The organism is Pseudomonas sp. Y3 TE3536 (genome assembly GCF_053629175.1).
Genome location: NZ_JBRJHU010000001.1, coordinates 3,843,659 through 3,901,329, shown reverse-complemented (window position 1 = coordinate 3,901,329; position 57,671 = coordinate 3,843,659). Strand labels below are relative to the sequence as shown.

49 protein-coding genes (2 of these 49 running past the window's edge) are annotated in these 57,671 nt (G+C 63.5%); 23 read left to right on the top strand and 26 right to left on the bottom strand.

The window, feature by feature from the left end:
- The 3 genes in view from dnaQ to AB7M33_RS17580 are tightly spaced (at most 59 nt apart) and all read right to left on the bottom strand, a layout consistent with a single transcriptional unit that may run on beyond the window.
- Positions 1-536, bottom strand: partial view of a DNA polymerase III subunit epsilon gene (dnaQ, locus tag AB7M33_RS17590; RefSeq protein ID WP_454243198.1) — the 5' portion only. The gene continues 220 nt to the left of window position 1, outside the view; 536 of the gene's 756 nt are visible here — the first part of the coding sequence; the start codon lies at positions 534-536; its stop codon lies beyond the left edge, outside the window.
- 59 nt (positions 537-595) lie between these two features.
- Complete coding sequence (gene rnhA, locus AB7M33_RS17585; protein ID WP_027592827.1) at positions 596-1,042, bottom strand: ribonuclease HI; 447 nt, start codon at positions 1,040-1,042, stop codon at positions 596-598.
- 13 nt (positions 1,043-1,055) lie between these two features.
- Positions 1,056-1,829 (bottom strand): class I SAM-dependent methyltransferase, encoded by a 774-nt coding sequence (locus tag AB7M33_RS17580; RefSeq protein WP_027592828.1) that lies wholly within the window; start codon positions 1,827-1,829, stop codon positions 1,056-1,058.
- An 85-nt stretch (positions 1,830-1,914) separates the two neighbouring features.
- On the opposite strand from AB7M33_RS17580, the gene gloB reads away from it, so the two are divergent.
- The 16 genes from gloB (at position 1,915) to AB7M33_RS17500 (ending at position 25,902) form a co-directional block, all read left to right on the top strand.
- Entirely contained in the window at positions 1,915-2,694 is a 780-nt protein-coding gene (gloB, locus tag AB7M33_RS17575) for a hydroxyacylglutathione hydrolase (protein ID WP_454243197.1), read from the top strand.
- A 100-nt stretch (positions 2,695-2,794) separates the two neighbouring features.
- Positions 2,795-4,228: a lytic transglycosylase domain-containing protein gene (locus AB7M33_RS17570; protein ID WP_265967980.1), complete on the top strand. Its 1,434-nt coding sequence runs from the start codon at positions 2,795-2,797 to the stop codon at positions 4,226-4,228.
- A gap of 177 nt (positions 4,229-4,405) precedes the next feature.
- A complete protein-coding gene (locus AB7M33_RS17565; protein WP_216642501.1) occupies positions 4,406-6,235 on the top strand; it encodes an extracellular solute-binding protein in 1,830 nt (609 codons plus the stop codon).
- Positions 6,232-8,067, top strand: coding sequence for an extracellular solute-binding protein (locus AB7M33_RS17560; protein ID WP_265967978.1), 1,836 nt, complete (start codon positions 6,232-6,234; stop codon positions 8,065-8,067). The genes AB7M33_RS17565 and AB7M33_RS17560 overlap by 4 nt, the downstream gene beginning before the upstream one ends.
- Position 8,068: 1 nt before the next feature.
- Complete coding sequence (locus AB7M33_RS17555) at positions 8,069-9,142, top strand: microcin C ABC transporter permease YejB (RefSeq protein WP_027592833.1); 1,074 nt, start codon at positions 8,069-8,071, stop codon at positions 9,140-9,142.
- A gap of 1 nt (position 9,143) precedes the next feature.
- Positions 9,144-10,163 (top strand): ABC transporter permease, encoded by a 1,020-nt coding sequence (locus AB7M33_RS17550; protein ID WP_027592834.1) that lies wholly within the window; start codon positions 9,144-9,146, stop codon positions 10,161-10,163.
- Position 10,164: 1 nt separating this feature from the next.
- Entirely contained in the window at positions 10,165-11,775 is a 1,611-nt protein-coding gene (locus AB7M33_RS17545) for an ABC transporter ATP-binding protein (RefSeq protein WP_454243196.1), read from the top strand.
- A 411-nt stretch (positions 11,776-12,186) separates the two neighbouring features.
- Complete coding sequence (locus AB7M33_RS17540; RefSeq protein WP_454243195.1) at positions 12,187-14,229, top strand: TonB-dependent receptor plug domain-containing protein; 2,043 nt, start codon at positions 12,187-12,189, stop codon at positions 14,227-14,229.
- Positions 14,216-15,517 (top strand): ABC transporter substrate-binding protein, encoded by a 1,302-nt coding sequence (locus AB7M33_RS17535; RefSeq protein WP_454243194.1) that lies wholly within the window; start codon positions 14,216-14,218, stop codon positions 15,515-15,517. The genes AB7M33_RS17540 and AB7M33_RS17535 overlap by 14 nt, the downstream gene beginning before the upstream one ends.
- A complete protein-coding gene (locus AB7M33_RS17530; protein WP_454243193.1) occupies positions 15,514-16,848 on the top strand; it encodes a di-heme oxidoreductase family protein in 1,335 nt (444 codons plus the stop codon). Before AB7M33_RS17535 ends, AB7M33_RS17530 begins: the two co-directional genes overlap by 4 nt.
- A gap of 68 nt (positions 16,849-16,916) precedes the next feature.
- The gene (locus tag AB7M33_RS17525) at positions 16,917-17,432 is read left to right on the top strand and encodes a sigma-70 family RNA polymerase sigma factor (protein WP_454243192.1); all 516 of its coding nucleotides are present in this window, start codon (positions 16,917-16,919) and stop codon (positions 17,430-17,432) included.
- Positions 17,429-18,391 carry a FecR domain-containing protein gene (locus AB7M33_RS17520; RefSeq protein ID WP_454243191.1) on the top strand — a complete coding sequence of 321 codons (963 nt, stop codon included), beginning with the start codon at positions 17,429-17,431 and terminating at the stop codon, positions 18,389-18,391. The genes AB7M33_RS17525 and AB7M33_RS17520 overlap by 4 nt, the downstream gene beginning before the upstream one ends.
- 91 nt (positions 18,392-18,482) lie before the next feature.
- Positions 18,483-20,963: a TonB-dependent siderophore receptor gene (locus tag AB7M33_RS17515; RefSeq protein WP_454243190.1), complete on the top strand. Its 2,481-nt coding sequence runs from the start codon at positions 18,483-18,485 to the stop codon at positions 20,961-20,963.
- 372 nt (positions 20,964-21,335) lie between these two features.
- Entirely contained in the window at positions 21,336-24,266 is a 2,931-nt protein-coding gene (locus tag AB7M33_RS17510) for an aminotransferase (protein ID WP_454243189.1), read from the top strand.
- 195 nt (positions 24,267-24,461) lie between these two features.
- The gene (locus AB7M33_RS17505; protein WP_027592843.1) at positions 24,462-25,367 is read left to right on the top strand and encodes a LysR family transcriptional regulator; all 906 of its coding nucleotides are present in this window, start codon (positions 24,462-24,464) and stop codon (positions 25,365-25,367) included.
- 58 nt (positions 25,368-25,425) lie between these two features.
- A complete protein-coding gene (locus AB7M33_RS17500; protein WP_027592844.1) occupies positions 25,426-25,902 on the top strand; it encodes an ester cyclase in 477 nt (158 codons plus the stop codon).
- A 15-nt stretch (positions 25,903-25,917) separates the two neighbouring features.
- On the opposite strand, the gene AB7M33_RS17495 is transcribed toward AB7M33_RS17500, so the two are convergent.
- The 14 genes from AB7M33_RS17495 to AB7M33_RS17430 all read right to left on the bottom strand — a co-directional run bounded on the left by AB7M33_RS17495 (position 25,918) and on the right by AB7M33_RS17430 (position 40,087).
- Positions 25,918-26,610 (bottom strand): response regulator, encoded by a 693-nt coding sequence (locus AB7M33_RS17495; protein ID WP_027592845.1) that lies wholly within the window; start codon positions 26,608-26,610, stop codon positions 25,918-25,920.
- Complete coding sequence (locus AB7M33_RS17490; protein ID WP_454243188.1) at positions 26,607-29,261, bottom strand: DUF4118 domain-containing protein; 2,655 nt, start codon at positions 29,259-29,261, stop codon at positions 26,607-26,609. The genes AB7M33_RS17495 and AB7M33_RS17490 overlap by 4 nt, the downstream gene beginning before the upstream one ends.
- A 158-nt stretch (positions 29,262-29,419) precedes the next feature.
- Positions 29,420-29,971: a potassium-transporting ATPase subunit KdpC gene (gene kdpC, locus AB7M33_RS17485; RefSeq protein ID WP_454243187.1), complete on the bottom strand. Its 552-nt coding sequence runs from the start codon at positions 29,969-29,971 to the stop codon at positions 29,420-29,422.
- Positions 29,972-29,981: 10 nt separating this feature from the next.
- Positions 29,982-32,036, bottom strand: coding sequence for a potassium-transporting ATPase subunit KdpB (gene kdpB / locus AB7M33_RS17480; RefSeq protein WP_454243186.1), 2,055 nt, complete (start codon positions 32,034-32,036; stop codon positions 29,982-29,984).
- Between the two features lie 9 nt (positions 32,037-32,045).
- Positions 32,046-33,740 (bottom strand): potassium-transporting ATPase subunit KdpA, encoded by a 1,695-nt coding sequence (gene kdpA / locus AB7M33_RS17475; protein WP_085272576.1) that lies wholly within the window; start codon positions 33,738-33,740, stop codon positions 32,046-32,048.
- Between the two features lie 9 nt (positions 33,741-33,749).
- A complete protein-coding gene (gene kdpF / locus AB7M33_RS17470; protein ID WP_033693985.1) occupies positions 33,750-33,839 on the bottom strand; it encodes a K(+)-transporting ATPase subunit F in 90 nt (29 codons plus the stop codon).
- A gap of 234 nt (positions 33,840-34,073) precedes the next feature.
- The gene (locus tag AB7M33_RS17465) at positions 34,074-35,120 is read right to left on the bottom strand and encodes an AI-2E family transporter (RefSeq protein ID WP_265967957.1); all 1,047 of its coding nucleotides are present in this window, start codon (positions 35,118-35,120) and stop codon (positions 34,074-34,076) included.
- Positions 35,121-35,132: 12 nt separating this feature from the next.
- Positions 35,133-35,927 carry a DUF4892 domain-containing protein gene (locus AB7M33_RS17460; RefSeq protein WP_454243185.1) on the bottom strand — a complete coding sequence of 265 codons (795 nt, stop codon included), beginning with the start codon at positions 35,925-35,927 and terminating at the stop codon, positions 35,133-35,135.
- A gap of 109 nt (positions 35,928-36,036) precedes the next feature.
- Positions 36,037-36,891, bottom strand: coding sequence for an alpha/beta hydrolase (locus tag AB7M33_RS17455; protein WP_099428729.1), 855 nt, complete (start codon positions 36,889-36,891; stop codon positions 36,037-36,039).
- Positions 36,888-37,676, bottom strand: coding sequence for an alpha/beta fold hydrolase (locus AB7M33_RS17450; RefSeq protein WP_027592853.1), 789 nt, complete (start codon positions 37,674-37,676; stop codon positions 36,888-36,890). The genes AB7M33_RS17455 and AB7M33_RS17450 overlap by 4 nt, the downstream gene beginning before the upstream one ends.
- A 94-nt stretch (positions 37,677-37,770) precedes the next feature.
- Complete coding sequence (locus AB7M33_RS17445) at positions 37,771-38,112, bottom strand: hypothetical protein (RefSeq protein ID WP_186680887.1); 342 nt, start codon at positions 38,110-38,112, stop codon at positions 37,771-37,773.
- Between the two features lie 110 nt (positions 38,113-38,222).
- A complete protein-coding gene (gene sixA / locus AB7M33_RS17440; protein ID WP_027592855.1) occupies positions 38,223-38,681 on the bottom strand; it encodes a phosphohistidine phosphatase SixA in 459 nt (152 codons plus the stop codon).
- Positions 38,678-39,025 (bottom strand): DUF4389 domain-containing protein, encoded by a 348-nt coding sequence (locus tag AB7M33_RS17435; RefSeq protein ID WP_027592856.1) that lies wholly within the window; start codon positions 39,023-39,025, stop codon positions 38,678-38,680. The genes sixA and AB7M33_RS17435 overlap by 4 nt, the downstream gene beginning before the upstream one ends.
- A gap of 36 nt (positions 39,026-39,061) precedes the next feature.
- On the bottom strand, positions 39,062-40,087 hold the full coding sequence (locus tag AB7M33_RS17430; RefSeq protein ID WP_099428728.1) for an NAD(P)H-dependent glycerol-3-phosphate dehydrogenase: 1,026 nt from the start codon (positions 40,085-40,087) through the stop codon (positions 39,062-39,064).
- Between the two features lie 137 nt (positions 40,088-40,224).
- On the opposite strand from AB7M33_RS17430, the gene AB7M33_RS17425 reads away from it, so the two are divergent.
- The 5 genes from AB7M33_RS17425 to fabB all read left to right on the top strand — a co-directional run bounded on the left by AB7M33_RS17425 (position 40,225) and on the right by fabB (position 47,145).
- Positions 40,225-42,372 carry a TonB-dependent receptor plug domain-containing protein gene (locus AB7M33_RS17425; RefSeq protein ID WP_454243184.1) on the top strand — a complete coding sequence of 716 codons (2,148 nt, stop codon included), beginning with the start codon at positions 40,225-40,227 and terminating at the stop codon, positions 42,370-42,372.
- Positions 42,372-43,262 carry an ABC transporter substrate-binding protein gene (locus AB7M33_RS17420; protein WP_454243183.1) on the top strand — a complete coding sequence of 297 codons (891 nt, stop codon included), beginning with the start codon at positions 42,372-42,374 and terminating at the stop codon, positions 43,260-43,262. The genes AB7M33_RS17425 and AB7M33_RS17420 overlap by 1 nt, the downstream gene beginning before the upstream one ends.
- Entirely contained in the window at positions 43,259-45,190 is a 1,932-nt protein-coding gene (locus tag AB7M33_RS17415) for an ATP-binding protein (RefSeq protein ID WP_027592860.1), read from the top strand. The genes AB7M33_RS17420 and AB7M33_RS17415 overlap by 4 nt, the downstream gene beginning before the upstream one ends.
- Before the next feature lie 207 nt (positions 45,191-45,397).
- Positions 45,398-45,913 (top strand): 3-hydroxyacyl-[acyl-carrier-protein] dehydratase FabA, encoded by a 516-nt coding sequence (gene fabA, locus AB7M33_RS17410; RefSeq protein WP_027592861.1) that lies wholly within the window; start codon positions 45,398-45,400, stop codon positions 45,911-45,913.
- Between the two features lie 11 nt (positions 45,914-45,924).
- Positions 45,925-47,145 carry a beta-ketoacyl-ACP synthase I gene (gene fabB / locus AB7M33_RS17405; protein ID WP_027592862.1) on the top strand — a complete coding sequence of 407 codons (1,221 nt, stop codon included), beginning with the start codon at positions 45,925-45,927 and terminating at the stop codon, positions 47,143-47,145.
- 55 nt (positions 47,146-47,200) lie between these two features.
- Here fabB and AB7M33_RS17400 read toward each other — a convergent pair whose 3' ends face one another.
- Positions 47,201-48,205, bottom strand: a complete 1,005-nt coding sequence (locus AB7M33_RS17400) for an amidohydrolase family protein (RefSeq protein WP_454243182.1) — start codon at positions 48,203-48,205, stop codon at positions 47,201-47,203.
- Between the two features lie 115 nt (positions 48,206-48,320).
- Here AB7M33_RS17400 and AB7M33_RS17395 point away from each other — a divergent pair, with 115 nt between their 5' ends.
- Positions 48,321-49,184, top strand: coding sequence for a pirin family protein (locus AB7M33_RS17395; RefSeq protein WP_454243181.1), 864 nt, complete (start codon positions 48,321-48,323; stop codon positions 49,182-49,184).
- Positions 49,185-49,413: 229 nt separating this feature from the next.
- Here AB7M33_RS17395 and AB7M33_RS17390 read toward each other — a convergent pair whose 3' ends face one another.
- From AB7M33_RS17390 to AB7M33_RS17375, 4 genes are all read right to left on the bottom strand, one after another.
- Complete coding sequence (locus AB7M33_RS17390) at positions 49,414-50,139, bottom strand: dienelactone hydrolase family protein (protein ID WP_454243180.1); 726 nt, start codon at positions 50,137-50,139, stop codon at positions 49,414-49,416.
- A 64-nt stretch (positions 50,140-50,203) separates the two neighbouring features.
- On the bottom strand, positions 50,204-52,108 hold the full coding sequence (htpG, locus tag AB7M33_RS17385; protein ID WP_027592866.1) for a molecular chaperone HtpG: 1,905 nt from the start codon (positions 52,106-52,108) through the stop codon (positions 50,204-50,206).
- A 70-nt stretch (positions 52,109-52,178) separates the two neighbouring features.
- The gene (locus AB7M33_RS17380) at positions 52,179-52,661 is read right to left on the bottom strand and encodes a PaaI family thioesterase (RefSeq protein ID WP_027592867.1); all 483 of its coding nucleotides are present in this window, start codon (positions 52,659-52,661) and stop codon (positions 52,179-52,181) included.
- The gene (locus AB7M33_RS17375) at positions 52,658-53,134 is read right to left on the bottom strand and encodes a PaaI family thioesterase (protein WP_454243179.1); all 477 of its coding nucleotides are present in this window, start codon (positions 53,132-53,134) and stop codon (positions 52,658-52,660) included. Before AB7M33_RS17375 ends, AB7M33_RS17380 begins: the two co-directional genes overlap by 4 nt.
- A 153-nt stretch (positions 53,135-53,287) precedes the next feature.
- Here AB7M33_RS17375 and AB7M33_RS17370 point away from each other — a divergent pair, with 153 nt between their 5' ends.
- Positions 53,288-53,563 (top strand): hypothetical protein, encoded by a 276-nt coding sequence (locus tag AB7M33_RS17370; RefSeq protein WP_027592869.1) that lies wholly within the window; start codon positions 53,288-53,290, stop codon positions 53,561-53,563.
- Positions 53,564-53,630: 67 nt separating this feature from the next.
- Here AB7M33_RS17370 and AB7M33_RS17365 read toward each other — a convergent pair whose 3' ends face one another.
- The 4 genes from AB7M33_RS17365 to sucC form a co-directional block, all read right to left on the bottom strand.
- A complete protein-coding gene (locus tag AB7M33_RS17365) occupies positions 53,631-54,380 on the bottom strand; it encodes a DUF599 domain-containing protein (protein WP_454243178.1) in 750 nt (249 codons plus the stop codon).
- Positions 54,381-54,603: 223 nt separating this feature from the next.
- The gene (gene brnQ, locus AB7M33_RS17360) at positions 54,604-55,917 is read right to left on the bottom strand and encodes a branched-chain amino acid transport system II carrier protein (protein WP_027592871.1); all 1,314 of its coding nucleotides are present in this window, start codon (positions 55,915-55,917) and stop codon (positions 54,604-54,606) included.
- 494 nt (positions 55,918-56,411) lie between these two features.
- Positions 56,412-57,296: a succinate--CoA ligase subunit alpha gene (gene sucD / locus AB7M33_RS17355; protein WP_003254203.1), complete on the bottom strand. Its 885-nt coding sequence runs from the start codon at positions 57,294-57,296 to the stop codon at positions 56,412-56,414.
- Positions 57,296-57,671, bottom strand: the 3' portion of a protein-coding gene (sucC, locus tag AB7M33_RS17350; protein WP_008091914.1) for an ADP-forming succinate--CoA ligase subunit beta. Its footprint extends 791 nt past the window's final position; 376 of the gene's 1,167 nt are visible here — the last part of the coding sequence; the start codon falls outside the window, past its right edge; the stop codon is at positions 57,296-57,298. The genes sucD and sucC overlap by 1 nt, the downstream gene beginning before the upstream one ends.

Here is a 57,671-nt window from a genome sequence, read left to right as displayed (position 1 = left end):
TGGCCACCGGTCATCGCCAGGTAGACGTCGGCCAGCAGTTCCGAGTCGAGCAAAGCGCCGTGCAGCTCACGGCCCGAGTTGTCGATGTCGTAGCGTTTGCACAGGGCGTCGAGGCTGTTGCGCTGCCCCGGGTGCCGGGAACGCGCCAGCAGCAGGGTATCGAGAATGGTGCAATGCTGCGAAAGGTCGGCGCGGTCGTGCTGGCCCAGCAGGGCGAACTCGTTGTTGATGAAGCCAACGTCGAACGCCGCGTTGTGAATGACCAGCGTGGCGCCCTGGATGAAGTCGAAGAACTCCTCGGCGACCTCGGCGAACCGTGGCTTGCCGATCAGGAAGGTGTCGGTGATGCCGTGAACACCAATGGCGCCTTCGTCACTCTCGCGATCGGGTTGCAGGTAGACGTGGAAATGCCGCCCGGTCAGGCGACGGCCAATGACCTCGACACAACCGATCTCGATGATGCGATGGCCTTCACTGACCGGCATACCGGTGGTTTCGGTATCGAGAATGACCAGGCGTTTATCTTGCTGCTCCACGCGGGGGCTCCCACTTGCTTCAGTGACAAAAGTGACAAAGCCGGGGATTGTACCCCAGCTCAGCGCGCGGCGCGCACCTCATCCACCCCACGGTTGGCCAGCTGGTCGGCGCGTTCGTTGCCCGGGTGGCCGATGTGGCCACGCACCCACTTCCAGCTCACCTTGTGCCGGTTGACCTGTTCGTCGAGCAACTGCCAAAGGTCGGCGTTTTTCACCGGCTCCTTGGCGGCGGTCTTCCAGCCGCGCTTCTTCCAGTTGACCATCCATTCGTTGATGCCCTTCATCACGTACTGCGAGTCGGTGGTCAGCACCACCTCGCATTCACGCTTGAGCGACATCAGGCCCTGGATCGCGGCCATCAGCTCCATGCGGTTGTTGGTGGTCTCGCGTTCGCCGCCCCACAGTTCCTTCTCGACGCCCTTGTAGATCATCAGCACGCCCCAGCCGCCAGGGCCCGGGTTGCCCTTGCAGGCGCCATCGGTAAACATTTCGACGCTATCGCTCATGTACCACTCTTGTTCAGTGCTTTTCAGAATCAGGATTGGCCGCCGTACGGTTGACCTTGGCCAGCGGCAGCGGCAGCAGTTTGCCCATGGGTTCGCGGCGCTCCAGGCGCAACGGCCGCAGGCCGACCACCATCTTGCGCGCCACCAGCAGGTAGACGCCGCCGCCCGAGGTTTGCCAGTTGCCTGCCGCGCGTTCCCAGCCCGCCAGGCGTTGCTGCCAGGCCGGCGAGGCAAGCGGCGGACGATAGCACCCGAAGCGGCGTTTCTCCAGCGCGAAGCCCAGCAGGTTGAGCCAGTCGCCCACCCGCGAAGCCGAGATACAGCGCGCCTTGCGCAGGGCGCCATGGCTGAACAGGTGGCGCATGCCCCAACCGCTCCAGGGGTTGATACCGACGATCAGCAGATGCCCACCCGGGCGAACGGCGCTGGCGGCCTCGCGCAACAGGCCATGGGGTGACAGGCTGAAGTCCAGGCCATGCTGCAGCACCACCACGTCGGCGGCGTGCTCGCTCAACGGCCAGGCTTGCTCCTCACAGACGATCTCCACCCCCGGCAGCGGTGCCCCGAGGCGCACGTTGCGTTGCACCTGAGGGGCGCTGGGCGGTGCTTCGGCGCAGGGCCCATAGTGCACAAGGTAACCGCCGAAGAAGCGCCCGAGCTCTTCTTCCAGCAGTTTTTCTTCTTCCTTGAGCATCAGTTGCCCGAGCGGGCCGTTGAACCACTCACGGGCCAGGCTGATCAGCTCGACCCAGTCGGGGTCGGCCTGGGCAAAGGCTTGGTCGGTCATTGCGTTCTCCCTCGAAGGTTCTCGCGCCACGCCATCGCGGCTAAGATGCCCTCATGTCCCACGCTTGGCGATACGGATCCGCACCATGATACAGATCGATGCTCTCCCCGCTTTCTCCGACAACTACATCTGGTTGTTACAGGATACTGCCAAACGCCGCTGTGCGGTGGTCGACCCTGGCGATGCCGGCCCAGTGGAAGGATGGCTGGCGGCCCACCCCGACTGGGTGTTGACCGATATTCTGGTCACCCACCACCACAACGACCATGTCGGCGGTGTCGAACGGCTCAAGCAACTGACCGATGCCAAGGTCTACGGCCCGGCCAACGAGCGCATCCCCGCCCGCGATGTAGCGCTGGCGGACGGCGATGTAATCACGGTACTCGGTCTGCCCTTCCAGGTCATCGGCGTGCCCGGGCACACCCTTGGCCATATCGCCTTCTATTCGGCGCAACCGGCAACGCCCCTGCTGTTCAGTGGCGACACCCTGTTCGCGGCCGGCTGTGGGCGCATGTTCGAGGGCACCGCCGAACAGATGCACCCGTCGCTGCAGCGCCTGGCCGCCCTGCCCGAGCACACCGAGGTGTATTGCGCCCACGAATACACGCTGAGCAACCTGCGTTTTGCCAAAGCCGTCGAACCGCAAAACCTGCACGTTCTGCAACGCTTCGACGAGGTTACCCAGCTGCGCGCCGAAAATCGCATCACATTGCCATCAACGATCGGCTTGGAACGCCTGACGAACCCCTTTATTCGCACGACTGAAACATCCGTTAAACAAAAAGCAGACGAATGGAAGGGACATTCAAACACCACGCATGTCGCTGTTTTTGCTGCCTTGAGGTCTTGGAAGGACACCTTCTGATAACCTCAAGATATATCGCATGTGCGGCACAACGGTTGACCCGGCGGGTAGCGGTTTCTAGAATCGCCGAAATTTTTCGCCCGGAAACCTGTCCCAGCCGATGCCTTCCCGTAGCCGCAGAACCTCTCATTCCGTCGCCCTGACGCGCCTGGCCCAGGTCAGTGCGCTGGCCCTGGCCGCCACCTTGGTGGGCTGCCAGAGCACCCGTCAGCTCGACGAATCCGATAGCGTTCGCGCGCACAACTACCAGGCGCGGATCAAGCACAAACCGGCACCGCTGCTGGTCAAACCAGCCGAGCAGGCGCCGCAGGACGTGTGGGAACGCATGCGCCAAGGCTTCGCCCTGCAGGACAGCATCGACGTCAACCCGCGCATCGAACAGCAGCGCCTGTGGTTTGCCAGCAACCCACGCTTCATCGAAAGCGCGGGCGAGCGTGGCAGCCTCTACCTGCACTACATCGTCGAACGCCTCGAAGAGCGCGACATGCCGCTGGAACTGGCCCTGCTGCCAGCCATCGAAAGCGCCTACAACCCGATGGCCTACTCGCGTGCCCATGCAGCGGGCATGTGGCAGTTCATCCCGTCCACCGGGCGCCACTTCAACCTGCGCCAGACCAATTTCTACGACGGCCGCCGCGACGTGACCGCGTCGACCAACGCCGCACTGGACTACCTGAGCCGCCTGCACGACATGTTCAACGGTGACTGGCTGCTGGCCCTGGCGGCCTACAATGCCGGTGAAGGCACCGTCAGCCGTGCGATCGAACGCAACGAACGGCTCGGCCTGCCGACCGACTACTGGAACCTGCCACTGCCGCAGGAAACCCGCGACTACGTGCCCAAGCTTTTGGCCCTGTCGCAGGTGGTGTCCACGCCTGACGCCTATGGCGTCAACCTGAACCCGATCGCCAACGAACCCTACTTCGAGGCGGTGGCCATCAATGATCGCCTCGACCTGTCGCGCGTTGCCGCCTTTGCCGACATCGACGAAGACGAACTGATCCAGCTCAACCCGGCCTTCAAGAAGCGCATGACCGTGGACGGCCCCCAGCAGTTGCTGGTACCGACTGCCAAGGCGCAATTGCTGTCCGCCAGCCTGTCCAACCTCAAGCCTGAGCAGTTAGTCAGCCTGCAACCGAACAAGGCCGTGTTCGCCCGCGCCGTGGCCGAAGCCAAGGCACCCGCGACGGCCGCGCGCAGCTACCGGGTAAAACGGGGCGACAACCTGGGCAGCATCGCCAAGGCCAACCGCGTGTCGGTCCGGGACATCAAGCGCTGGAACCGCATGTCGGGCAACAGCCTGAAGGCAGGCCAGGTATTGGCACTGCGCGGTGGTAATGCGCCGAGCGCCGCGGGCAACCGGGTAGCGGCGTCTTCGCAGCGTTCAACCCAATACAAGGTGCGCAAGGGCGACTCGCTGTACCTCGTGGCCAAGCGCTTTAATGTCGAGATGAAGCACCTCAAGCGCTGGAACCCGCGCAGCGGGCATGCGCTCAAACCCGGTCAGACGCTGACTGTTTACCTGTCGCATTGATGTAACGCCAGGGGCCGCGCTGCGGCCCTTTCGCCTCGCAAGGCCGCTCCTACAGGTACAGCGTTACCTGCACTGGGCTTTCCCGCCAATACCGCCTTCAAAACCTCTCTTTTTCCAACCCCACCAAGCTGTTACTGTACTCGATCAAAGCCCAACGCCTCTGGATCGGATGCCGACTTGATACGTCCCCTCCTGCTGTCAATCAGCCTGGCCTTGAGCTTTCCCGCCGTCGCGATGGTGAGCGAAAGCCACGGATACGCGCAGTTCGGCACGCTCAAGTACCCAGCCACATTCACCCACTTCGACTGGGTCAACCCGCAAGCGCCTAAAGGCGGCACCTTGCGGGCCATGGCATTCGGTACCTTCGACACGCTCAACCCCTACACTTTCAAGGGATCGAGCCCGATTACCACGCCAAACTTCCAGCAATATGGCATCAGCGAGCTGAACGAGCCGTTGATGATCGGCACCGGGCAGTACGACCCCTCGGGCGACGAACCGACCTCAAGCTACGGCCTGATCGCACGCTCGGTGGAGTACAGCGAGGACCGCAGCTGGGTCGTGTTCAACCTGCGCCCGCAGGCACGGTTCCATGACGGCCACCCGATCACCTCGGCGGACGTCGCGTTCTCCTATCGCACGCTGCTCAAGGATGGCCACCCCCTCTACCGCACCAACCTGCAGGAAGTGCAGCGGGTAGACATACTTGGCCCCTTGCGCATCCGCTTCGTCTTCAAGCGCGCCGGCAACCCGCTGCTGATCCTGCGCCTGGGCGAAATGCCGGTGCTGCCCAAGCATTACTGGCAGGGCCGCGATTTCAAGGCGACCACCTTCGAGCCGCCGCTGGGCAGCGGCCCCTACCGCATTACCCAGGTTGAGCCTGGCCGGCGGCTGGTGTTCGAACGGGTGAAGAACTACTGGGGCAAGGACCTCGCCGTCAACCGTGGCAAGTACAACTTCAAGCGGGTCGAATACGAGTTCTACCGTGACGCCACCGTGGCGTTCGAAGCGTTCAAGGCCGGCGAGTTCGATATCTATATCGAACACCAGGCCAAGAACTGGGCCAATGGCTACAACTTCCCGGCGGTGCGCCGCGGTGATGTGATCAAGGCACAGATCCCGCACCGTATTCCGACCCAGACCCAAGGCCTGTTCATGAACAGCCGCAGGGCCACGTTCAGCGACCCGCGCGTGCGCCAGGCACTGGGCCTGATGCTCGACTTCGAGTGGACCAACCGCGCCCTGTTCAGCAGCGCCTACCGCCGTTCGACCAGCTACTACCCCAACAGCGAATTCGCCGCCAGCGGCCTACCCACCGGCAAAGAATGGCTGCTGCTGGCACCGTTCCGCGACCAACTGCCCGAAAAGCTGTTCAGCGAGCCCTACAAGGTCAGCCAGACCGATGGCCGCGGCATCAACCGCCAAACCCTGCGCCAAGCCCTGGCCCTGCTCGGCGAAGCGGGCTGGAAGCTCAACGGCCAGCGCCTGGTGGACAGCAAAGGCCAGCAGTTGCGCCTGGAGCTGCTGCTGGTAAACCCGAACCTCGAACGTATCCTGCAACCTTATGTCGAAAATCTGTCCAGCATCGGTATCGACGCACGCTTGCGCACCGTGGACCGCGCCCAGTACAAACAACGCCTGGACCAGTTCGATTTCGACATGATTCTGATGACCCTGAACCAGACCTTGAGCCCAGGCCTAGAACAGTGGCTGTACTTTCATTCAAGCCAAGCCGCGACCAAGGGCAGCAAGAACTATGCTGGGGTCAAGGACCCGGTGGTCGACCACCTGCTCGACACCTTGCTCGCCGCGCGCACCCGCGACGACCAGGTCGCCGCCGCCCGCGCCTTGGACCGCGTGCTTTCATGGCAGTACTACATGATCCCCAACTGGTATCTCGACAATCACCGCCTGGCCTACCGCAACCGGTTCGCCTTTGTCACCACGCCGCCCTACACCCTCGGGCTGAACAGCTGGTGGATCAAGCCTTCGGAGAAAGCCAAATGATGCCAACGCACCGCCTGCGCCAGCTGGCCGGCAGCCTGCTGCTCGCGTGCCTGAGCCTGCCCACGCTGGCCGCCCCGCAACACGCGCTGACGCTCTACGACGAGGCGCCGAAATACCCCGCCGACTTCAAGCATTTCGACTATGTGAACCCCGATGCGCCCAAGGGCGGCACGTTCCGCCAGTCCAGCTTCGGCGGCTTCGACAGCCTCAACCCCTTCATCAACAAGGGTGTGTCCGCCGAAAACATCAGCGTCATCTACGACACCCTGATGCGCCAGAGCCAGGACGAGCCGTTCACCGAATACGGCCTGGTTGCCGGCAAGATCGAAAAAGCCCCGGACAACAGCTGGGTACGCTTCTACCTGCGCCCCGAAGCCCGCTTCCATGACGGCCACCCGATGCGTGCCGACGACGTGGTCTTCACCTTCAATGCCCTGATCAAGGACGGCGCGCCGCTGTACCGCCAGTACTACGCCGACGTTGCCGAAGTGGTCGCCGAAGACCCGCTGCGGGTGCTGTTCAAATTCAAGCACCAGAACAACCGCGAACTGCCGCTGATTCTCGGCCAGCTGCCTGTGCTACCCAAACACTGGTACGAAAACCGCGACTTCAACCGCGGCAACCTGGAAATCCCCCTGGGCAGCGGCCCGTACAAGGTCGCCGAGGTCAAGGCCGGGCGTACCATCCGCTACGAGCGGGTCAAGGACTACTGGGCCAAGGACCTGCCTATCAACCGTGGTCAGTTCAACTTCGATGCCATGACCTTCGACGCTTACCGCGACACGGCCGTAGCGCTGGAGGCATTGAAGGCTGGGGCGTTCGACTATGCGCTCGAGGTAAGCGCAAAAAACTGGGCCACCGCCTACAACGTCCCGGCGGTCCGCGATGGCCGCTTGATCAAGGAAGAACTGCCCAACGGCAACCCCACCGGCATGCAGGGCTTCATCTTCAACCTGCGCAAACCGGTCTTCCAGGACATCCGCGTGCGCCAGGCGCTGAGCCTGCTGCTGGACTTCGAGTGGACCAACAAGCAGCTGTTCAACGGCGCCTACACCCGCACCGGCAGCTACTTCGAAAACTCCGACATGGCAGCCAGGGGCGTGCCCTCCCCTGACGAGCTGAAAATACTCGAACCGCTGCGCGGCAAGGTGCCCGAGCAGGTCTATAGCGAGGCGTTCCACAACCCGGTCACCGACGCCAGCGGCATGATCCGTGAACAGCAGCGCCAGGCCTACAAGCTTCTGCAGGAAGCCGGCTGGAAAATCGTCGACGACAAGATGGTCGACAAGGACGGCAAGCCGGTGTCCATCGAGTTTCTGCTGGCCCAGACCGAATTCGAGCGCATTCTGCTGCCGTTCAAACGCAACCTCGCCGACTTGGGCATTGACCTGAACATCCGCCGGGTCGACGTTTCGCAATACATCAACCGCCTGCGCTCACGCGACTACGACATGATCGTCGGCGGTTACCCGCAATCCAATTCGCCGGGCAACGAACAACGCGAGTTCTGGTCCAGCGCCGCCGCCGACAACCCCGGCAGCCGCAACTTCATCGGCCTGCGTGACCCGGCCATCGACCAACTGGTGGAACAGTTGATCAACGCTGACTCACGCCAGAGCCTGATCAACCACGCACGGGCGCTCGACCGCGTACTGCTGTGGGGCTACTACGTGATCCCCAACTGGCACATCAAGACCTGGCGCGTGGCCTACTGGAACCACATCGGCCACCCGAGCGTCTCGCCCAAGTACGACATCGGCATCGACACCTGGTGGATCAAGCCTGGCGTGACCCCAGCCGTCACCGATGCCTCCGCGGGCGAGGCCAACTGAGATGCTGGCCTATATCCTGCGCCGCCTGCTGCTGATCATCCCGACCCTGTTCGGCATCCTGATCATCAACTTCATCATCGTCCAGGCCGCACCCGGCGGCCCGGTCGAGCAAATGATCGCCAAGCTCGAAGGCTTCGAAGGCGCCACCAGCCGCATCGCCGGCGGCGGCGCCGAAGTCTCGGTGGCCGGCTCCAGCTACCGCGGCGCGCAGGGCCTGGACCCGGCGCTGATTGCCGAAATCGAGCGTATGTACGGCTTCGACAAGTCGCCGCCCGAACGCCTGTGGATCATGATCAAGAACTACGCCCAGCTGGATTTTGGCGACAGCTTCTTCCGCGATGCCAAGGTCATCGACCTGATCATCGAGAAGATGCCGGTGTCGATCTCGCTAGGGTTATGGAGCACCCTGATCATGTACCTGGTGTCCATCCCCCTGGGCATCGCCAAGGCCGTGCGCCACGGCAGCCACTTCGACGTCTGGACCAGCTCGGCGATCATCGTCGGCTACGCCATCCCGGCGTTCCTGTTCGCCATCCTGCTGATCGTATTGTTCGCCGGCGGCAGTTACTTCGACTGGTTCCCGCTGCGGGGGCTGACCTCGAACAACTTCGATGAACTGTCCACCACCGGCAAGGTGCTGGACTACTTCTGGCACCTGGTGCTGCCGATCACCGCACTGGTCATCGGCAACTTCGCCACCATGACCCTGCTGACCAAAAACAGCTTCCTCGACGAGATCAACAAGCAATACGTGGTCACCGCCAAGGCCAAGGGCCTGAGCCGCTCGCGGGTGCTGTACGGGCATGTGTTCCGTAACGCCATGCTGCTGGTGATTGCCGGTTTCCCTTCGGCCTTCATCGGCATCTTCTTTACAGGCTCGCTGCTGATCGAGGTGATTTTCTCGCTCGACGGCCTGGGCCTGATGAGCTTCGAGGCGGCCATCAACCGCGACTACCCGGTGGTCTTCGGCACCCTGTTCATCTTCACCCTGCTGGGGCTGGTGGTGAAACTGATCGGCGACCTGACCTACACCCTGGTCGATCCACGCATCGACTTCGCCAGCCGGGAGCACTGACATGGCACTGTCCCCTCTCAACCGCCGGCGCTTCGAGCGCTTCAAGGCCAACCGCCGCGGCTGGTGGTCGTTGTGGCTGTTCCTCATCCTCTTCGGCCTGAGCCTGGGCGCCGAGCTGATCGCCAACGACAAACCGATTGCCGTGCGTTACGACGGCGAGTGGTACTTCCCCGCGTTCAAGCGCTACCCGGAGACCACCTTTGGCGGCGAGTTCCCGCTGGAGGCCAACTACAAGAGCCCGTACATCCGCGAATTGCTGGCCAAGAAAGACAGCTTCGTGCTGTGGGCGCCAATCCCCTTCAGTTACCAAAGCATCAACTACGACCTCAAGGTCCCGGCCCCCGCCCCGCCTTCGGCGGACAACTGGCTGGGCACCGATGACCAGGGCCGTGATGTGATGGCGCGGGTGATCTACGGCTTCCGCGTGTCGGTGCTGTTCGCCCTGACCCTGACCATCCTCAGTTCCATCGTCGGCGTCATCGCCGGTGCCTTGCAGGGCTTTTATGGCGGCTGGGTCGACCTGGCCGGCCAGCGCTTTCTGGAGATCTGGTCGGGCTTGCCGGTGCTGTACCTGCTGATCATCCTCGCAAGCTTCGTGCAGCCCAACTTCTGGTGGCTGCTGGGGATCATGCTGTTGTTCTCGTGGATGAGCCTGGTGGACGTGGTGCGCGCCGAGTTCCTGCGTGGCCGCAACCTTGAATACGTGCGCGCCGCCCGCGCCCTGGGCATGCGCAATGGCGCGATCATGTACCGGCACATTCTGCCCAACGCGATGATCTCGACCATGACCTTCATGCCGTTCATCCTCACCGGCGCCATCGGCACGCTGACCGCCCTGGACTTCCTCGGCTTCGGCCTCCCGGCCGGCTCGCCGTCGCTAGGCGAGCTGGTCGCCCAAGGCAAATCCAACCTGCAGGCGCCATGGCTGGGCATCAGCGCATTCGCCGTGCTGGCGGTGATGCTGAGCTTGCTGGTGTTCATCGGCGAATCCGCCCGCGACGCCTTCGACCCAAGGAAATGACATGAGCGAACATAACCTGATCGAAGTGCGTGATCTCGCGGTGGAGTTCGTCACCGGCGAGCAGGTCAACCGGGTGGTCGACGGCATCAGTTTCGACATCCGCAAGGGCGAGACCCTGGCCCTGGTCGGCGAGAGCGGCTCGGGCAAATCGGTGACCGCCCACTCGATCCTGCGCCTGCTGCCCTACCCCCTCGCCCGCCACCCCAGCGGCAGCATCCGCTACGAGGGCAAAGACCTGCTGCAGCAGAGCGAGAAAGCCTTGCGGCATATCCGTGGCAACCGCATTGCCATGATCTTCCAGGAGCCGATGACCTCGCTGAACCCGCTGCACTGCATCGAGAAGCAGATCAACGAAATCCTGCTGCTGCACAAAGGCCTGACCGGCAAGGAAGCCACCGCACGCACGCTGGAGCTGTTGGAACTGGTTGGGATTCCCGAACCGCGCAAGCGCCTAAAGGCCCTGCCCCACGAGCTGTCGGGTGGGCAGCGGCAGCGGGTAATGATCGCCATGGCGCTGGCCAACGAGCCAGAACTGCTCATTGCCGACGAACCCACCACCGCGCTGGACGTGACCGTGCAGTTGAAGATTCTCGACCTGCTCAAGGAGCTGCAGGCACGCTTGGGCATGGCGCTGCTGTTGATCAGCCATGACCTGAACCTGGTGCGGCGCATTGCCCACCGCGTGTGCGTGATGCAGCGCGGGCAGATTGTCGAGCAGGCGGATTGCGCGACGCTGTTCAGTGCACCGCAGCATCACTACACGCAGATGCTGATCAATGCCGAACCCAGCGGCCAACCTGCCCACAACCCAGTCGGCGCGCCGTTGCTGGAGGTGGATGACCTCAAGGTCTGGTTCCCGATCAAGAAAGGCTTCTTGCGGCGTACAGTCGACCATGTAAAGGCGGTAGACGGCATCAACTTCAGCTTGCCCCAAGGGCAGACGCTGGGGATTGTCGGCGAGAGTGGCTCGGGTAAGTCGACGCTCGGGCTGGCCATCTTGCGCTTGATTTCAAGCCAGGGCGGCATTCGCTTTAACGGCCAGGACCTCGCAGGGTTGAACCAGAAGGCAGTACGCCCGCTGCGGCGAGAAATGCAGGTGGTGTTCCAAGACCCGTTTGGCAGCCTCAGCCCACGCATGTGCGTGGCAGACATCGTGGGTGAAGGGTTGCGGATTCACCGCATCGGCACCGCTGAAGAGCAGGAAGCGGCGATCATTGCTGCGCTGGAAGAAGTGGGGCTCGACCCGCGGACACGCCACCGCTACCCGCACGAGTTCTCGGGCGGGCAGCGCCAGCGCATTGCGATTGCCCGGGCGTTGGTGTTGAAACCGGCGTTGATCCTGCTGGATGAACCCACCTCGGCGCTGGACCGCACGGTGCAGCGGCAGGTGGTGGAGTTGCTACGCAGCCTGCAGCAGAAGTACAACCTGACCTACCTGTTCATCAGCCATGACCTGGCAGTGGTCAAGGCGCTGAGCCATCAGTTGATGGTGATCAAACAGGGGCAGGTGGTGGAGCAAGGGGATGCGCAGGCGATCTTCCACGCGCCGCAGCATGCGTATACGCGGCAGTTGTTGGAGGCGGCGTTTTTGGAAGTTGAGACGGCGGGCTAGGGTGCAGAGCGTTGCTTGATCCTCAAGGCATACGCCTTCCACTGTAGGAGCAGCCTTGTGCTGCGAAGAGGCCCGTGACCCCACCGGGAATCTTCAGCGCTGCCACCGGCCTCTTCGCAGCACAAGGCTGCTCCTACACAGATCGCGCATGACCGGAGGGGCACCATTGCGACCTCCCTCCCTACCGATCTCGGCACACGCTATATATTTTTATATACATCGTTGTAACCCCCCGTAAACAACGCTAGGATTCCCCGCGGTTGGCCATCTGCCATCTTGCTATCCCTTTTCGCGATCGCTGACTGATCACGCCCTGGGGAGGTCGTGGTCAGTTAGATTCGCCTATCGCTATATACAATAATATATAACGTCGCCAGGCCCGCCATTGCCATGGCCGACCCAGGAGCAGTAATGAAGCCGCTAACACCGCGCACCGTGATGGTTGCCGTCGCAGCCCTCGGTGCTCAACCCGCTGTCGCCGAACAGAACAACACCTTCAACCTCGGCGAAATCCAGATTTCCGCACCACGGGACGAAACGCTGTCCACGGGTGGTAGCGTCATCGACTTGAAAGACATTCGGCTGCACGACCGCGAGACCGTCGGCAGCGCGCTCACATTAGCCCCTGGGGTCAACCTCGGTTACATCGGCGGTCGCGCCGAGCAGGTGGTATTCGTGCGCGGTTTCGATCGCTTGCAGGTGCCGGTGTTCATCGACGGCATTCCCACCTACGTGCCTTACGACGGCAACATCGACCTGGGGCGTTTCACCACCTACGACCTGTCACGCATCCAGGTGGACAAGGGCTTCGCCTCGCTGCTGTACGGCCCCAACACCCTGGGCGGGGCGATCAACCTGGTGACCCGCCGCCCCACGCAAGCGTTCGAGGGCGAAGTGGGTGGGGGGCTGGAGCTGACCGATCACGGTAACGTGAATGCCTACCGCAGTTACGCCAACGTGGGTTCCAACCAGGGCCTGTGGTGGGTTCAGGGCGGCGTGTCGTATGTCGATTACGACTACACCCTGCTGCCCGACGACTTCAAGCCGACCAACAACCAGCAGGGCACGGGGCGGCGCGAGAACAGCAACCACCGCGACAGCAAATTCAGCTTCAAAGTCGGCTTCACCCCCAGTGAAACCGATGAGTACGTGCTCGGCTACGTTCAGCAGGAAGGCAGCAAGGGCCAACCGCCGTATGCCGGCGACCTGCCGACCACCGGCCAACGTGCGCGCTGGTGGGAGTGGCCGCGGTCGGACAATACCAGTGTCTTCATCGCCACCAATACCGGCTTTGGCGAGCACGCCCTGAAAACGCGCGTGTACCACGACACCTTCAAAAACTCGCTGGAAAGCTTCACCTATCGCAATGGCGTGGTCGGCGCTTTGCAGCCGGGCTTCCCCAGCAAATACGATGACGAGAGCAGCGGCTTTTCGGTGGAAGGCGACTTGGCCTTGAGCGAGGCCAACCGCCTGGGCATTGCCTATCACTTCAAAGACGATGTGCATCGCTCGCGTGATGGCGCCAACCCCCAGACCCACTTCCGCGACCAGACTCAATCGATTGCCCTGGAAGACACCCTGCGGCTGAACGACATCTTCAGCGTGGTGGGCGGCGTCTCGTACAACTACCGCAAGAGCCTGGACGCACAGAACTACGGCACCAACGCCAGCTCGCCATCGCAGGCCACGCTCTACGACGAACCTACCGGTAGCAACGACGCCGTCAACGCGCAACTGGGCCTGTTCGCCAATACCAACCCGCTGCTGGGCACCCACGACGACGGCCAACTGCGCCTGACCGTGGCACGCAAAAGCCGCTTCGCGACCATCAAGGACCGCTACTCGACGCGCTTCGGTACGGTGATCCCCAGCCCCGACTTGAAGTCTGAGCGGGCGACACATTATGAGCTCGGCTACAGCGGCCAGATCGCCCCGCAATGGAAGCTGGACGCCGCGCTGTTCGTGGCCAACATCGAGGACTCCATTCAAAACGTCACGGTGCCCGCGCACCCTAACTGCGCCGCGCCCTGTGGCCAGTACCAGAACATTGCCAAAGCGCGAAACCAGGGTGTGGAGCTTGGCATCAACGGCGACCTGGGCAACTGGGAATTGGCGGCAAACTACACCTGGCTCGACCGCGAAAACCTCAGCGACCACGACCTGCACCCTACCGACACCCCACGCCACAGCGCGTTCGGCTCGGCCTCGTGGCATCTGGGTGACTGGCAACACACTGCCAGCGTGGAGGCCGCATCGCGTCGCTACAACACCTCGGACGGCAACCAGATGGCGCCCGGCTACGCGGTATACAACCTTAAGAGCGGCTACCGCTTCAGCAACGATGTGCTGATCGAGGGCGGCATTCGCAACCTGTTCGACCGGCTCTATGAGTACAGCGAGGGCTACCCTGAAATGGGCCGTCAATACTTCGTGCAGTTCAATGTGCCGCTGTAACCGCTGGCTGGCGGGCCTGCTGCTGACGGTCAGCACGCTGCTGAACGCTGCCCCGCAAACCGTGGTGGTCATGACCAGCTACCCCGAAGAGGTGATGACGCGGATCGAGGATGGCTTTGCCCAAGCCCACCCGGGCTATCGCCTGCACATCCTCTGGCGCCAGGGCTTCGATGCCCTGCCCTATCTGCTGCAAGCACAGCAGGGCGGTGTCGATGTCTATTGGGCACCGTCGCCGGGCAACTTCGCCCGGCTGGCGAAAGCCGGTAGCTGGCAACCCCTGGGGATCAGCCTGAAGGGCCTGCCGGCACAGATCGGTGGTTTGTCATTGCGTGACCAACGGCATCTCTACCAGGCAACCGAGCTCGCGGGCTATGGCTTTGCCATCAACGCCACGTCACTGGGCGAACTGGGGGTTCCGGTACCAAGGGATTGGCCAGACTTGCTCGACCCACGACTGCGCGGGCGCATTGCGCTGCCAGACCCAGGCCGGGTCGGCTTTGCACCGGTCCTGCTGGATATCGTCTTGCGCGCTTATGGCTGGGAACGTGGCTGGGCCCTCTGGAGTGAACTGGCCGGCCAGGCGCGCCTGGTAACGCGGGGTGGCACCCTGGTCAGTGATGAAGTGACCAGCGGGCGTGCAGCAGTCGGGTTGTCGATCGATTTCTTTGTCGCCTCGGCCAAAGCCAATGGCGAGCCGGTGGATTTCATCTATCCGGCCCATGGCGGCCTTAACCCAGCCTTCATCGCTATTACCGCCCACAGCCAGGCATTGGCCGGTGCCCGAGCGTTTGCGCAGTTCGTGCTGTCGGAAGCAGGCCAAGGGCTGCTGGCCGATGCCGATATCCGCAAACTGCCCGTGCGCCCCAGTGTCTATCGGCAGTTGCCGGCGGACTACCATGACCCGTTCGTTGCTGCCGGCCTGGGCGCCTATGACTACGGCAACGGCAGCTCACGCGAACGCCTGGCCTTGATCAGCTCATTGTTCACCCACTGGCTCGGCATGCCCCATGAAGCCTTGGGCGAGCTCTGGGCTCGGCTGCACGCGGCCGAAGACGCTGGGCTGGACGTCACCGCCATACGCCAACAGTTGACCGCACCGCCCCTGGATGCCGAACACGCCGAGGCTAAGCCCTTACTGGCACTGTTCGCGGCGCGCCAGGACCAGGGCATGACGCAAGCGCCGGCCACCGACGGGGACGAACTCGGCCGCCGGGAAATCAGCTGGCAGTTCCAGGCCGCGCTTCAACGGGCAGAGGCCGCCCGTTTGCTCGATGGTTTGGGGCAATGACTGCCGTGCGCGCCGCTTGGTTAACGATGGGTGTGCTGACGAGCCTGCTCGCCAGCGCCGAGACCACGCACACGGCGGCCAACCGTGAAGCCTACGCCCAACCGTTCAGCGGGCTGGACGAAGGCCAACTGGAACGCTTCTTCCGCGGGCGCAGCCTGTTCCGCCAGGCCTGGGTGGTTGCACCGTCGCGAGACGAGGCGGTGGATGGCCTTGGGCCGCTGTACAACCGGGTGTCATGCATCGCCTGCCACCCCAAGAACGGCCGTGGCCAGGCGCCTGAACACGGGCAGCCGATGCGCAGCATGTTGCTGCGCTTGTCCCTGCCGGGGCACGATGACCATGGCGGGCCAAAGCCGCACCCCATATACGGCGATCAGCTGAACGACCAGGGTGTGCCTGGCGTGCCGGGTGAAGGGCGCGCCCATGTGCACTGGGAGGAGCAGGCGGTGCCGCTGGGCGATGGCGAAACCGTCATGCTGCGCAAGCCGCGTGTCGAGCTGCGTGAGCTGGCTTATGGGCCATTGGACGCGGTGTTAACGTCGGCACGCGTGGGTTCGCCGGTCATTGGCCTTGGTTTGCTGGAGGCTATCGATGAGCGCACCCTGCACGCCATGGCCTCTGAAGCCAAACCAGATGGCGTGACGGGGCAGGTCAATCAGGTGTGGAGTGTCGAGCGACAACGCACCGAGGCAGGCCGCTTTGGCCTCAAGGCCAACCAGCCGGACCTGCGCCAACAGATCGCCCACGCCATGCTGGGTGATCTTGGCATCACGTCCCCGCTCGCCCCCGTGCAGAACTGCACACCCATTCAACTGGCCTGTTCCCAAGCAGCGCATGGCGGCGAGCCGGAGCTGGACGCCCTGCAACTCGGCGACCTGCATTTCTACCTCGCTCACCTGGCCGTGCCGGCCCGTCGACAACAGGCCGAACCTGCGGTCATTGAGGGCGAAAAACTGTTCGCTGCCAGTGGCTGCACCGCCTGTCACCGCCCCGAGTTGATCACCGGCACACACCCGCTTTATCCCGCCCTGACACAGCAACGCATCGCGCCGTATACCGACCTGTTACTGCACGACATGGGCCCCGGCCTGGCCGATGGCCGTGAAGACTATCTCGCCAACGCCCGGCAGTGGCGCACGGCGGCGCTGTGGGGGCTTGGCCTGAGCGAGCGGATTACCCCCGGCAGCGGCTATCTACACGACGGCCGAGCGCGCACCCTGGAAGAAGCGATTGTCTGGCATGGCGGTGAAGCAGAAGTGGCCCGGCAGCGCTATGCGGCGCTGGGCAAGGGCGAGCGGCAGGCGATACGTGCGTTTCTTGAATCTTTGTAGCGCTTGCAAAAAAACCACAGCCCGCACGACAATAAGATTCATTACCACTCGCGAACCATTCCATCACCATGCCCGCCAACGATCTATCCCTGCGTAGCGCCGTCAATGATCTGTACTGCGAACATCACGGCTGGCTCAAAGGCTGGCTGCGCAAACGCCTGGGCAATGCGTTCGATGCCGCCGACCTGACGCAGGACACCTTCGTGCGGGTGATAAAGGCACGCAGTGCGCTGGACATTCGCGAGCCACGCCCCTATCTGTCGCGAATTGCCAAGGGCCTGCTGATCGACCTGATTCGTCGACGCTCACTGGAGCAGGCCTACCTGGAGGCCTTGGCTAGCCTGCCGGAGGCGTTGCAGCCTTCGCTGGAGGAACAGGCGATCCTGTTGCAGGCAGTGGTAGAAATCGACCGCCTGCTGCAAGGGCTTGGCCCGAAGGTGAAGCAGGTGTTCATGCTGTCGCAGTTCGATGGCCTGACCTACCCGCAGATTGCCGAGCACATGAACATCAGCGTGCGCAGCGTCAACAACTACATGGCCAAAGCCATGGAACATTGCTGTTTGATGCAGTTGCAACTGGCATGAGCCTGTCGCCCGCCGAGTTGAACGCCATCAGTGTCGCCGCGCGCTGGTACGCGCGGCTGCACTCCGGCATCGCCACCGACGCCGACCGCAGCGCCTGGAACGACTGGCTGGTTGCCGACCCGGCCCACCGTCAGGCCTGGCAACGCATGGCCGCCGTGGGCGAGCAGATGACCCGCGTGCCCGGCGCCCTGGCGGCCCCTGCCTTGCGCGGCGCCGAGCGCTCTCGGCGCCAGCTGTTGCGCAGTGTCGTGATACTGGTGCCGGCCACTTCGCTGGGCTGGCTGGGTTGGCGCAGCGACACCTCGCAGCAGCTGCTGGCCGACTACCGCACCGCTGTGGGTGAACGCCGCGCGTTTCGCTTGCCCGATGGCGGCTCGCTGCTGCTGAACACCGACACGTCGGTGAACCTCAAGTACGACGGCCAGCAACGGGTGCTGGAACTGTTGCGCGGCGAAATTCTGGTCACCACGGCGGCCGACCCCGCGCAACGGCCGTTCATTGTGCGCACCCGGCATGGCCAGGTACGGGCGCTGGGCACGCGTTTTCTGGTTCGCTCCCAAGCCTTGGAGGGTGACGTGGCCGTGCTCGAGAAGGCGGTGGAAGTGAGGGCATCCAGCGGTGCTTTGGCTGTGCGTGTGGAAGCTGGGCAATCCATTGCGTTTTCTGACCGTTCGGTGGGGGCAATACGGCGCAATGACGCCTCTGTAGGGGCCTGGCAACAAGGCAGCATCATCGCCCTGGATCGCCCTTTGGGCGAACTGCTGGCGGACCTCTCACGCTATCGCACCGGGGTGCTGCGCTGTGATCCCCGCATTGCCCAGTTGAAGGTTTCTGGCGCGTTCCCCGTCGATGACACCGACCGGGCATTGGCGGCACTGGAAACCGGGTTTGCGCTGCGCGTCACGCGCTACAGCCGTTTTTGGGTCACCGTATCGCCGCCCCCTTCCCCAGCGGGCTGAAAAAACTTTCGCGGGTTTTGCACTTTTCTTACACGACGTTCGGCTCATCCCCCAAAGGGTTCTATTGATCGTTTTCAGGGGGAGGATAGGTATGTCTGCTGTGTTCAAGCGTGGTCGTCTGGCGACTGCAATAAATGTCGGACTGTTGGCGGCAACCACCGCTGGTGCCTGGCCCATGACGACGTATGCAGCGCCGCAGCCGACGCAGCAAAATGCCGTCCGGTCGTACACTATTGCGGGGGGCAGCCTGGCTGAAGTCCTCAGCCGCTTCGCCAGTGCGGCGGGCGCTGCGATTTCGTTTGATGCCCGGCAAACAGACGGTTTGCAGAGCCCCGGCCTGAAAGGTGCGTTCGGTGTCAGCGAGGGCTTTACCCAGATTCTGGCAGGCAGCGGCCTGCAGGCCGAGCCGCGGTCAAACGGCACTTATGTGCTGCAGGCGGTGCCGTCGTCGGGCTCGGCGCTGGAGCTGGGGGCCACCAACATCACCAGCCAGGTGCTGGGTGCAACCACTGAGAACAGCGGCTCGTACACCACGGGCGCGGTGACCATCGGCAAGGGCGAGCACTCGCTCAAGGAGACGCCGCAATCGGTCACGGTGATGACGCGCAAGATGATGGACGACCAGAACCTGTACACCATCGATCAGGTCATGGAAAAGACGCCCGGCATCACCGTGTACGACTCGACCATGGGCGGCAAATACTTCTATTCGCGCGGGTTCCGCATGTCGGGCCAGTATCAGTACGATGGTGTGCCGCTGGACATGGGCAACCTCTATGTCCAGGCCGACAGCTTCAGCAGTGACATGGCCTACTACGACCGGGTCGAGGTGTTACGCGGCGCAGCCGGCATGATGAAAGGGTCGGGCGGTACCGCTGGCGGGGTGAACTTCGTGCGCAAGCGTGGCCTGGCGGCGGCGCATACCGACATCACCCTGTCCGGGGGCAGTTGGGACAACTACCGCGGGCAGCTCGACACCGGTGGGCCGCTGAACGCAGCCGGCACCTTGCGTGGCCGGGCAGTCGTGGCGGAGCAGAGCCGGCATTACTCGGTCGACGATGCCAACCGCAAGGACCAGGTGTACTACGGCGCCCTCGACTTCGATGTCAGCCCCGACACGACTTTGGGCCTAGGCGTTGCCTACGAGGACGTGGATGCCAACCCCTGCTGGGGCGGCCTGCCGCGCTACCGGGACCGCAGCGATCTGAACCTCAGCCGCTCGACCTGCCTCGACCCTTCGTGGAATACCTGGCGCAGCCAGCGCACCACGGTGTTCACCGACCTCACCCACCAGCTCGACGAAGACTGGAAGCTCAAGGTGGCGAGTGTTTATACAAAGAACACCCAGGACATCAAGTACGCCTTCGCCTCCGGTGCGGTGACGCCTGGCATTGATACCACTGGCATGCTGGGCAGTATGTATGACTATGACCAGGTCGATTACGGCCTGGATGCCTATGTGGATGGCAAGTTTGATGCCTTCGGCCAGCAACATGAACTGGTGCTGGGCATGAACGCCAGCCGCTCGAAGAAAGATGACTTCTACTCGGTGGCGTTCCTTGCGCAACGGCAGAACGTGTTCAACCCCGACAAGTTCATCCCTGAGCCGGATGACAGCTACTTCATCGAGCACTCGTCGCGCGGTGGCCCGGTCAAGTCCGTGACCACACAAAAAGGCCTCTACTCGACCCTGCGCCTGAAACTGGCCGACCCGTTGACCCTGGTGATGGGGGGCCGGGTGAGTTGGTATAACGCCGAGACCGATACCGTCTTCATCGACACCGCCACGCCGCCGCAGCACTCCAACGCTCGCGAGACCGGGCAGGTCACGCCCTTTGCCGGCGTGCTGCTGGACCTGAACGAAAACCTGACGGCCTACGCCAGCTACTCGGACATCTTCACCCCGCAAGGCAGCTACCGGGACGAACAAGGTTCGGCGCTCAAACCGCTGGTGGGCCAGAGCTATGAACTGGGGATCAAGGGGGCCTGGTTCGACGGGCGTTTGAACGGCGCCTTCAACCTGTTCCGCACCATTCAGAAGGACCAGGCGCAGACCGACTACAACTCGTCGTGCCCCTCCTCGGATGGCTACTGCTATGTCAACGCTGGCAAGGTCCGCGCCCAGGGTTTCGAGGCTGAGATCAGTGGTGAAGTCATCGAGCGCCTGCAATTGCTGGCGGGCTACACCTACACCCAGACCAAGACCCTCGACGATATCGACACCAGCCTGAACGGCGCGGCGTTCAACAGCTATGTGCCTCGGCACGTGCTGCGCCTGTGGGGCGAATACGCACTCGGTGGCGCTTTTGAGCGGTTCAGCCTGGGTGCCGGGGTGAATGCGCAGAGCGATAACTTCCGGGTTTCGCCTGCCAGTGGCGAGAAGATCAGCCAGGCGGGGTATGCGGTGTGGAATGGCCGGATCGGTTACCGGATCGACGATACCTGGTCGGTGGCGGTTAACGGCAACAACCTGTTCGACAAGCGTTATTACGCCAGTATCGGGACGGAGACGTTTGGTAATTATTATGGGGAGCCGCGTAATTTCATGGTGTCGGTCAAGGCCAGTTTTTGATGTGAGGGTGGGTGGCGGTAGATTGAGATAGGGCCGCCAGGTGCATGGCGATGGATTTGCAGCGCCTATCAGATCGAGCGCCGCCCGTGCGGCGCTTCGCAGCACAAGGCTGCTCCTACATTTTTGGGGCCAATTATTCCTGAGGCGGTCGCGCGCAGATATCACAGGCCTCACTGGCCTGAAACAGATGTGGGAGCAGCCTTGTGCTGCGAAGCGCCGCGCGGGCGGCGCTCGATCTCACAGGCGCCGCAAAACTCAAGACATGCACCCACACCCAATCATCAAAAATTCTGACAACAATCGTCTTCCATCATCAGCCAAAACGGGCATAAATTCCCTACCGTCAACCCCCAGCACCAACGGTAGAGCCCAATGCCCAGCCACCACCAAACGCCCGCCTCCCCTGCCCTGGACATCCTGATCCAGCGCTCCGCCCTGCCCAGCCCTGCGCTCAGCGAGGCCCAAGCTCACGCCTTGCTGCAGGCGCACTACGGCCTGGCGGGCAGCCTGTCATCGCTGGGCAGCCAGCAAGACTTGAACTTCCGCGTGGATGCCGCCCAGGGCCGTTTCGTGCTCAAGGCCTGCCACGGCAGCTATGCCCAGGTCGAACTGGAGGCCCAGCATGCCGCGCTGGCGTACCTGCGCGAACAGGGCTTGCCGGTACCCGCAGTGCGCCCGGCGCAAAACGGGCAGGCATTGCTGGCCCTGGACATCGACGGGCAACCGCTGCGGGTGCGCCTGCTCGACTACATCGACGGCCAACCGCTGACCCGCCTCAAGCACATGGCGCCGCGCCTGATTGCCGAGCTGGGCGGGCTGTGCGCGAAAGTGGATCAAGCCTTGGCCGAGTTTGACCACCCCGGCTTGAACCGCACCCTGCAATGGGACCCGCAGCACGCGCAGGCGTTGATCCAGCACCTGCTGCCGGTGTTGCACGACGCCGGGCAACGCGCCCGTGTCGAGCAAACCACTCAACTGGCTGCCGAGCGCCTGGCGCCGCTGGTGGAGCAGCTGCCAAGCCAAGCCGTGCACCTTGACATCACCGATGACAACGCCGTGTGGGCCCGCGATGACGAGCGTCAGTGGCAGGTGCAGGGCGTCATCGATTTTGGCGACCTGCTGCGTACCTGGCGCATTGCCGACCTCTCGGTGACCTGCGCGGCACTGCTGCACCATGCCGAAGGCGACCCGCTGCGCATTCTGCCGGCAGTGCGGGCCTACCAGGCCCTCAACCCGCTGAGCGAAGCCGAACTGCGTGCCCTGTGGCCGCTGGTGCTCAACCGCGCTGCGGTGCTGGTGCTGAGCAGCGAGCAACAGCTGGCTGTAGACCCGGGCAACCAGTACATCCGCAACAACATCGCGCACGAATGGGAGATTTTCGACACCGCGACTGCCGTGCCTTTCGCGCTGATGGAGGCGGCTATTCTGCAGGCGGCCGGTGTTCAACCCAGCCGGCCCGACCTGGCCAGTTGCGCGCCCCTGCTGCCTGAACGGGTCGGCCAGCCGGTGGCTCGCCTCGACCTGGGCGTGCTCAGCCCGCACTGCGAAGCAGGCAACTGGGAACAGCCAGGCTTCGACCAGCGCCTGCTGGCTGCACAACCGGCCCCGGCGTGCACGCTGCATGGCCAGTATCGCCTGTCACAAACCCATATCGACCGCGCTGAAGAACCTGCCACCTGCGCGCTGGGTGTCGAATTGCATGTGCCTAACGCCAGCACCGTGCAGGCGCCGCAGGCCGGTACCTGGCAGCGCCATGGCGATGGCCACGGCTGCCTGCGCACACCCCACTGGAGCTTGTGGCTAGGTGGCCTGGAGGATGCTCCGGCAGATGGGCAGGCCCTGGCAAAAGGTCAGAAATTGGGCAGCAGCGGTGGCTTGCTCAGCATTCAGCTGTGCCTGGATAACGACGCCCGCCCGCCGTTTTTCGCCACCCCCTCCCAGGCCGCTGCCTGGCTGGCGCTGTGCCCGTCGCCTGCCGCGCTGCTGGGCTTTGATTGCGACGCCGAACCGCTGCCCGATGCACAGGCGCTGCTGGCACGTCGTGATGCCAGCTTCGCCCGTTCGCAAAAGCACTACTACGCGCAACCGCCCCATATCGAACGCGGCTGGCGCAATTACTTGATCGACATGCAGGGCCGGTCTTACCTGGACATGCTCAACAACGTGGCCGTGCTTGGCCATGGGCACCCACGCATGGTGGCGGAATCGGCGCGGCAATGGTCGCTGCTGAACACCAACTCGCGCTTCCACTACGCGGCCATCGCCGAGTTCTCCGAACGCCTGCTGAAGCTGGCGCCAGCAGGCTTCGACCGGGTGTTCCTGGTCAATAGCGGCACCGAGGCCAACGACCTGGCCATTCGCCTGGCCTGGGCCTACAGCGGCGGGCGCGACCTGCTCAGCGTGCTGGAGGCCTACCACGGCTGGTCGGTGGCTACAGACGCCATCTCCACCTCTATCGCCGACAACCCGCAAGCCCTGGAAACCCGGCCAGACTGGGTGCACCCGGTCGAGGCACCGAACACCTTCCGTGGGCGCTTCCGTGGTGCCGACAGCGCCGCCGACTACCTGCGCGACGTCGACGCCAAGCTGGCAGACCTCGATGCCCGTGGCCGCCAACTGGCCGGCTTCATCTGCGAGCCGGTGTACGGCAACGCCGGGGGCATCTCGCTGCCAGCGGGTTACCTGCAGGACGCCTACGCCAAGGTGCGCGCCCGCGGTGGCGTGTGCATCGCCGACGAGGTGCAGGTGGGTTATGGCCGACTGGGCGAGTACTTCTGGGGCTTCGAAGAGCAAGGGGTGGTGCCCGACATCATCACCATGGCCAAGGGCATGGGCAACGGCCAGCCGCTGGGGGTAGTGATCACCCGCCGCGAAATCGCCGAGGCGCTGGAGGCGCAGGGTTACTTCTTCTCATCGGCGGGGGGCAGCCCGGTCAGTTGCCGCATCGGCATGGCGGTGCTGGACGTGATGCAAGAGGAAGGGCTGTGGGACAACGCCCGCGACACCGGCCGCTACTTCAAGGCGCGCTTGCAGGCGCTGGTCGACAAGCACCCGCTCGCAGGTGCGGCGCATGGCTCGGGCTTCTACCTGGGGCTTGAGCTGGTGCGCGACCGGCAGACGCTGGAGCCGGCGACCGAGGAGACCTTGCTGCTGTGCGACCGCTTGCGTGACCTGGGCATCTTCATGCAGCCGACCGGCGACTACTTGAACATCCTCAAGATCAAACCACCGATGTGCACCACACGGGCGAGCGTGGACTACTTTGTCGACAGCGTGGACCGTATCCTGTCGGAAGATCTGTAACCTGCCCGAGAGGGATTGTTATAGGCTGTGAGGCCAGTGCCTTCGCACTATCCCGATCCCCTGTAGGAGCAGCCTTGTGCTGCGAAGAGGCCATAGGACCGCACAGTGAATCTTGCTGCTGTCACCGGCCTCTTCGCAGCACAAGGCTGCTCCCACACGCTACGCGGCTCAACCGATCAATCAGGTTTTCTGACAATGGCCTTCACCAGCGACTCACTTGCCGTTTTTCTGGCCGTACTGGAGGCAGGGTCGTTTTCCGCAGCAGCGCGCAAGCTGGGCCGCGTGCCTTCGGCCGTGAGCATGGCCATCGCCCAGCTGGAAGCCGAGCTGGACCTGGCCCTGTTCGACCGGGCCACGCGCAAAGCCTTGCCAACCAGCGCCGCCTTGGCCCTCGAACCCCAGGCCCGGCAGGTGATCTGCCAGCTCAACCTGCTCGACGCCCAGGCCCTGCAGCTGCACAAGGGGCTGGAAAAGCGCTTGACCATCGCCATGGCCCCAGAGCTGCAAACCGGCCGCTGGAGCCAGCCGCTGGAAACCCTCGCGCAAGAATTCCCAAGCCTTGAGATCGAAGTGCGTTCGGCCACGCAAGCCGAAGCGATTCGTTTGCTGCATGACGGCAGCGTGCAGCTGGCGCTGGTTTTCGAACGGCCCGGCATCGATGAACGTGAGTCGTTTCTTGAAGCCGGCAGCCAGTTGCTGGTCGCCGTCGCGTCCCCCCGCCATCCCGCCGGGCGCAACAGCGGCACGCCACTGCCCGAAGAAGCCTTCGCCGAGCAACGGCAAATCATCGTGGCCTCCGGCAAAGCCACCGGCTCCGACCCGCGCATGGTGTTGTCGCGGCGCATCTGGCTGACCGACAGTTATCTGGCTACGCTGGATCTGGTGCAATCCGGCCTGGGGTGGGCCTACCTGCCGCAGCCGCTGGTCGAACCGTTGATTGCCTCGGGCGCCTTGGCCGAGGTGCGCTTCGACAACATGGCCAGCCGCTTACGGCTGTGGGTCGACATCATCTGGGTCAAACCGCGGCCCCTGGGCCTGGGCGCGCGGCGCTACCTGGAAGTCGTACGGCAACTGTTCGAAAAGGAGCCGCCAAGGGCCTGACCACGCGCAATGGCCGTCCGGCCGACAACCCGCGGGCACGCCCGCAAGCGAGGCAAACATGCGTCCTTTGATTAGAGCGTTCTACCTGCTGTCGCTGTTCACCTTCGCCAGCCTCGCCCAGGCGGCCGAAACCCCCAGGCAGATCGTCGACGCCTACATGGCAGCCTGGAACGCCCATGACGCCGAAAAGGCCGCCAGCTACCTGGCCAAGGACGCCGAGTACTTCGATGTCACCGTCGGCACCCCGCAAAAGGGCCGCGAAGCCGCACGCGACAACGTGATCAAGGTGTTCGTGGGCGCCGTGCCAGACCTCAAATGGAAGATCAACGGCACGCCGATCGTCGACAAGGACGGCATCGCCTTCCAGTGGACCTTCAGCGGCACCAACACTGGCGCCTGGGACGCGCAAACGCCCGCCACCCACAAAGCACTGTCGTTCGATGGGGTGAGCTATGTGAAGGTCAAAGACGGCAAGATCATCTACCAAGGGGACTACTACGACGCCCTGGGCTTGCACAAGCAGTTAGGGTGGTAACAGCGGCCGGCATCATCAGGCGGGCGCGACCAACCGGTAGCCGACGCCCGCCTCGGTGATGATGAAACGCGGCGCCATGGGGTCATCCCCGAGTTTTTGCCGCAGGTGCCCGACCACGATCCGCAGGTAGTGGGTATCGTCCACATGGGTCGGCCCCCAAATGTCCTTGAGCAACTGCTGCTGGGTAATCACCCGGCCCGGGTGCCCGGCCAGCTGGGCCAGCAACGCATACTCCTTGCGGGTCAGCGCCACCTCGACGCCTTCCAGGGTCACGCGGCGGAAGGCAAAGTCCACGGTCAACGGCCCGAAACTGGCCGCCACCTCGCCCCCGCCGGCCTGCGGCACCTGGCGCAGCAAGGCGCGCACCCGCGCCAGAAACTCCTGAATACCAAACGGCTTGGTCACGTAGTCATTCGCGCCGCCGTCCAGCGCATCGACCTTCTGCACCTCACTGGCACGCACCGACAGCACCAGCACCGGCACTGCGCTCCATTCACGCAGTTCGCGCAGCACTTGCTGGCCGTCCATGTCCGGCAGGCCGAGGTCGAGCACCACCAGGTCGGGCTTGCCCAAGGCGGCCTGCGCCAGGCCCTCGCTGCCGGTGGCGGCCTCGATCACCTTGTAGCCCTGGGACGTCAGGCTGATGCGCAAAAACTTGCGGATCTGCGGTTCGTCGTCGATGACCAGGAGGGTGGCGGACTGGCTCATGGGGCTTCGCTTTCGGCTTCAGGTTGAGGGGGCAGCGGCAAGCATAAAGTGATGCCGGTGCCCTGGCCATCGATCCCTTCACCCACCAGGATCTGCCCGCCATGGGCGCCGATCATGCCCTGGCAGATCGCCAGGCCCAGCCCAGTGCCCTGCCCGCCCCGGTCACCGCGGGCGGCGGTGTAGAACATGTCGAAAATCTTCTCCCGCTCGGCCACGGGAATGCCAGGGCCCTGATCGCTGACGGCAATGCGCAGTTGTTCGCCCTGCACCGACACCTGCAGTTCCAGCCGACCCTGGGCCGGCGAGAAGCGTGCAGCGTTCTCCAGCACGTTGACCAGGGCCTGCTCGATCAGCGCCGCATGCACGAACAGCAACGGCAGCTCGGCCGGCACATCGGTGTGCACGCGCAGGGGCGCAAGCACCACCCGCAGGCGGTTCAGCGCACTGCCGACGATGTCTGCGGGGGCCACCCAGTCGCGGGCCAGCTTGAGGCCGCCATGGCCCAAGCGGGTCATGTCGAGCAGGTTCTGGATGTAGCGGTCCAGGCGCTCGGCCTCATTGCGCGTGCCTTCCAGCAGCTCGCGGCGGTCGTCCTCGGGGATCGCCTCGCCCAGCGCCAGCAAGCTGTCGATGCTGCCGCGCATGGCGGTCAAGGGCGTGCGCAGGTCGTGGGAGACCGAGGCTAACAAGGCGCTGCGCAGTTGCTCGGTTTCGCCATGCAGGCGCGCCGCTTCCAATTGTTCGGCCAGGCGGGCGCGGGCCAGGGCTTGGGCCAGGGGTTGGCCGAGGGCCATGAGCAGGCGCCGGCGCTGGGCGCTGAGCGGGTCGCCAGAGCTCGGGCGCACGCCGAGCAAGGCCAGCGGGTGGTCATCGACCGCCAGAGGCCACCACCACCAGCGGCCATTGGGCAAGGTGTCGCTGCCATGGCCCGCCGCCTGCCCGTGCTGCCAGGCCCACTCGGCGGCGGCGCGCTCGTTGTCGCTGAGGCCGTGGGCCTCGCCGCTGGCCAGGTGCAGCTGGCCTTCGGGGTTACGTTCGAGCAGGCAGACTTGCACATCCTGCCAGCCGTCAAGGTGTTGGCCGGCGGCGTTGAACACCGCTTGGCGGTCGGCGGCAACGGTCAGGCGGCGGGATAAATCTAGCAACTGGTTGGTCTGCGCCTGCGTCTCGCGCAGCGCCTGCAACTGGCGGCGCTGGCGGGCCGCAAGGTTGCCGGTGAGGGCCGCCATCAGCAGGAAGAACACCAAGGTCAGCACGTCTTCCTCGCGCTGGATGCTGAACGAGAAATTGGGCGGGATGAACAGGAAGTCGTAGGTCAGAAACGACAGCGCGGCGCAGGCCAAGGCCGGCCCCAGGCTGCTGCGCACCGCAACCAGCAGCACGGCGGCAAGGAACACCAGGGAGATATTGGGCAGCGCCAGCACGCTGGACACGGCCCACGACAAACCGGCCGCCAGCAGTGTGGCAAGCAGGGCCAGCAGGTAGTGCCGCCACACCCATACCCGTTGCACCGCCGCACTGGCCGGGGCCGGTTGGGCATCGCGGTCGAGCACGTTGATCTCCAGGCCGTGGCTTTCGCGCAGCAGCCGCGCCGCTACACCGGCGCCGAAGAAGCGACGGCGCAGGCGATCACGCGACTGCCCCACCAGCACCAGGCTGGCACGCCGCTCGCCGGCATGCTGGATCAGCGTGCGCGCCACTTCACCGGCGCGCAGCAGCACCACTTCGCCGCCCAGGCGCTCAGCCAGTTGCTGCGCGGCTTGCAGGCGTTGGCGTGCGGCTTCGTCGCGCAGCTTACCGTTGTCGACGTGCACCAGGCTCCAGGGCAGGTGCCGGCGTTGCGCTACGCGGCTGGCGTGGCGCACCAGGCGTTCGGCCTGGTCGTCGCCATCGATGCCCACCAGCAGGCGCCCGCGCAGGGCCGGAGCTTCCTGCCCGCGCTGGCGGTAGCCGTGGGCCAGGTCGGCGTCGACCTGGGCGGCGGCGGTCTGCATGGCCAGCTCGCGCAATGCGGTGAGGTTGGTCTGGGAGAAATAGGCATCGATCGCAGCCCGCGCCTGCTCGGGCACGTACACCTTGCCTTCGCGCAAGCGCTCCAGCAATTCGCGCGGTGGCAGGTCGATCAAGACCAATTCGAACGCTTCCTGCAGCACCCAGTCCGGCAGGGTTTCGCGCACCTGCACGCCGGTGATGTCGCGGACCTTGTCGTTGAGGCTTTCCAGGTGCTGGACGTTGACCGTGGTGTACACGTCGATGCCGGCGGCGAGCAGTTCCTGAACGTCCTGCCAGCGCTTGGCGTGGCGGCTGCCGGGGGCGTTGGTGTGGGCCAGTTCGTCGACCAGGGCCAACGCAGGTGCGGCCTTGAGCAGGCCGTCGAGGTCCATTTCCTCAAGGGTGACGCCGCGGTACTCGCTGCGCAGCAGGGGCTGCTGGGGCAAGCCGCCAAGCAGCGACTCGGTTTCGGCGCGGCCATGGGTTTCGACGACCCCGGCCAGCAGGTGTACGCCCTGGCGTTGCTGGCTGTGGGCGGCTTGCAGCATGGCGTAGGTCTTGCCCACACCCGGTGCGGCGCCGAGGAATACCTTGAGCCTGCCGCGGCCTTCGCGCGGGAGGTTGGCCAACAGCGCGTCTGCGCGGGCGGAATCACTCATGTTTCATCCTTCGATTGTGCGGCGGTCGGTGAATCTGGGCCTGCTCTGCAGGCCTTCGCGGGCAAGCCCGCTCCTACAGGGACCGCGCCACATTCTGCAGCTGCGCTATTACTGTGGGAGCGGGTTTACCCGCGAAGGGCCGCAACGCCGCCCAACTGTCAGCGGCCCAATATCTCCAGGGCCTGGTTCAGCGCCAGGACATTGACCACAGGCGGCCCGAACAATGGGTGGAGGGTGGCCTCTTCCACCAGGGCTTGCAAGCGCTCAACAGGCACCTTGCGAGCCGCTGCCACCCGCGCTACCTGATAAGCCACCGCCTCCGGCGGCAAATGCGGGTCCAGGCCACTGCCTGAGGTGGTCAGCAAGGCTTGCGGCACAGGCCCTTGCTCAGCCCGGTACAGCTTCGCGGCCTCGCTGCCTACCCGCTCGGCCAGCGCCGGGTTGCTCGGCGACAGGTTGCTGGCACTGCTGGCAACCGTGGCATAAGCCCCAGCCGAGGGCCGCGAATGGAACCAGCCATCGCCTTGGAAATCCTGGGCGATCAGTGCCGAGCCGCGCACCTCGCCGCGCGCGTCACGCACCAGGCTGCCATTGGCCTGTTCAGGGAAGGCGACCTGGGCAATACCGGTCACCGCCAATGGGTACAACGCGCCGGTGACCAGCGTCATCAGCAAGGCCAGGCTCAAGGCCGGGCGTACATAAGTGTTCATGGCGGCCTCCTCAGACCAGGTGCAAGGCATTGAGCAGCATGTCGATCAGCTTGATCCCGGCGAACGGCACGATGATCCCGCCCAGCCCGTAGATCAGCAGGTTGCGCCGCAGCAGGTGGGCCGCGCTCGCCGCGTGCACCCGCACACCGCGCAGCGCCAGCGGGATCAACACGATGATGATCAGCGCGTTGAACACGATCGCCGACAAGATCGCGCTCTGCGGGCTGGCCAGGTGCATCAGGTTGAGCACGCCCAGCTGCGGGTAGATGGCCGCGAACAACGCCGGCAGGATGGCGAAGTACTTGGCCACGTCGTTGGCAATCGAGAAGGTGGTCAAGGCGCCACGGGTCACCAGCAGTTCCTTGCCCACCTGGACCACGTCCAGCAGCTTGGTCGGGTCGCTGTCCAGGTCGACCATGTTGGCCGCCTCACGGGCTGCCTGGGTGCCGTCGTTCATGGCCATGCCCACATCGGCCTGGGCCAGCGCCGGGGCGTCGTTAGCACCGTCGCCGCACATGGCGACCAGGCGGCCGTCGTTTTGCTCCTGACGGATGCGCGCCAGCTTCTTCTCTGGGGTGGCCTCGGCCAGCACGTCATCGACCCCGGCCTCGGCGGCAATGGCAGCGGCCGTCAGCGGGTTGTCACCGGTCACCATCACGGTGCGGATGCCCAGCTTGCGCAGCTCGGCAAAGCGCTCGCGAATACCGGGCTTGACCACGTCCTTGAGGTGGATCACCCCAAGCAAGCGCTGGTCGACACACACCAGCAGCGGCGTGCCGCCACTCTGGGCAATGCGCTCGACCTCGCGGGCCAATGCCGGCGGCATTTCCAGCCGTTGCAGGCCAACGAATGCCAGCACCGCATCGACAGCACCCTTGCGGTAGCGGTGCTGCTGGAAGTCGACACCCGACAACCGCGTCTCGGCGCTGAAGGCAATCGGTTCGAGCTGCTGCCCAGAGGGTTCGACGAAGTCGTGCAACTGGCGCAGGTACTCGACGATCGATTTGCCCTCGGCCGTGTCATCGGCCAGCGAGGCGAACAAGGCACCCTCCCCCAGCTCCTTGGCGGTGACGCCCGGCGCGGCATGCAGCGCGCTGCAGCGGCGGTTGCCGAAGGTGATGGTGCCGGTCTTGTCGAGCATCAGGGTGTGCACGTCGCCCGCAGCTTCCACCGCGCGGCCGGAACGGGCAATGACGTTGAGCCGGACCAGGCGGTCCATGCCGGCAATGCCAATGGCCGACAGCAAGCCGCCGATGGTGGTGGGGATCAACGTCACCAGCAGTGCGGCCAGGAAGATCAACGGCAGGCTACCGCCGACAAAGTGGGCGAACGGCTGTAGGGTCACGACCACGATCAGGAAGATCAGGGTCAGGCCAATCAGCAGGATATCCAGGGCAATCTCATTGGGCGTTTTCTGCCGTTTGGCCCCTTCGACCAAGGCGATCATGCGGTCCAGGGTCGATTCGCCAGGGTTGCTGGTGATGCGGATCAGCAACCAGTCAGACACCAGCCGCGTGTTGCCGGTGACCGCCGAACGGTCGCCGCCGGACTCGCGGATCACCGGGGCCGACTCACCGGTGATGGCCGCCTCGTTGACCGCCGCGATGCCTTCGATTACCTCACCATCACCCGGGATCAGTTCACCCGCGATCACCTTGACCACATCGCCCTTGCGCAGCGCGGTCGCGGCAACCGTTTCGAAAGCGCCAGCGCTGTCGCGACGCTGGGCACTCAACCCCTGGCTCCCAGCCTTGAGGCTGTCGGCGCGGGCCTTGCCACGGCCTTCGGCGAGGGCTTCGGCGAAGTTGGCGAACAGCACGGTAAACCACAGCCACAAGGCAATTTGCACCGCCACTGTTGTGCTCACGCCACTGCCGGGGGCAAAACACAACACAGTGGTCAGCGCGGCAGTCAGCGCCACCACCAGCATCACCGGCGAGCGCTTGAGCTGCCGAGGGTCCAGTTTAACGAAGGCCTGGATCAGGGCCGGGCGCCAGAGCGCGGCGAAGCGGGTCTGGTCCTTGGCGCTGTGGGGGGCTTTTACTTCAGGAATGGGCATGTTCATGGTGGTTCCTCAGAAGCCCAGGCTCAGGTGTTCGGCAATTGGCCCGAGGGCCAAGGTCGGCAGGAAGGTCAGGCCACCCACCAACAGGATGGTCACCAGCAACAGGCCGGTGAACAGCGGGCCGTGGGTGGGGAAGCTGTTCAGCCCCTGGGGTGCGCTCTTTTTCGCCGCCAGGCTGCCGGCCAGGGCCAATATCGGCAGGATGTAGCCGAAGCGGCCGACCAGCATGGCCAGGCCGATCATCAGGTTGTGGTACACCGTGTTGGCGCCAAAACCAGCAAAGGCCGAACCGTTGTTGGCGGTGCCGGAGGTGTAGGCGTACAGCAGTTGGCTAAAGCCATGGGCACCGGGGTTGCTCACCGCCGCCGCCGGGCCCGGCAGGCTGGCGGCGATGGCGCCCAGCACCAGCACGCCGACCGGCATCACCAGCAAGGTCGCCACCAACAGTTGCACCTCACGCGCTTGCAGCTTCTTGCCCAGATATTCCGGGGTACGGCCAATCATCAGGCCGGCCAGGAACACGGCGATCAGCACGAATAACAGCATGCCGTAGAGCCCCGCACCGACGCCGCCGAAGATCACCTCGCCGACCATCATGTTGACCATCGCAACCATGCCGGTCAGCGGGTTGAGGCTGTCGTGCATGGCATTGACCGAGCCATTGGAGGCTGCCGTAGTGGTCACTGTCCACAGCACCGATCCGGTGGTGCCGAAGCGGCTTTCCTTGCCTTCCAGCGGCGCGCTTTGCTGCACCTGCGCGCTCTGCAAGGCCGGGTTGGGCTGGTATTCGGACCACAGCGCTGTAGCCCCACCGATAAGGAACAGGCTCAGCATGCAGGCAAGAATCGCCCGGCTCTGGCGCAGGTCTTTCACGTAATGGCCGAAGGTGAACACCAGCGCCGCCGGGATGAGAATGATCGACGCCACCTCGAACAGGTTGCTCCAGGCCGTGGGGTTTTCGAACGGGTGTGCCGCGTTGACGCCGAAGAAGCCGCCGCCGTTGGTGCCTAACTGCTTGATGGCGATCTGGCTAGCCGCCGGGCCGAGGGGGATGGTCTGGTCAGTGCCTTGCAGGGTCAGTGCGTGCGCATAGTCGGCAAAGGTCTGCGGTACACCCTGCCACACCAGCAGCAGGGCCAGCACCAGGCACAGGGGCAACAACCCATAGAGCGTGGCCCGGGTCATGTCGACCCAGAAGTTGCCCAGGGTGGCGGCCGAACGGCGGGCAATGCCGCGGCACAGGGCCACAAGTACTGCCAGGCCAGTGGCAGCACTGACGAAGTTCTGCACCGTCAGGCCCAGCATCTGGCTCAGGTAGCTGACCGATGACTCGCCGCTGTAAGCCTGCCAGTTGGTGTTGGTGACGAAGCTTACGGCGGTGTTGAACGCCAGCGACCATTCCTGCCCGGGCAGTTGCTGTGGGTTGAGCGGCAAGTAGCCCTGCAACAACAGCACGGCAAACAACAACAGGAACCCGGCCAGGTTGAAGGCCAGCAACGCCAGAGTGTATTGCTTCCAGTTCTGCTCCTGGTCGGCGCGTACGCCTGCCAGTCGATAACAGGCCTGCTCAACCGGGCCCACCACCGGTGACAGCCAGGTGCGCTGGCCTTCCATCACCTTGTAGTAGAACCGCCCAAGCCAAGGTGCCGGTAGCAGCACGATGGCGAAAAACGCCAGTAACAAGGCAAAGTCGTAACTGTGCATGGCCACTCCCTAGCTGCGATCGGCGCGCAGCAGCGCCATCAGCAGGTAAATCGCCAATGCCACTGCCAGCAGCAGTGACAGCCCGTCGAGCATGTTCATGTGTAGAGCTCCCCGTGGTGCGGCGCTTGGGCCGCTTTGGGGAAATTGTCCGAGGGAGGGGCGTAAAGGGGCGAGATCGAGGGATGGATCAACGCATAAAGAATGTGTAAAAACGCAGCCCCTTGTAGGAGCGGCCTTGCGTCGCGAAAGGGCTGCATAGCAGCCCCAGCGATTATCGTGGTAACGCTGAAATCTGGGGCTGCTTTGCAGCCCTTTCGCGACGCAAGGCCGCTCCTACAGGGGCTGCTGCCCGGCGTTGCGGCTCCAGTCCAGCAGCAGGCTATACCCCACCGCCAGCAAAGTCGGCCCGATGAACAGGCCAATGAAGCCAAAGGCGATCAACCCGCCGAACACACCGAGCAGCACGATGACCAGCGGCAGGTTGCCGCCACGGCTGATCAGGTAGGGCTTGAGCACGTTGTCCACGCCGCTGATGACGAAGGTGCCCCAGATACCCAGGAACACCGCCATGCCGTACTCCCCTTTCCACGCCAACCAGGCCGTCGCGGGGATCCACGCCAGGGGTGGCCCCATGGGGATCAGGCTGAGCATGAAGGTCACCAGGCCCAGCACGATAGCCCCGGGGACGCCGGCGATCAGGAAGCCGATCAGCGCAAGCAAGGCCTGGGCCGCTGCCGTGCCGATGACACCGTTGACCACGCGTTGCACGGTGCCCGCCACCAGGTCCAGGTAGTACTCGGCGCGGTCACCGGTCAAGCGCTGCAACAGGCGCAGCACGAACGCCGACAGGCGCGGGCCGTCACGGTAGAAGAAGAACACGAAGACCAGGCTCAAGCTCAGTTCGAGCATGCCGCTGCCAATCTGCGCACTGCGCGCCAGCAACCAGTTGCCCACCTGGCCCAGGTAAGGCTTGATCGAAGCGATCAAGGCCGCACCTTGCTGGTCGAGCGATTGCCACCAATTGACCATGCGCTCACCCACCAGGGGAATGCTGCCCAGCCAGGCCGGCGCCTCGGGCAGGCCATCCACCTGCACATCACGGACAAACGCCGTGGCATCACGGATGTGGTCCGCCAGGTTGAAACCCAGCCATACCAGCGGCAACGCCACGATAAGGATCCAGGCCGCCGTCAGCAGGCTGGCGGCCAACGTTTCGCGCCCGCCCAGCGCACGCGTCAGCAAGCGCATCAGCGGCCAGCTGGCAAAGGCCAGAATGGCGCCCCACAGCAGCGCCGAAATGAACGGTGCCATGACCCACAACGCAGCGCCGAGCAGCGTCAACAGAACGATCTGGATCAGCAGGCGGTCATTATTGGCCATGGCGGTGCTCGTTCAACGGATCAGTTCCAGGTGCAGGCCATCGGTGGGGGCGTTGCCGACCTCGAGCCGGTTGCTGCGCACGCCCGCCTTGACCAGTTGCTCACGCCACGCTTCGGCCTCTTTGCCGCTGAGGCTGGCGCGCAAGGTGCTGTCCAGGTTGAGGCTACGCCCCAACAACGCCACCCAGGCAGGTTGCGGCGTTCTCAGGTCAGGGTAGTCGAGCTTGCCGGTGTCGCGCATTTCGCGCAGCACCGTGGCGGCCGTGGGCAGCAGTTCACCCAGCGGGCTGGCGGCGACGAACTCTTCCACGTGCAGGTAGGCGCGGCGGTTGCCGCGGGTGACGCTGTACAACGCCACCAGTGTGTCGGCCTCTTCTGCAGAACGGCGCAGGAGGATGAACGCCTGCTGCTCGTCACCGCCATTGAGCCGTGCACTGCCGAATACATCATTGGCCCAAAGGCTGGCTTCGCCGCAGTCGCGGCCCTGGCACCAGAACAACGGGTAACCCCCGTCGTGTTGCAGTGCTTCGCGGGCGCTGGTGAACGCTTCGCGGGCCGTGCGCTCCACCGGCAGTTCATAGGTGACCGAGCTGACCTGGCCACGGCTTTCGACCTTGTCGTCGAGCCGCAGGCGGCCGCTGATCTTGCGCAAAGGCCCCATGGGGTACACGCGCTCCTGCTCCACCGCAGGGCGTTGGTCGACCACTTTGGCATCCACGGGAACGGGCAGGCTACCTGCCCACAGCAAGGGGCTGGCGAGCACGAAGCAGGCAGCGAGGGTAGTACGGAGGGTTACGGGCGCGCTCATCGGCAGCCCAGTCGGCGCGGGGCGCCGAAGCTAAGGTCCAGCGTGTCTGGCATGTGCATGGTTGTCTCCCTGTTCAACCCGCCAAGCCTCGGCACTTGTCCGGTGCAAGTCAAGCAAAGCCAAAGAAGCGATTGAAACAGTCTGCGACAAGGGCCGCGCCCTGCTCATCGTTCAGGTGCAGGTGATGCCCCCCAGGCAGCGTCACCTGCTCAAAGCGTAGCTGCTCCAGCAACTCAGTGTGGCGCGCCAGCATGCCGTCGGCGGCCACCACCAGGCAGGCCGGGCAACTCACCCGCCTGACAAAGGCCATGGCTTGCGCGTGGCTCAGGCGAACAGGGGACGGCAAGGTCAGTCGGCTGTCGCTGCGCCAGCTGTACCCTCCCGCTACCGGCATCAGCCCACGCTGGGCCAACAGTTCGGCTGCCTCGCGGCTGACGGCGACCATACCCTTCATGCGCGCCTGCACGCCCTGCTCCAACGCCGGGTAGACGGATTTACGTTTGCCATCCAGGCGCAGCTGCGCCTGCAATGCCATGCCCAGGCGTTCACCGGCGTCCTGCTCGGCCCCGGTGGGCGGAATGACGCCATCGATCAGCGCCAGGTGGCTGACCCGCTCCGGCAAGGCGCCCGCCAGTTGCACCGAGATGATCGCCCCCAGTGAGTGGCCCAGCAAGGCAAAGCGCTGCCAACCCAACTGCTCGGCCACCCGCAACACATCGTGGGCGTAGTCGGCCAGGGCATAACTGGCGCCAGGCGGGCGATGCTCCGAGTAACCATGGCCCGCCAGGTCCAGGGCGACGATGCGCAGGCCCTGCAGCCGCGGCGCCAGCCGGGCGAAGCTGTTGGCGTTGTCCAGCCAGCCGTGCAGGGCAATCACCGGCAGCCCATCCTCAGGGCCGAACAGGTGCGCAGCCAGTTCGATATGGCCCAGGCTCAGGCGGATTTCCTCCATGTGCGCGCTCATTCGTGGCTCCAACGGTCGAACAGGCCTTTGATCAGGCTGGCGGTGTCGGTCGGGCGTTCCAGGGGGAACATGTGCCCGCCCGGCACGCTGTGGTACTCGCCTTTGGCCATGCCGCGTACGGCCAGCGTGTGGTGCCGGCGAATCACGTTGCTGCGCTCGCCGCGCACCATCGCCAGTGGTACCTGCAGTTGCCGGGCAGGTGCTGGGCTGGCGTGGGGGATGCTGCGGTAGATACTGATCTCGGTAGCCGGGTCGAAACGCAGGCGAAGCCCTTCTTGCGCGGGCTCCAAGCCATGCTCCAGGTAGGCTTCCAGGCAGTCGGGGTCAAAGTGGCGGAACAAGCGTTTGCTGGCGAAATAGTCCCGTGCGCTGTCGCGGTCGGCAAACGCCTCGCGCCGGCCCAAAGTGCGGCCGGCCGGGGTGATGCGGTCGATAAAGCCAAAACGCTTGGCAGTGCGCAGCAGCCATTGATCGGCGCGGGTCAGCACCGGCGAGTCCAGCATCACCACCCCGCGGTAATACTCGGGGCAACGCAAGGCGGCATGCAAGTGCAGTACCCCGCCCAACGAATGGCCAACCCCCCAGACCGGCGCATCCTGCTGCGCCAGGTGGTGCAGCAATTCATCGACCAGGTTCTGCCAGTTTTCATTCACCGGGAAGCGCGGGTCGTGGGCATGCTGGGGCAGGTGGTGAACGTGATAGTCCGGCGCCAGGGCAGCGAACAGCTTGCCGTAGGTGGCAGACGGGAAACCATTGGCGTGGGCAAAGAAGATGTGCTGCGACATGGCGCCTGGTCCGGACGGTGGGAGGATGGCCCATTGTCGGCATCGCGGGGCCGCTCGGCAATGTCCGGAAAGGTCATCGGCGAGGGCTATCAGGTCATCGGGTACGCACAAAACTGGCCAGCGAACGCTGCAGGCAGGCCTGCATATAGGCCAGCTGGCTCTCGAGCACTTCACGCGCCAGGCACTGGTCCTCATAGTCGAGCTGCAATCGGCGCAGCGCCAGGCAACTGGTCTGCAGCAAGCGGGACACCCGCAGGCAGGCTTCCTGCAGCTCGCCCAGGTCGTCTTTAGCATCGCCCACCTTGCCCATCAGGTGGTAAAGCTTGGCGTCGGCCGAGTCGCGCAACACGCTGTACTGGGCAAAGTCCAGCACCACGCCTTCCTGCACTTTGTCTACTGTGGGTTGCAAGTCCAGTGAACGTAACAGCGCTTGCATATCACCCTTCATCAACTGCTCCCTGCCTGGCCACTCATTCGATGTGGCGCCACGCTAGCAAGCGGTCGAGTGAAGCGGCAACTGGCAGAAATGCCAGTTGCCAAGAGGCGTCAGGCTGGCGAACTGATTGCGCGCAAGGTCATCAGGCCTGCCAACGGCCACTCCCCTTCCAGCTCCGCCAGGCTGGCGGTGCTCATGGGCGCCGGTTGCTGTACATGACCATGCTCCAGGGCACAGACCAAGGCCCCCACCAGTGGTTGGTGGCTAACCAACAGCACGTGCTCCAGGCCGAGCTTTTCGATTTCACCGATCACCTGCTGCACATTGCTGTCCGGCGTCAGCCAGGCCGCGGTGCGCACTGGCGCGGGGAAATCCAACGTGTCATGCACCAGCGCTGCCGTTTGCTGGGCACGGACATAAGGGCTGGCGATGATGGCCTGCAACGGCTGCCCAAGCAGGCGCGCGGCACTGTGCAGCACCTGCTCGCGGCCATGGCTGGTCAGGCGGCGTTCGGCGTCGCTGTTGGCCCGAGGCTCTGCCTCACCGTGGCGCAGCACCCACAGCTTCACAGCTTGGGCTCTTCGTCACGCACCGGGTGCGGCGCGGGTGCCACAGCATGGGGCGCCTCACCTTCTGGGGCGCGCGGGGCTGGCCAGTCGGCGAATGGCCAAGGCTTCTGGTCGCTGTGAAAGCTGCCGAAGCGGCCGATCTGCGCCAGGTACTGGCTGAGGCTATCGCCGAAGTTCATCAGGCTGGCGCTGGGGGCGCCGTAGACCAAGCGGTAGATCAGCTGTACCAGCACCAGGCCGCCCAACAGCAGCTCGGCCAATTGCCAGACCACCAGGAACACCAACATCCACAGCACCCGCAGGATGATCGACTCGCGCTGGGCGCGTTCGGGCGTATCGTTCATGTGTCGCTCCTTGTTCCGGTCGAAGCCGCTGACGGCTTAATTAAAACCACTGATGGAAATGAAATCGACGTCGGTCTTGGGTTCGGCGCGCATCAGGTGCTCGATCACCTGGTTCAAGGTACGGCCCTCGAACAGGATGGCGTGCAGGCCCGCCACCAGCGGCATGTACACCTGAACTTCCTGCGCCTTGGCCTTGAGCACCTTGAGGGTGTTCACCCCTTCGGCCACTTCGCCCAGCCGATTGACGGCCTGCTCCAGGCTCAGGCCTTGGCCCAGGGCGTGGCCGACCTGATAGTTGCGGCTCTTGGGCGAGGAACACGTAACGATCAGGTCACCGACACCGGCCAGGCCCAGGAAGGTCATGGGGTTGGCACCCTGGCTCACGGCGAAGCGGGTCATCTCGGCCAGGGCACGGGTAATTAGCATGCTCTTGGTGTTCTCGCCCATGCCCAGGGCCACGGCCATGCCGGCAATAATGGCGTAGACGTTTTTCAGTGCCCCGCCCAGTTCGACCCCGAAGCGGTCGGCACTTGCGTAGACGCGGAAGGTACGCCCGTGCAATACGGCCTGCACCTGTTGGCAGAGTTGTTCATCTTCGCTGGCGACCACGGTGGCGGTCAGCGCATGTTCGGCGATTTCGCGGGCCAGGTTTGGCCCCGACAGGACGCCGATACGGGCTTGAGGTGCGATTTCTTCGATGATCTGGCTCATCAGCTTGAAGCTCTGCGCCTCGATACCCTTGGTCAGGCTGACCAGGCCCTTGCCGCGCAACAACTCGGCATGGGGTGCCAGCACGCTGCGCAAGGCGCTCGACGGCAAGGCGACGAACACCAGGTCGCAGGCCTGCAAGGTACCCAGCAGGTCGTTGACCGGCTCTACGCCGTCGTGCAGGCGAATGCCTTTGAGGTAGCGTGGGTTCTCGCGGTTGACACGCATGGCCTCGGCCTGCTCGGGGTCGCGCATCCATTGGCGCACCGGCACACCGTTTTCCGCCAGCAGGTTCGCCACGGCGGTGCCGAAGCTGCCGCCTCCCAGAACTGCAACAGGCTGCTGTTCAGTCATATCTAATCCGTTAAAGCCAAAAGTTAAGTGGCGACGCTGCATTATACGGTGCGTATTCGACAGGGCCAGTGCCAGCGCCTACGAAAGGGCTGGCAAGGAAGCCCTGATCACTGGCAAAAGCCCTGCGGTCGGTTAACATGCCTGTTTCATCCCTGAAACAAGGTCGTACCGTGTTCCCAGGCACGCCTCCTTACCCGCGTCTTCTGCTTCTGACTGCCCTGCTCGGCGGCCCGGCCATGGCCGACGATCTGTTCATCGACAACACCGACCTGCCGCAGGTTCTGACCGCCACCCGGCTCAAACAATCCCCGGCGGCGGTCCCTGGCAGCATGACCGTGCTCGACAGTGAGCTGATCCGCGCCAGCGGCGCCCGCGATATCCCCGAACTGCTGCGCCTGGTGCCGGGCATGATGATCGGCTACGGCGCCGGCAACCAGCCGACGGTCAACTACCATGGCAGCAACGTCAACGACGCGCGGCGCATGCAGGTGCTGATCGATGGCCGCTCGGTGTACCGCGCGGGCCTGGCGACGGTGGACTGGAGCGACATCCCCCTGGCCATGGAAGACATCGACCGCATCGAGGTGTTCCGCGGCCCCAACACGGTCAGCTATGGCGCCAACGCCTTGATGGCCGTGGTCAACATCCTCACCCGCAACCCGGCCGACAGCCATGGCACGCGCCTCAAGGTCACCCGCGGCGAAGATGGCATCAACGATTTCTACGCCAGCCATGGTTTTGGCTGGGACGGCGGCGACATGCGCCTGTCGGTGTCCGGCCAGCAAGACGATGGTTTCGATCAGGACCAGTACGGCCAGGACTACCGTGACAGCCGCCGCCTCACCCGCTTCAACCTCAGCGCCAGCCACACCCTGGCCCCCGACCAGACCCTGGAATGGCAACTGGCGGCCAAGGAAGGCAGCAACCAGCGCCCCTATACCTACCAGCCGGTGTTCCCCTACGTCACCGAGCGCGGTGACAACACCGACGCCAACGCCAAGGATTACGCGGGTTCGGTACGCTGGAACATCGACTTCAACCCCGAGCACAGCCTGTACGTCCAGGGTTCGGCCCAGCACTTCGACCGCCAGCAAGTCTGGCGCGCCTGCGATGCGGCGCTGTCGTTCAGCCCAGAGCTGACCCGCCTGTGGCGGTTGAACCCGAATTTTGCCGAGCTGGTGGCGCGCGGCGCAAACGATCCACCGCGCAGCAGCAACCCCGAAGAACAGGCGCTGGTCGATGCCATCAAGGACCAGTGGAACAACCAAGGTGGCCGCGATGTGGTCTGCGGCGATGTCGACCAGAGCACCCGCGAAACCCGCTACGACCTGGAAATCCAGGACACCCTGAGCCTGACCGACAGCCTGCGCCTGCTCAGCGGCATGAACTACCGCTATGATCGTGCCGACTCGCAGACGTACTTCAATGGCAGCCTCGTCGACCAGACCTGGCGCCTGTTCGGCCAGCTGGAATGGCGGGCCGACGAACACTGGATCATCCAGGGCGGGGCGATGTTCGAAGACGCGCGCCTGTCTGGCAGTTCGCTGACCCCACGGGTGGCGGTCAACTACCTGATCACCCCGCGCCATGGCCTGCGTGCGGTCTATTCCGAAGCGGTTCGCTCCCCCGATATGTTCGAGAACAACGTCAACTGGAGCTACACGGTCAAAAACCTCAACCCCAGTGCGTTTGGCCAGCCGCACGGTGAGTATTTCGTCAAGACCCGCGGCCCGGGCGACCTCGAGCAAGAGCGCATGCGCTCGCGCGAGCTGGGCTACAACGGCTATTTCAGCGACATCGACCTGAGCATGGATGTGAAGCTGTTCTACGACGAGATCACCGGGATGATCAGCGAGCCTTTGAAGAACAACCAGTACATCGCCAGCAACAGCAACAAGGCGCGCTTCACCGGCAGCGAGGCGCAACTGGACTGGCGCCCCACCCTGCGTGACCGCCTGCGCGTGACCTACGCCTACGTCGACGCCTGGGCCAGCAACCCCGACGACCGCCGCCTCAGCGCCCGCAACAGCGGCTCGGCGGGCTGGATGCGCGAGTGGGGCGACGGCTGGTCGAGTGCGCTGTTCTATTACGGTGACGATGCCCTCAACCAGTACCGCTACGAGCGCCTGGACCTGCGCCTGGCCAAGCGCTTTCGGGTGCAGGGCAGCAACCTTGAGCTGGCGGCGCTGTGGCAACAACGCCTGGACGATGAGCCCACGACTGCGCTGCAAAACCGCTACGACAGCCGCCACCGCCTGAGTGTCAGCGCGGAGCTGGAGTTCTGATGGCCCGCTTGCTGCGCGTGCTGCTGCTTTGCCTGTGGCCCCTGGGGCCGCTGTCCGCCGGTGAAATCTTGCTGGTCGGTGGCGAGGATCAGCCCGGCATTCGCAGTTTCGTCGCCGCATTCGAAAGCCATCGCCCGCAAGATCGGGTGCGCTTCCAAACCACTGCCGACTTGCCCCGCCCAAGCCAGCTCAAGGGCGATCAACGCCTGGTGCTGCTTGACAGTGCCGCGCTGGACTGGCGCCTGAGTGAAAACGCCGGGCCACCAGCATTGGCCATGCGGGTCAGCCGAGTACAGGCTGAACAGCGCCTGGGAAAGTCGCGCCCCCCCTTCCTTACACTGCTGTGGAGCGACCCGCCCCTGGCCCGGCAACTGCGCCTGGCGCGCTACCTGCTGCCACAGGCGCAACGCATCGGTGTGCTTTACGGTAGGCAAAGTGCCTTTTTGCTGGATGAACTGCGCCATGCCGCCCGCCCGCTGGGCCTGGAGATCATTGCCCAGGACTGGCCCGACCAACGTGACAGCCGGCCCCTGCAACAGCTGTTAGGCAACAGCGATGTCCTGCTGGGCCTCGACGACCCCGCCCTGTACAACCCCAAGACGGCGAAAAACCTGCTGCTCAGCAGCTACGGCCGGCAAATGGCGTTGATTGGCCCAAATGCCGGCTTCGTTCGCGCAGGCGCCCTGGCCAGCACCTACAGCGACCAGGACGACTGGCTGGCCGTGCTCGACCATTTGCTCGACCAGCCACCCACGCGCTGGCCACGAAGCCTTTACCCGACGCGCTACGGCGTCAGTGGCAACCAGCAAGTGGCACGCGCCCTGGGCCTTGAACCGATCGACCCGAACGCCGCTGCCAAGGCCCTGGCCGAAGGAGAATCCAACCCATGAGCAGACGCCTGAGCTGGGACATCCACACCCGCACCCAGATCATCAGCCTTGGCCCGGCCCTACTGCTGACCCTGCTGCTGATCAGCTTCTTTACCTTCGTGCGTATCCAGGACTTGCGCCAGGAACTCAACCACACCGGCCAACTGATCGCCAACCAGCTGGCGCCCGCCTCCGAATACGGGGTTATCTCGGGCAACAACGAGGTGCTCGAAGGGCTGATGCGCGCCACCCTGAGCATTCCGCACGTGCGCTTTCTCGAGGTGCAGGACAGCCGCAACCACATCCTGGTCTACGTCGAGCAGTCCGACGAAAGCGCCAACCGGGCGCAGCAAGTGGAAGTGTTCCAAGCGCCCATCCGCCTTCAGCAAATCCGCCTGGACACCGACTTCCTGCAGCCCGGCAACACCTCCACGCCGGCCATTGGCGACGACTACCTGGGGCGGGTGATCGTCGGCATGTCCGATGACGCCTTCAGCCAGCGCCAGCAGGAAATCGTCATCAAGGCGGGCATCCTGGCCTTGTTCGCCCTGCTGTTCACCTTCCTGCTGGCCCGCCGCCTGGCCATGAGCCTGGCCAAGCCGATCAGCGACATGGGCCACGCGGTCAAGGCCATTCAGCAAGGCGAGTACAACACGCCGCTGCCCGTGGTGGATGACAGTGAACTGGGCCATCTGGCGCACCACATCAACAACCTGGCCAATGCCCTGGAGCAAGCCAGTGACGAGCAGAAGCGCGCCATCGCCCAGTTGACCCAGGCGCGTGAGGAAGCCGAACAGGCCAACCGGGCCAAGTCGGACTTCCTGGCGATGATGAGCCATGAATTGCGCACCCCCATGAATGGCGTGCTGGGCATGCTGCAATTGCTCGAAACCACACCGCTGACCAGCGAGCAGGCCGAGTACACCGCCGTTGCCAGCGAGTCCACCGGGCACCTGCTCAAGGTCATCAACGACATTCTCGATTTCTCGCGCATCGAACGCACCGCACTGGAGCTGGAGCGCATCGACTTCAACCTCGGCGAGCTGATCGCCAGCAGTGTCCAGTCGTTCCAGCACAGTGCCCAGCAACGTGGCCTTGGCTTGCACCTGAACATGCCGACGGGCATCGAGCACCTGAACGTGAACGGCGACCCCACGCGTATTCGGCAGATCCTGCTGAACCTTGTCGGCAATGCCCTGAAATTCACCGAGCAGGGCCAGGTGCAGGTCGAAGCGCGCTGCCAGGTGCTGGACCGCCAACTGCTGTGGTTCACCTGCAGCGTGCGCGATACCGGTATCGGCATCGACAGCGACCGCCTGGAAATGATGTTCGTGGCCTTCCAGCAGGCCGACAGCTCGATTTCCCGGCGCTATGGCGGCACGGGCCTGGGCCTGTCGATCGCACGTACGCTGGCCGAACGCATGGGCGGCAAGCTGCGCGGTGAGAGCCGCGAAGGCCTGGGCTCGACCTTTACCCTGGAAATGCCCTTGGCCCTGGCCGCACCGGCCCAGGCGCCACTGCCCGGGGCGGTGCGTGAACAGCGCCCACTTACCGGCAGCGAGCGGGTGCTGCTGGTGGAGGACAACCCGGTCAACCAGAACGTCATCGAAGCCATGCTGCGCAGCCTGGGGCTTGAGGTGAGCGTGGCGGCAGACGGTATCCAGGCGGTCGAACAGGTCAGCCAGCAACCGTTCGCCGCCATTCTGATGGACTGCCGGTTGCCGAACCTGGATGGCTATGAAGCCACCCAGCGCATCCGCCTGCTGCCAAACGGCATCCACGTGCCGATCATCGCCTTGACCGCTAACGCCTTGCAGGGCGACCGTGAGCGTTGCATGGCCGCGGGCATGGACGACTACCTGAGCAAACCCTTGCGCCGCACCGAGCTGCAGCGGGCGCTGCAACGCTGGTTACCCGGTCAGACAACCGCGACTGGCGATAAATGCTAAAGTGCGGCAGTCTTAAGGACTGGACAGGACGTTCTTCGGACCTGAAAATAGACGTTTCAGTGAACACCTGTACTTCTTTCGCCAGGTGCACTGTGACTTTCACCACAACGCAATAGTCTACCTGTAGGCTGCCGCCCCGGAGTCATCGCTTTTCGGGCCGGCCGGGAAGATTCATCCCCTGCCGCAGGGGGTTATTGAGGAGCTCGCATGACCAAACAACACGCCTTTACTCGGGAAGACCTGCTGCGCTGCAGTCGCGGTGAGCTGTTCGGCCCAGGTAATGCGCAACTGCCCGCGCCGAACATGCTGATGGTCGATCGCATCACCCATATCAGCGAAGAAGGCGGCAAGTACGGCAAAGGTGAATTGGTCGCCGAGCTGGATATCAATCCGGACCTGTGGTTCTTCGCCTGCCACTTCGAAGGCGACCCGGTGATGCCGGGCTGCCTGGGCCTTGACGCCATGTGGCAGCTGGTCGGTTTCTTCCTCGGCTGGCAAGGCCTGCCGGGCCGCGGCCGTGCGCTGGGTTCGGGTGAAGTGAAGTTCTTCGGCCAGGTATTGCCTACCGCCAAGAAAGTCACTTACAACATTCATATCAAGCGCGTCCTGAAGGGCAAGCTGAACATGGCCATCGCCGATGGCTCGGTCAGCGTCGACGGCCGCGAGATCTACACCGCCGAAGCCCTGCGGGTCGGCGTGTTCACCTCCACTGACAATTTCTAAGGGTTATTCGCATGCGCCGCGTCGTTATCACTGGTCTGGGCATCGTATCGTGCCTGGGCAATGACAAAGAGACCGTCACCGAAAACCTGCGTAACAGCCGTCCGGGTATCCGTTTCAACCCGGAATACAAGGAAATGGGGCTGCGCAGCCAGGTTTCCGGGTCGATCGACCTCAACCTCGAAGAACTGATCGACCGCAAGGTCTACCGCTTCGTCGGCCACGCCGCGGCCTACGCCTACCTGGCGATGCAGGACGCGATCAAGGACGCCGGCCTGACTGAAGAGCAGGTTTCCAACCCGCGTACCGGCCTGGTTGCCGGCTCCGGCGGCGCCTCGACCCTGAACCAGATGGAAGCGCTGGACACCCTGCGCGAGAAAGGCGTCAAGCGCGTCGGCCCATACCGTGTTACCCGCACCATGGGCAGCACCGTTTCGGCTTGCCTGGCCACGCCGTTCAAGATCAAGGGCCTGAACTACTCGATCTCCTCCGCCTGCGCCACCAGTGCACACTGCATCGGCACCGCGCTGGAGCAAATCCAGTGGGGCAAGCAAGACATCGTCTTCGCCGGTGGTGGTGAAGAAGAGCATTGGAGCCAGTCGTTCCTGTTCGATGCCATGGGCGCCCTGTCGACCAAGCGCAACGAAACCCCGGAACTGGCCTCGCGCGCCTACGACAACGACCGTGATGGCTTCGTCATCGCGGGCGGTGGCGGCATGGTGGTGGTCGAGGAGCTGGAGCACGCTCTGGCCCGTGGCGCCAAGATCTACGCCGAAATCGTCGGCTACGGCGCGACCTCCGACGGCTACGACATGGTTGCCCCAAGCGGCGAAGGCGCCATCCGCTGCATGCAGCAGGCGCTGTCCACCGTCGACACCCCGATCGACTACCTGAACACCCACGGCACCTCGACCCCGGTCGGTGACGTTGCCGAGATCAAAGGTGTTCGCGCCGTGTTCGGCGACAAGGCACCGAAGATCAGCTCGACCAAGAGCCTGTCGGGCCACTCGCTGGGCGCCGCTGGCGTGCACGAGGCGATCTACTGCCTGCTGATGATGGAAAACAACTTCATCGCCGGCTCCGCCAACATTGACGAGCTGGACCCGGAGGTCGCCGACCTGCCGATCCTGCGTCAAACCGAAGAAAACGCCAAGATCGATACGGTCATGAGCAACAGCTTCGGCTTCGGCGGCACCAACGCTACCCTGGTGCTCAAGCGCTGGGAAGGCAAGTAAGGCCTTGAAGCAGTAATGAAAACGCCCCGACTGGTTCGGGGCGTTTTCTTTTGTGTTACCTAGCCTTGGGCAACACAGCCAGAAAATTATCCTTGGCCACCTTGTGCGCCACCGCCTCCGGCAACGCATCCAGAAACGGCTTGAACCCGTACATCTGCTCGCCAAGGCTCCCAAACTTGCCCACCACATCCGACCCGAGCATGAACCGCTCCGGGTAACGTTCTACCAACGCCACCCAAGCCTTGCGCGGCACACCCTTGTCATCCAGCAGATAAGGCTCGAGCACGCTCCACGACAGGTCGACATACAGGTTCGGGTAATCCTCCAGCAAGCGCGTCAGCACCGGCAGCAGAAAGTCCATCTGCGTCTGATGCCGATGAATTTCCATGCTGCTGCCAGCATGCGCCCAAATGAAACGCGTGTGCGGGTGATTGCGCAGCGGCTCTTCGATTTCGGCCAGGTACAGTGGGTTGCGCTCACGCTTGGAGGTGATGTTGGAGTGCAGCAGCACTGGCAAGTCCCGCTCGGCCGCCAGGTGATAGATGCGGGTCATGGCCTCGTTGTTGGCGCGCGGGGTGTCACCGCTGGTCAACGCCGTCAGGTCGTCGTGGCGGGTGAACACCTCGCCAATGCCCTGCCAGAGCCCAGGGTAGAGATCGAGCATGCGCTCGATATGGCTGACCGCGTTCTTGTCCACCGGGTTGAAGCCGGTCAGAAACGGATGAAAGCGCTTGCGCTGCGCTGCGGACAGTTCTTGCACCGCTGCCGCCACGTAGGTATCGGTCGCGCTGTACCAATAGGCATCGGCGTCGTCCCCGGCGTAGTAGCGCGGGCGCTTGGGTTCGTCCTCATGCCATTTCTTGGCCACCGGAATACCAGAAATCATCGACTGCTCGATGCCGGCTTCATCCATGGCCTTGATCAAGGCCGGCATGCCCTCCGTCTCCTGGAAAAAGTCGACGTAGTGCAGGTGGGCGTCACTGTAGCGGTAATCACGCGCCTGCGCCGTCAGGCACACCCCTGCGCACAACAACGCGCCAGCCAACATTCTGGCGATCATGGGCAGCTTCCTTCTCCTGGTTCGAACAGGGTAGACCGACCGCCAAGCGCAGCAGTTCAGCCATGCCCGGCAAACCGCTATGCTTGGAGCACTTGCAACCTGCCTGGAGCCCCTCATGAGCAGCCCCCTGGTCATCCGCCCACGTGCCGAGTCGGTCGAGGGGCAGCCGATTTTGCGCCCGCTGCCCTCGGCCCAATGCCGCAGCGTCGGCCCGTTCGTGTTCTTCGACCATATGCTCGAAACGGACTACGCCCCAGGCCATGGCATGGACATACGCCAGCACCCGCATATCGGCCTGTCGACGCTGACGTACCTGTTCGAAGGCGAGATCCTGCACAAGGACAGCCTTGGCTCCGAACAGCACGTGAAGCCGGGCGATGTCAGCTGGATGACGGCAGGCAGTGGCGTGGCGCATGTCGAGCGCACCCCTGCCAGTGCGCTTGCCCGCGGCTCGCGCCTGCATGGCCTGCAGGTGTGGTTGGCATCACCCCGCGCGCTCGAACAAGGCACGCCCCATTACAGCCACCACCCGGCGGCTAGCCTGCCGGTGAGCGATAGCCTTGGTGTGCGCATCTGCATGATTGCGGGCAGTGGCTTCTGCCTGGAATCGCCGGTGCCCGTGCTCTCCCCCACCCTTTACGCGCATGTGCAGATGCAGCCCGCCACTGCACTGCGGGTACCTGATGAGCCAGTGCAACGGGCGCTCTACTTACTGGATGGCGAGTTGATGCTCAATGATGAGGAGGTTGAACCATGCAGCCTGGTGGTGCTGCCCGAGGGTGAGCAGATGACGTTGTATGCAGAGGGTGAATGCCAGCTGGTGTTGATCGGCGGCGAGCCACTGGATGGGCCGCGGCGGATGAACTGGAATTTCGTGGCGAGCGATCCGGACTTGATCGAGCAGGCCAGGGTGAGGTGGGCTGCGGGGGATTGGCCTACGGTACCGGGGGAGACCTCGCGTATCGCGTTACCCAGATAAATGGGGGGCCGCTTTGCGGCCCAATCGCTGGCAAGCCAGCTCCCACAGGGTCCTCACAGGGTCTGAGCCTGCGCAGATACCTGTGGGAGCGGGCTTGCCCGCGAAGAGGCCGGGACAAGCACCACAAGACACTTGCTCCCACAGGTGCGGCGCTAGACTTGGAGGCTACACAGTTCGGGTGGGAGCCGGCTTGCCGGCGAAAGGGCCGCGCAGCGGCCCCCATGCACTGTCAGCGCTGGAACACTTCAGTCAGCAGATTGTGCATCGAGCGGAACGCCCGCTCCGATGTCTTGCGGTCGTACTGCATCTTGCCCGGTACATTGGCATTCGGGTCAGTGAACGAGTGCACCGCACCACCATAGCTAAGCAGCTGCCAATCGACCTTGGCCGCGTTCATCTCCTCCTCGAACGCCGGCAGTTGCGCCTTCGGCACCAGCGGGTCCGCTGCGCCGTGCAACACCAGCACCGAGCCCTTGATACGCTTGGCATCTTCGGGGTTCGGGGTGTCGAGCGTGCCATGGAACGACACCGCCGCCTTCAGGTCGGCGCCCGCACGCGCCAGCTCCAACGCACAGCAACCGCCGAAGCAGAAGCCGAAGGTGGCCACCTTGCCAGGGTCCAGCAGTGCCTTCGACTGCGCCAGCAACTGCGACAGCGCTTCATTCATGCGCTTGCGCAGCTCGGTGCGGTCGTTCTTCAGTGGCATCATCGCCACACCTGCCTCATCGGCATTGGTCGGCCGCACCGACTGCCCATAGAGATCGGCAATCAGCACCACATAGCCCTTCTCGGCCACTTCCTTGGCAATGCGCTCGGCACCTTCGCCAATCCCCATCCAGTTCGGTGCCATCACCAGGCCAGGCTTAGGTAGCGCACCGGGCTCATGGACCAGACGGCTTTCATACGTTTTGCCGGACAGGTGATAAACCAGCGATTCGACGATTACCTTGCTCATCAAGCACTCCTTAAGGCTTCACCATGAAAAAAGCCCGCCGAAGCGGGCTTTCCTTTGCATCAACTCAAGCAGATAGCTCGACCAGCAGCTTGTTCAGGCGACGAACGTAGGCCGCCGGGTCTTTCAAGCTGTCACCGGCCGCCAGGGCAGCCTGATCGAACAGGATGTGCGACAGCTCGGCGAAGCGGTCTTCGCTCTGCTCGTTATCCAGCTTCTCGATCAGCGGGTGGGTCGGGTTGAACTCGAAGATCGGCTTGGAATCCGGCACCTTCTGCCCGCTGGCTTCGAGGATCTGACGCATCTGCAGGCCCAGGTCCTGTTCGCCGATGGCGAGGATAGCCGGCGAGTCGGTCAGGCGGTGGGAAACACGCACCTCGGCAACGCTTTCACCCAGCGCGCCTTTCAGGCGCTCGACCAGGCCTTCCTTGTCTTTAGCAACTTCTTCCTGAGCCTTCTTGTCTTCCTCGGAGTCCAGCTTGCCCAGGTCCAGGTCGCCGCGGGCAACGTCGACGAAGCTCTTGCCGTCGAACTCGTTGAGGTAGCTCATCAGCCACTCATCGATACGGTCGGTCAGCAGCAGGACCTCGATGCCTTTCTTGCGGAAGACTTCCAGGTGCGGGCTGTTCTTGACCTGCGCGTAGGTCTCGCCGGTGAGGAAGTAGATCTTGTCCTGGCCTTCCTTGGCACGGGCCAGGTAGTCGGCCAGGGCGACGCTCTGCTCACCGCTGTCGTCATGGGTGGAGGCGAAGCGCAGCAGGCCTGCGATCTTCTCTTTGTTGGCGAAGTCCTCGGCCGGGCCTTCCTTCAGCACCTGGCCGAAGTTTTTCCAGAAGCCCTTGTACTGCTCAGGCTCGTTCTTCGCCAGCTTCTCCAGCATGTCCAGCACGCGTTTGGTCAGCGCAGTCTTCATCGAATCGATGATCGGGTCTTTCTGCAGGATCTCGCGCGACACGTTCAGCGACAGGTCGTTGGAGTCGACCACGCCCTTGATGAAGCGCAGGTACAGCGGCAGGAACGACTCAGCCTGGTCCATGATGAACACGCGCTGCACATACAGCTTCAGGCCACGCGGTGCTTCACGCTGGTACAGGTCGAACGGCGCGCGGGCCGGCACGTACAGCAGCGAGTTGTATTCGAGCTTGCCCTCAACCTTGTTGTGGCTCCAGGCCAGCGGGTTTTCGAAGTCATGGCCGATATGCTTGTAGAACTCCTGGTACTCCTCGTCCTTGATCTCGGTACGCGGACGGGTCCACAGGGCGCTGGCGCGGTTGACGGTTTCCCATTCCTCGGCGGGCTGTTCTTCGCCTTCGGCAGCGGCTTGCTCCTTTGGCAACTGGATCGGCAGGGCAATGTGGTCGGAGTACTTCTTGACCAGGTTGCGCAGGCGCCAGCCATCAGCAAACTCCTGCTCGTCCTTCTTCAGGTGCAGGACGATGCGGGTACCGCGCTCTGGCTTGTCGACGGTTGCGACTTCGAACTCGCCCTCGCCTTTCGACGACCAGTGCACACCCTCGGAGGCTGGCTGGCCAGCACGACGGCTGTAGACGTCGACCTTGTCAGCCACGATGAAGGCCGAATAGAAGCCCACACCGAACTGACCGATCAGGTGCGAGTCCTTCTTCTGGTCACCGGTGAGGTTCTTCATGAAGTCGGCGGTGCCGGACTTGGCGATGGTACCCAAGTGGGTGATGACGTCTTCGCGGCTCATGCCGATGCCGTTGTCGTCGAGCGTGATCGTACCGGCGTCCTTGTCGAAGCTCAGCCGAATGCGCAGATCCGCGCCGCCTTCGAGCAGTTCCGGCTTGGCCAAGGCCTCGAAGCGCAGCTTGTCAGCGGCGTCGGAGGCGTTGGAAACCAGCTCACGCAGGAAGATTTCCTTGTTGGAATACAGCGAGTGAATCATGAGGTGCAGCAGCTGCTTTACCTCGGTCTGGAAGCCCAGGGTTTCCTTTTGTGTTTCCACACTCATGGTCTTCAAAACTCCGATCAGATGACAGTGGGCGCCTGGCAGCCGGTTCGGCCTGCGTTAATGGCGGATGTCATGCAGATGGGGGCTGCCCAGACGATTTCAAGGGCTTTTCCGGTTCGATCTTGAAATGCGCCCGCGCAGTGGCAATTGGCGACTGCCGATCACCCTGCCAGGCGGTGATGGCGACATTGGTCACCCGCCGCCCCTGGCGCCACAGCTGGCACTGGGCATACGTGTCGCGAAAATGCCCGGCGCGCAGGTAGTCGATGGAGAAGTCGATGACCTTGGGAATGCTCGCACTCTCGCTGAAGATCAGCAGATACAGCGCTGCGGAAAGCTCCATGAAGCCTGCGATCACCCCGCCGTGGATCGCGGGCAGTAAAGGGTTACCAATGTTGTCTGCACTGGCGGGCAGGCGAAACAACAGGTCCTCGCCCTCGCGCTCGCATTCGATGCCGATCAAGCCAGCATAGGGAATCAACGCCAGCAGGGGCCGGTAGTCACCGACCGCATGGGCCGCATTGAGCTGTTGACGGATTTCGAGCGGGATCATGCATCACCTTCCTTGAGCCGGTTGCCAAAGCCGAGGCCGCCCTTGACTTGCGGCCCCAGGCGCATGAACGTGCCTACCACCTGGCAGATCGGCCGGTCGGGGTCGTCCTGGTAGGCGCTGCCACGGGTGAAGATCACATCCCGGGTAACCCGATAACACTGAGCGTGGCCAAAGATGTCCTTGCCGGCTTCGGCCGCGTGCATGTAGTCGATGCGCAGGTCCAAGGTCGGGCACACCTCGAATCGCGGCAGTGCACACAGGGTGGCCATGCCGCAGGTGGTGTCCAGCAACGTGGTCAGCGCCCCGCCGTGGACCGCCCCGGTTTGCGGGTTGCCGACGATCGCAGGCGACCACGGCAGGATCAACGTCATGCCGTCGGCGTCGGCATGTGCCACGCGCATGTGCAACAACTGACAATGCTTCAAGACCGACAGAAAACGTTCGGCCATGGCCATCAAGCTTGAATCGCTCATCGCAAGTTCCCGGGCCGTTGATGCAACGGCATAAAAACGTTAAAAAGTCTATATAGAACGGGGGGTTATATATCTGTAACCTTCGCGGAACTTCTTCCGCGTAGTTGCACTCGAAGGAACAAGTCACTTATTCCACCAAGGAGATACACCCCCATGCGTAAACCTTTTGCTTTTGCTCTCATGCTGGCTGCTACCATGGGCCTGGCCGCTTGCGATAAAGCGAGCGAAGATAAAGCCCAGGACGCGCAGCAACACGCTGAGCAAGCCCAGGAAAAGATGGGCGAAGCTCAGGATAAGATGAACGAAGCCGCCAAGGAAAACGCTGAAGCCGCCAAAGATCAGGCCGAAGCGCAGCAGAAGGCAGCTGAAGAAGCCGCTCCGTCGACGGAAGCAGCACCTGCTACTCCGGCCGAACCTGCCAAGCAGTAATCGGCGCGTACAAAAAAACCCGACAATGTCGGGTTTTTTTGTACCTGCAGTTTAAAGATTAAACGTTTCAGGCACCGGAAACGGAACTTTCTTTAGCGGTATCAATCGGCGCACTTTCCGTGGGCGTGTACACCATCACATCCAGCACATCGGAATGGAACTCGCGGCGGTACAGAATCAGCACTACGCCGACACTCATGCCCATAAATAACCACGGGCTGATAAACCAGCTCAACATGGCCATGCCAAAGTAATAAGCGCGCAACCCGAAGTTGAACTGGTTGGCCGCCAGCGACAGCACCCTCGCCGCCCGTGAGGCAAATGCCTTGCGCTCCAGTTCATTGACCAGGCGCTCACCAATCATTGGCGCAGAGCCGACCAGCACGGCTGCAAAGTTGTACTGGCGCATGCACCAACTGAAGGTGAAAAAGGCATAGACGAACACGGTCGCCAGGCACAGCAGCTTGATTTCCGACATGCCCTGGGACGCCTGCTGCACCAAGGGCAGGTCAGCCAGCAGCGACAACGCCCGGTCCGAAGCGCCGAGCACAGTCAGAATGCCAGCAAGGATAATCAGCGTGCTGGAGGCAAAAAACGAGGCATTGCGCTCCAGGTTGCCGATCACGCTGGCGTCAGCAATGCGGTTGTCGCGCAGCAGCATGCGGCGCATCCAGTCTTCACGGTACAAGTGCAGCACGCTGGCCAGGCAGGCGGTGTCGCGGCCTTTCCAGATGGCATAGCGGGTATAGCCGCCCCAGCAGGCGACAAACCAGGCGATTGCCAGCAGGTTGCTGAGATTGCTTTGAATGAAGTTCATGCAGGTTTCCCGAAAGCCAGGTGCACAAGAGTAGAGACCGCATTTCGACGCCCGCAAGCCCGGAAAGACACACCGCTGTCACAAATTGTTTTTGCCTGCCCAGCCCATCGCCGGTGCACACAAACAAAAACCCCGCGCCCTTTCGGACGCGGGGTTTTCAGGTGAGAACCGCTGGCAGGCACCCTACGGCTTGTGGCCGGTGCCGCCCTCAGGCTTCAACCTATCAAGCCAGCGCTTCGCGCGGCTTGCCCAGCATGCGGTCGCAGACCACGGCAGCGGCCAGGGTGACCACCGACGGCACCAGCCAGGCCAGGCCTTGATCGCTCAGCGGCAGGTGTGCAGCGGCGTCCGGCAGGACATGCGCCAGGCTGCTGCCTTTGATCGCGTCGACAATACCGAACACCAGCGACACCAGCATGACCGGTGCAAGAATGCGCGTTGGCGAGTTCCACAGGTCCTTCACGAAGCTCAGGCCCACCACCACGATGCACGGCGGGTAGATTGCCGTAAGCACCGGGATCGAGAACATGATCAGCTTGGTCAGGCCCAGGTTGGAAATCAGCAGCGAGAAGCCCGCCAGGATCACCACCAGTGCGCGGTACGACAGCGGCAGAATCTGGCTGAAGTACTCGGCGCACGCGCAGGTCAGGCCAACCGCGGTCACCAGGCACGCCAGGGCGATCAGCACGGCCAGGAAGCCGCTGCCCAGCGAACCGAAGGTGTGCTGCACGTAGGCATGCAGTACGGCTGCGCCGTTAGTAGCGTCAGCCGCGATTTCGTGGCTGCCAGCACCCAGGCGGAACAGGCTGATGTACACCAGTGCCAGGCCCACACCCGCAATCAGGCCGGCGATGATGGCATAGCGGGTGATCAGCTTCGGCGATTCGACACCGCGCGAGCGGATGGCATTGACGATGACGATACCGAAGACCAGCGCGCCCAGGGTGTCCATGGTCAGGTAACCATCGGAGAAGCCCTTGGAAAACGCCGCGGCGGCATAGGCCGGTTGCGCTTCACCAATGGTGCCGGCAGGCAGCGCGAACGCGGCGATGCCCAGCACGGCCAAGGCGATGATCTTCAGCGGTGCAAGGAAACGCCCCACGGTATCGAGCAGTTTGCCCGGATACATGGACACCGCGAGCACCACGATGAAATACACCAGGCTGTAGATGAACAATGCCAACGGGCTTTCACCGGTCAAAGGCGCCACACCGACCTCGAACGACACGGTCGCGGTACGCGGCGTCGCGAACAGCGGGCCAACCGACAGGTAGCACACGGCGGCCAGCAGGCCACCGAAGAACTTGCCGATCGGGCTGCTCAGGGCATCCATGCCGCCACCGACCTTGGCCAGCGCGACCACGGTGATGACGGGTAGGCCCACGGCGGTCACCAGGAAGCCAAGGGCCGCCATCCACACGTGCGGGCCAGACTGCAGACCGACGATAGGCGGGAAGATGATATTGCCGGCGCCCACGAAAAGCGCAAACGTCATAAAGCCAAGCGCCAGGATATCCTGGCCTTTTAGAACTTTCATTTAAGGTAGTACCACACTGCTGAAATCGGGATTCGAGAGGGGATTTCCCTATGGATGAGGGAAATGCTGCCCGGCTTGGTGAGCCAGACCCGTTTAGCGTGTCGTTCCCTTTTGGGGGACGGGCACAGAGTGAACGCGTAGATTAACTGTTTTAGCAGTTAAACGCACTGGCACAGTGCTGCTTGTCCGATGTGCGTATGTGTTTGTCGTCTGTGCGACCGGGGACGGGGTAATTATCGCAGCGCGGCGGAAAGTGTCTGTGTGAAAATCCCTATCAAACCCATCGAAAAACCCACTTCATGCCTCTCCCCTTGTAGGAGCAGCCTTGTGCTGCGAAGAGGCCAGTGCAGCTATCACTAATCTTTATTGCCCACACCGGCCTCTTCGCAGCACAAGGCTGCTCCTACAGAATCGGCTAGCTGTGGATTGCCGCAACCCGTAAACGACAAAGGCCACCCGAAGGTGGCCTCTGTGCGCGTGGGGGGTGAAGCGTATTACTTCTTGGCTTCCCAGCCAGTCAGCTCGGCCAGGGCCTTGCCGATGTCGGCCAGCGAACGCACGGTTTTAACACCTGCGTCCTGCAGCGCAGCGAACTTCTCGTCCGCAGTGCCTTTGCCGCCAGAGATGATGGCGCCAGCGTGGCCCATGCGCTTGCCCGCAGGTGCGGTAACACCAGCGATGTAGGAAACGACAGGCTTGGTGACGTGGGCCTTGATGTAGGCCGCGGCTTCTTCTTCAGCCGAACCGCCGATCTCACCGATCATGACGATCGCTTCGGTCTTCGGGTCTTCCTGGAACAGCTTCAGGATGTCGATGAAGTTGGAGCCTGGGATCGGGTCACCGCCGATGCCGACGCAGGTCGACTGGCCGAAGCCGGCGTCGGTGGTCTGCTTAACGGCTTCATAGGTCAGGGTGCCGGAACGCGAAACGATACCGACCTTGCCTGGCAAGTGAATGTGACCTGGCATGATGCCGATCTTGCACTCGCCTGGGGTGATGACGCCTGGGCAGTTAGGGCCGATCAGGGTAACGCCCAGCTCGTCGCACTTGACCTTGGCATCCAGCATGTCCAGGGTAGGAATGCCTTCGGTGATGCAGACGATCAGCTTGATGCCGCCGAAGGCCGCTTCCAGGATCGAGTCTTTGCAGAACGGAGCCGGAACGTAGATGACCGAAGCATCAGCGCCAGTCGCTTCCACAGCTTCCTTGACGGTGTTGAACACCGGCAGGCCCAGGTGGGTGGTGCCACCCTTGCCTGGGGTAACGCCGCCGACCATCTTGGTGCCGTAGGCGATGGCTTGTTCGGAGTGGAAAGTACCCTGCGAGCCGGTGAAGCCCTGGCAGATGACTTTGGTGTCTTTATTGATCAGGACGCTCATTACTTGCCCTCCGCAGCTTTGACAACTTGTTGAGCAGCGTCGGTCAGGCTGGTTGCCGCAATGATGTTCAAACCGCTTTCTGCCAGTACTTTAGCGCCCAGTTCGGCGTTGTTGCCTTCGAGGCGAACGACGACCGGAACTTTAACGCCGACTTCTTTCACTGCACCGATGATGCCTTCGGCAATCATGTCGCAGCGAACGATGCCGCCGAAGATGTTGACCAGAACGGCCGCGACATTGCTGTCGGACAGAATGATCTTGAAGGCTTCGGTAACGCGCTCTTTGGTAGCACCACCACCTACGTCGAGGAAGTTGGCTGGCTTGCCGCCGTGCAGGTTGACGATGTCCATGGTACCCATGGCCAGGCCGGCACCG

What these genes read in the sequence shown, in the direction of transcription:
- rnhA (WP_027592827.1), bottom strand. Translation starts at nt 1,042, where the DNA reads ATGAGCGATAGCGTCGAAATGTTTACCGATGGCGCCTGCAAGGGCAAC.
- AB7M33_RS17580 (WP_027592828.1), bottom strand. Translation starts at nt 1,829, where the DNA reads ATGACCGACCAAGCCTTTGCCCAGGCCGACCCCGACTGGGTCGAGCTG.
- gloB (WP_454243197.1), top strand. Translation starts at nt 1,915, where the DNA reads ATGATACAGATCGATGCTCTCCCCGCTTTCTCCGACAACTACATCTGG.
- AB7M33_RS17570 (WP_265967980.1), top strand. Translation starts at nt 2,795, where the DNA reads ATGCCTTCCCGTAGCCGCAGAACCTCTCATTCCGTCGCCCTGACGCGC.
- AB7M33_RS17560 (WP_265967978.1), top strand. Translation starts at nt 6,232, where the DNA reads ATGATGCCAACGCACCGCCTGCGCCAGCTGGCCGGCAGCCTGCTGCTC.
- AB7M33_RS17555 (WP_027592833.1), top strand. Translation starts at nt 8,069, where the DNA reads ATGCTGGCCTATATCCTGCGCCGCCTGCTGCTGATCATCCCGACCCTG.
- AB7M33_RS17550 (WP_027592834.1), top strand. Translation starts at nt 9,144, where the DNA reads ATGGCACTGTCCCCTCTCAACCGCCGGCGCTTCGAGCGCTTCAAGGCC.
- AB7M33_RS17545 (WP_454243196.1), top strand. Translation starts at nt 10,165, where the DNA reads ATGAGCGAACATAACCTGATCGAAGTGCGTGATCTCGCGGTGGAGTTC.
- AB7M33_RS17540 (WP_454243195.1), top strand. Translation starts at nt 12,187, where the DNA reads ATGAAGCCGCTAACACCGCGCACCGTGATGGTTGCCGTCGCAGCCCTC.
- AB7M33_RS17535 (WP_454243194.1), top strand. Translation starts at nt 14,216, where the DNA reads ATGTGCCGCTGTAACCGCTGGCTGGCGGGCCTGCTGCTGACGGTCAGC.
- AB7M33_RS17530 (WP_454243193.1), top strand. Translation starts at nt 15,514, where the DNA reads ATGACTGCCGTGCGCGCCGCTTGGTTAACGATGGGTGTGCTGACGAGC.
- AB7M33_RS17525 (WP_454243192.1), top strand. Translation starts at nt 16,917, where the DNA reads ATGCCCGCCAACGATCTATCCCTGCGTAGCGCCGTCAATGATCTGTAC.
- AB7M33_RS17520 (WP_454243191.1), top strand. Translation starts at nt 17,429, where the DNA reads ATGAGCCTGTCGCCCGCCGAGTTGAACGCCATCAGTGTCGCCGCGCGC.
- AB7M33_RS17515 (WP_454243190.1), top strand. Translation starts at nt 18,483, where the DNA reads ATGTCTGCTGTGTTCAAGCGTGGTCGTCTGGCGACTGCAATAAATGTC.
- AB7M33_RS17510 (WP_454243189.1), top strand. Translation starts at nt 21,336, where the DNA reads ATGCCCAGCCACCACCAAACGCCCGCCTCCCCTGCCCTGGACATCCTG.
- AB7M33_RS17505 (WP_027592843.1), top strand. Translation starts at nt 24,462, where the DNA reads ATGGCCTTCACCAGCGACTCACTTGCCGTTTTTCTGGCCGTACTGGAG.
- AB7M33_RS17500 (WP_027592844.1), top strand. Translation starts at nt 25,426, where the DNA reads ATGCGTCCTTTGATTAGAGCGTTCTACCTGCTGTCGCTGTTCACCTTC.
- AB7M33_RS17495 (WP_027592845.1), bottom strand. Translation starts at nt 26,610, where the DNA reads ATGAGCCAGTCCGCCACCCTCCTGGTCATCGACGACGAACCGCAGATC.
- AB7M33_RS17490 (WP_454243188.1), bottom strand. Translation starts at nt 29,261, where the DNA reads ATGAGTGATTCCGCCCGCGCAGACGCGCTGTTGGCCAACCTCCCGCGC.
- kdpC (WP_454243187.1), bottom strand. Translation starts at nt 29,971, where the DNA reads ATGAACACTTATGTACGCCCGGCCTTGAGCCTGGCCTTGCTGATGACG.
- kdpB (WP_454243186.1), bottom strand. Translation starts at nt 32,036, where the DNA reads ATGAACATGCCCATTCCTGAAGTAAAAGCCCCCCACAGCGCCAAGGAC.
- kdpA (WP_085272576.1), bottom strand. Translation starts at nt 33,740, where the DNA reads ATGCACAGTTACGACTTTGCCTTGTTACTGGCGTTTTTCGCCATCGTG.
- kdpF (WP_033693985.1), bottom strand. Translation starts at nt 33,839, where the DNA reads ATGAACATGCTCGACGGGCTGTCACTGCTGCTGGCAGTGGCATTGGCG.
- AB7M33_RS17465 (WP_265967957.1), bottom strand. Translation starts at nt 35,120, where the DNA reads ATGGCCAATAATGACCGCCTGCTGATCCAGATCGTTCTGTTGACGCTG.
- AB7M33_RS17460 (WP_454243185.1), bottom strand. Translation starts at nt 35,927, where the DNA reads ATGAGCGCGCCCGTAACCCTCCGTACTACCCTCGCTGCCTGCTTCGTG.
- AB7M33_RS17455 (WP_099428729.1), bottom strand. Translation starts at nt 36,891, where the DNA reads ATGAGCGCGCACATGGAGGAAATCCGCCTGAGCCTGGGCCATATCGAA.
- AB7M33_RS17450 (WP_027592853.1), bottom strand. Translation starts at nt 37,676, where the DNA reads ATGTCGCAGCACATCTTCTTTGCCCACGCCAATGGTTTCCCGTCTGCC.
- AB7M33_RS17445 (WP_186680887.1), bottom strand. Translation starts at nt 38,112, where the DNA reads ATGCAAGCGCTGTTACGTTCACTGGACTTGCAACCCACAGTAGACAAA.
- AB7M33_RS17435 (WP_027592856.1), bottom strand. Translation starts at nt 39,025, where the DNA reads ATGAACGATACGCCCGAACGCGCCCAGCGCGAGTCGATCATCCTGCGG.
- AB7M33_RS17430 (WP_099428728.1), bottom strand. Translation starts at nt 40,087, where the DNA reads ATGACTGAACAGCAGCCTGTTGCAGTTCTGGGAGGCGGCAGCTTCGGC.
- AB7M33_RS17425 (WP_454243184.1), top strand. Translation starts at nt 40,225, where the DNA reads ATGCCTGTTTCATCCCTGAAACAAGGTCGTACCGTGTTCCCAGGCACG.
- AB7M33_RS17420 (WP_454243183.1), top strand. Translation starts at nt 42,372, where the DNA reads ATGGCCCGCTTGCTGCGCGTGCTGCTGCTTTGCCTGTGGCCCCTGGGG.
- AB7M33_RS17415 (WP_027592860.1), top strand. Translation starts at nt 43,259, where the DNA reads ATGAGCAGACGCCTGAGCTGGGACATCCACACCCGCACCCAGATCATC.
- fabA (WP_027592861.1), top strand. Translation starts at nt 45,398, where the DNA reads ATGACCAAACAACACGCCTTTACTCGGGAAGACCTGCTGCGCTGCAGT.
- fabB (WP_027592862.1), top strand. Translation starts at nt 45,925, where the DNA reads ATGCGCCGCGTCGTTATCACTGGTCTGGGCATCGTATCGTGCCTGGGC.
- AB7M33_RS17400 (WP_454243182.1), bottom strand. Translation starts at nt 48,205, where the DNA reads ATGATCGCCAGAATGTTGGCTGGCGCGTTGTTGTGCGCAGGGGTGTGC.
- AB7M33_RS17395 (WP_454243181.1), top strand. Translation starts at nt 48,321, where the DNA reads ATGAGCAGCCCCCTGGTCATCCGCCCACGTGCCGAGTCGGTCGAGGGG.
- AB7M33_RS17390 (WP_454243180.1), bottom strand. Translation starts at nt 50,139, where the DNA reads ATGAGCAAGGTAATCGTCGAATCGCTGGTTTATCACCTGTCCGGCAAA.
- htpG (WP_027592866.1), bottom strand. Translation starts at nt 52,108, where the DNA reads ATGAGTGTGGAAACACAAAAGGAAACCCTGGGCTTCCAGACCGAGGTA.
- AB7M33_RS17380 (WP_027592867.1), bottom strand. Translation starts at nt 52,661, where the DNA reads ATGATCCCGCTCGAAATCCGTCAACAGCTCAATGCGGCCCATGCGGTC.
- AB7M33_RS17375 (WP_454243179.1), bottom strand. Translation starts at nt 53,134, where the DNA reads ATGAGCGATTCAAGCTTGATGGCCATGGCCGAACGTTTTCTGTCGGTC.
- AB7M33_RS17370 (WP_027592869.1), top strand. Translation starts at nt 53,288, where the DNA reads ATGCGTAAACCTTTTGCTTTTGCTCTCATGCTGGCTGCTACCATGGGC.
- AB7M33_RS17365 (WP_454243178.1), bottom strand. Translation starts at nt 54,380, where the DNA reads ATGAACTTCATTCAAAGCAATCTCAGCAACCTGCTGGCAATCGCCTGG.
- brnQ (WP_027592871.1), bottom strand. Translation starts at nt 55,917, where the DNA reads ATGAAAGTTCTAAAAGGCCAGGATATCCTGGCGCTTGGCTTTATGACG.
- sucD (WP_003254203.1), bottom strand. Translation starts at nt 57,296, where the DNA reads ATGAGCGTCCTGATCAATAAAGACACCAAAGTCATCTGCCAGGGCTTC.